This is a genomic window from Actinotignum inguinis, from assembly GCF_051265835.1.
Taxonomy (GTDB): domain Bacteria; phylum Actinomycetota; class Actinomycetes; order Actinomycetales; family Actinomycetaceae; genus Actinotignum; species Actinotignum timonense.
This window is the reverse complement of the sequence record NZ_JBOZDP010000010.1, coordinates 1-57,525: the sequence shown is the minus strand read 5'-3', so window position 1 is coordinate 57,525 and position 57,525 is coordinate 1. Positions and strand designations below refer to the sequence as shown.

Sequence of the window (57,525 nt, the reverse complement as noted above, 5' to 3'; positions counted from 1 at the left end):
CGGTGGCGCCCAAAATAATACGGGTGGGCGTGGTTCCGGCCTCGCGAATGCGTTGGGTGAGGAGGGCTTCGGGGCAGGTCAAGTCATTGGGATCTTGCGAACATTGCACGACGGCGCGCGGCGACGACGCCGCATCGGCCGCGGGGCTGGTATCGCTGGCAGTGTTGGTATCTGCCGTGGGGCTGGTATCGCCGGCATCGGCGGCGCGGGCCGGCCCTGGAGTGATCCATATCAGCGAGCCAAGAATAAGGAAGAGAACCGCCAGGAAACTCAGGAGCGCGCGGGAGCGCGGCTGGCGGGTGGAGAGCGGGCGCGGATTTCGGCCGGGTAAAAGGCGGCGCGGCATGAGTTACTCCTTGACCTCAGCAGCTGCGATGCTGCGTCGAAATATCTAGTAAAGGTTCAGCAATATTATTTTTATTCAGTTTAGTACTTTTGGATGGTGGAAGGTATTGAACAAGGGAATACAGGCGGATATGTGCGCAAAACTATAGCGTTATTCGGATTGGAAAGATAAATAAAACGACAGCCGGGCGGTGGGGCAGGATAAATAGTTAGGTGTGGGCTCGCGCTCGACATCGGGGGCCACATCCGTACCCGGGGAGGTGCCATGTGTTTTCAGAGCTGTACTTCGCATGTACAACATTCGCAGTACACCTCGGAAAATATATACGGGTCCGAACTGGCAACACGCCGTCAATAGCACCGATTTTGCCTATTACCCCAAAGCGCAAGAAAAGGACCCGGCCGGGATCGTTATCCCGACCGGGCCCCTGGTGTGCGGGTGGCCGCGTCACGCTGATGGGCGCCTCCACTGGTAGGCACCTCCACTGATAGGCCCCGCACTGATGGCGGCGTAGCGCAAACGACTCGCGGGGTGGCGGCGCGGTGCACCGCTCGCCGCCACCCGGCCGCCGTGTTGGCGGCAGTGCCGCCTGCTTAGCCGGCGACCAGCACGTGCAGCTGGCGCGGGCCGTGCACGCCCTCCACGCGGCTCAGCTCGATATCCGACGTAGCGGACGGCCCGGCCACGAAAGTAATCGGCTGGCCATCACGCACCGAATCCTGGAGCCGAGTCATCGCCTCGGGAGTATTGGATACCACCTGGTCGGCACGCAGCACGCACACATGCGCATCGGGTACCAGAGTGAGCGCACGCCGGCCCTGGTCAGCGCGATGATCCATGGCGAAGGTGCCGGTATTGGCCACCCCGACAGCGGCGGCCGTCACCACCGCGTCAATCTCGTTGAGTTGGCGGGCGCTCAGGTTATCGTCGTCGTATATCTGGAAACCATCCGCCGCAATAGCCGCGCGCCACGCGGAATCCAGCCCCGCGGGAAGCACTACGGAACGCGCGCCAATCGCGTGCAGGTGCGCGACGATAGCCGCCGGGACCGCTTCCGGGGTGACCCGCTCCACCTCGGCCTTGTAATCGGCCACGAGCTCGAGGAAATAATCCACGATGTCGCCCTCGATGGCGGTGGGCTGGTTGTACTCCCAGCTGATCGCGGATTCTTCCGGATCCTGGCTGGGCACATCGCCGAGCGCGGAGCGAATCCGCGCGAAAATCTCATCACGTGCCGAGGTCATGACAGCTCCTCAGTGGTCGGGCGGCCGAAAATATCAGGTGCGCAGGTCGGGTTCGGCGGCAGCTGCGGCAGTTGTGGAGCATTCGCCGGCGCGTTCTGCCCCGCCGCGGGCGAAACCGGCCCCGCGGCCCCGTGCGGCAGCTGCGGTAACTGCTGAGGGGTAGTTGGCGAATTGGCTGCGCCGTCGATCAGACTCGGATCGCAACCGAGCTGACCCTGCAACTTTTTCTGCAACTCCTTCTGCATGCGCTTGAGCTGCCGCGCTTCGCGTTTCTTGCGCCGCGCGAACGTGGCGCGGGCGCTGCGCTTGGGCAGCATGGGGACGTCGCGGGCTCGCGTCCAGCGATGCACGCCGGGAATATGCCAATTCCCGATGTGATGCATGAACAGGCCCATGACGCGCCCGCCCACGCTCGCCAGCCGGGCCGCGGCGCCCAGGCGCCAGCCCTTGCCCATGACCCAGCCGCCGCCGGCCATGAGGATCGGCTCCACGTGCGGGCGCAGCCCGGCCTCCGCGCGTTTCTTATCCACCGCTTTACGGCGCAGGTGCACGAGGATATTCGAGATCGGAATTTTCACCGGGCACACTTCATTGCACGCCCCGCACAGGGTGGAAGCGAAGGGCAGGGAGCGATCCACCACCGATTCCAGGCCGCGAATCTGCGGGTTGAGGATGGCGCCGATGGGCCCGGGGTAGACCGAACCGTAGGCGTGCCCGCCCACCTTCTCATACACGGGGCAAATATTCAGGCAGGCCGAGCAGCGAATACAGCGCAGCGCCGCGCGCCCGATCGGGTCAGAAAGCACCTTGGTACGCCCGTTATCCAGCAAAATGATATGAACATCGCGCGGGCCGTCACCTTCGCGCGCGCCCGTCCAAATGGTCCCGTAGGGAGCCATGCGCTCGCCGGTGGAAGAACGCGGCAGCAGCTGCAAGAACACCTCAAGATCCTGGAACGTGGGGAGTATCTTCTCAATACCCACCACGGAGATGAGGGTTTCCGGCAGGGTGAGGTTCATGCGGCCATTGCCTTCGGATTCCACCACCACCAGGGAACCGGTTTCCGCAATCGCGAAATTCGCTCCGGAAATCCCGACCTTAGTGCGCATGAACTTTTCGCGCAGGTGCACGCGGGCCGCGGCGGCCAGCTCGGCCGGCTCATCGGTCACATCGGGCGGGCAGGGGGTGCCGTACTGGCCCATTTCCCGCAGGAAAATCTCGCGCACCTCGCTGCGATTACGGTGAATCGCGGGCACCAGAATATGACTCGGGCGGTCGTGCCCGAGTTGCACAATAAGCTCGGCCAAATCCGTTTCCCAGGCCGCGATCCGGGCTTCTTCCAGGTGTTCGTTCAGGTCAATTTCCTGGCTGACCATGGACTTGACCTTGGTGACTTCGCTTTCCCCGGTAGCGCGCACCAGGTCGATGACGATCCGGTTGGCTTCCTCCGCGTCGCGCGCCCAGTGCACATGCGCCCCGGCGGCGGTGGCGTTCTTTTCGAACTCCGCCAGATAATGATCGAGGTGGCGGCCCACCCGGTTCTTAATATCGGCCCCGGCCTGGCGAATATCCTGCCAATTATCCAGCTCGCTCACCACCGCCTGGCGCTTGGCGCGAATCGTGTGGGTGGCGTGATGGAGATTCTTCGCCTGCGTTTCGTTGCCCAGCTCGCGCACCGCGGCCTTGGGGAAGGCCGGGGAATCAAGCAGATCCCCTTCGGGCGGGGCCGGAGTGAGGCGTTCCAATTTCAAGGTTTTCATGCGATCCTCCCGGCGGGGGTGGTTGCGGCTCCGGTTGCGGCCACGGCGCCGGCGGCACCCGCGGCACCCGGCACGGCGCCGGCACCCGGCACGGCGCCGGCGCCAACCGGCGCGGTCTGCACCAGCAAATTGACCATGTGAATGGGGCGGACGGGTTTCTTTTCGCGATGCAGAATCCCGCCGAAGTTCATGAGGCAGGCGTTATCGAGGCTGGCCACGTATTCCGCGCCGGTTTCGATCACGTGGCGGGCCTTATCCCGCCCCAGCGCGATGGACACATCCGAATTCTTCACGGAGAACGTGCCCCCGAAACCGCAGCACTGGCGCATATCTTCGAGCGGAATATATTCCAGCCCGCGCACCGCTTGCAGCAGCCGAATGGGCCGGTCGCCCACCTCGGCCACCCGCAGCGAATGGCACGAGGCGTGATAGGTGACCGTATGCGGGAAGTACGCGCCCACATCCACGGTCCCCAGCACGTCCACGATGAACTCGCTGATGTCGTAGACCCGTTTTTGCACTTCGTGGACGCGCCGCGCCAGCTCATCTTCGCCGGCATCGAGGGCCAGCATCTCATGCTGTTCGCGCACCGAACCGACGCAGGATCCGGAGGGCCCCACGATGTAGTCGTATTCTTCAAAAGCTTCGAGGAAGGCCCGCACGCTCGGCAGCGCCCGGTCGAAATACCCGGTATTCGTGAACATCTGCCCGCAGCACGTCTGGGCGCGCGGGAACTCCACGTCACACCCGAGCCGCTCGAGCAGCACCGCGGTGTTATTCACGGTATTCGGGAACATCACCTCGTTAATACAGGTGGCGAAAACCGCAACTTTCTTGCGCGGTTCCGGCCCGGGAATGAGGGTCATATCAACTCTTTTCTTTCGTTGTTATTACGACGACGCCGCCGCTGCGCGGCGCTGTGCCCGGCCAGCCGCGGACCTCTGGCAGGGCGGAAGTATCTAGGCGAGGAACCCAACCAGTAGGCACAGCAGGATGAGCAGGCCGCAGGCCCAGGGCAGGGACTTGCGCAGCAGCACGGATTCTTCGCCGACCATATCCACCCCGCCGGTGGCAATCGCCAGAGTTTGGGGGCTGATCATCTTGCCCACGGCCCCACCCACGGTATTGCAGGCCACCAGCAGCCCCGGATCCGCCCCGATTTGGGTGGCGGCGGTGTGCTGCAGATTGGCAAAGAGCGCCGTCGTTGAGGTTCCCGAACCGGTCACCGCGGTGCCGATCCACCCCAGAATCGGGGCGAGGAAGGGGAAGACGGAGCCGGCACCGGCAATCCAGGTGCCGATGGTGAGGGTCTGCCCGGAAAGGTTCATAACGTAGGCGAGGGCGAGCACCGAACCGATGGTGAGGAAGGTCCAGCGCAGCTTGTAGACCTGGGCGAACATGAGGCGCGCTACCGCGCCCGGGCGCATCCGGTAGCAGGCGGCCAGCACCAGCGCGGTCAGGAGCAGCAGGGTGCCCGGGGAGCTCAGCCAGGCGAAGGTGTAGGTGGTGGAGGCGGCGGGCGTGCCGTCGGCAGCGCGCACCAGATTCTCGCCCCCGGCCCACAGGGCCGGCCAGTGGATAGTCACGTTTGTGGCCGCGAGGGCGCTGCGGATTGCCGGCACCATCTGGGTGGTCACGAAAACGGCCACGATAAGCACGTAGGGGAAGATGGCCCAGGCCAGGGCCGCGGGGCGAATCCGTTCGGTGGCCGGTTGGGGCGCGGCGCCGGTGAGGCGTTCGGCCGCGGCGCGGCTGCCGCGCGGTTGCCAGATGCGCAGCAGCGCGATGCCGACCGCCAGGCTCACCAGGGCGGGAACCATATTGACCAGGCCGGGGGCCAGGGTGCGGGCGGCGAGCCAGGTGCTCAGCGCGTAGGAGGCGCCCACCGCCAGGGCCAGGGGCCACACCTGCGCCAGGCCGCGCCAGCCGTCCATAATGAGGAGGAGCGCGAAGGGGATGAGCCAGACGAGCACGCTGGTTTGCTCGCTGATCTGGGCGGAGAGAGTGGCGGCATCGATGCCGGTGAGGTTTGCGCCGGTGAGCACGGGCGTGGCCATCGCCCCGTAGGGCACCGCGAAAGTATTACCCACCAGCACTGTGAGCGCCGCCTTCCAGGGCGCGAAGCCGAGGGCGAGGAGCATAACGCCGCAGATCGCCACCGGCGCCCCGAATCCGGCCAGCGCTTCGAGGAGGGCGCAGAAACTGAAGGCGATGAAAATGCCCAGGGCCCGCGGATCGGGGGAGAGCCGCGCGAAGGCCTGCATGAGGGTGTCATGGTGCCCGGAGGCCACCGTGAGTTCGAAGAGGATAATCGCGGTAAGAACGATCCAGGTAATGGGGAAGATGCCGAAAACGGCGCCTTCCAGGCCGGCAGAAAGCGCCATTCCGGCGGGCATACGGAAAGCGAAAATCGCTACCGCAAGCGCCACGACGACGCCGCATACCCCCGCCCAGTGCGCTTTCATATGCACAACGCCCAGCAGGAAGAACACCGTGAGGAGCGGCAGGAGGGCCACGAGGGCGGAGAGGGTGAGACTCCCCAGTGGCGCGGCGGTTTGTGTAAAGGCTTCCACGATGTTCTCCTTTTCATCGCACGAGGTTGGCTCGGATACGGGTCGGTGAGCAGCGTTGGTCACGGCGGTCGAATCCGAATCCGCTTAAGTCTGATTAGAATCGTACGGACGTAGGTCACAAGATAAAAATTGAGAGCGCCAAAATTAGCGTGAGGTTGGTTACAAAAGGGCGGGTAAGGGACTCCTTACTCTGGCGGAAATTTAGTAAATGTGCTAAATGATCCGGCGCATTGAGCGGGTGCCTAGATATGTAGCTGGCCCGCGCGTGGCCCACCCGCGGCCCGCCCCGCGTGACACGCCGGGCGGCGTGGTTACCGGCTTCACAAAGCGCGGGCCCAAAGTCCTAAAACCGCGTAAATAGGCGCAAAGTGGGAGTGGCGGCGTCGTCGTAAAAACCACAAGTTCTAGTGGTCTTTTGTTCTAGGTGCCACTAGGTGTAGTGTTTAGCCTTGTAGTCGTTCCACCACGCACACAGCGTGACAATCCGAATCCGAGGAGACCCCATGAGCATTACCGTCTACACCAAGCCCGCGTGCGTGCAGTGCAATGCCACCAAGCGCGCGCTCGATAAGGCGGGGCTGGAGTACGAGCTCGTGGATCTCACTCAGGATGCGGAGGCTCTTGCCGCGGTGAAGGCCCTCGGGTACCAGTCGGCGCCCGTGGTTTTCGCGAACGGTCATCACTGGTCCGGCTACCGCCCCGATGAAATCAAGGCGCTCAAGGCCGGCGCGCAGGCCACCGCGGAACCCACCCTGGTGACTGCCTAAGCTGGCGGTGCGGCCGCGTGCCGCCCGCTGAGGAAAGAACTGATGGCACGTATCGTCTATTTTTCTTCTCAAACAAATAACACGCACCGGTTCGTGGAAAAGCTCGGCTACGATGCCGTGCGCATCCCCATCCACGGCGAAACGCCCGTGGTGGATGAACCCTACGTGCTTATTTGCCCCACCTACGGTGGCGGGAACCATCGCGGCGCCGTGCCGCGCCCCGTCATCAAATTCCTCAATAACGAACACAACCGTGCTCTCATCCGCGGGGTGATCGCCGGAGGAAATACCAATTTTGGCGATGTTTACGGACTCGCCGGGGATGTTATCGCCGAAAAATGCGGCGTCCCCATGATGTATCGCTTTGAACTGCTCGGCACGCCCACGGACGTCGCCACGGTTAAGGAAGGTTTGGAACAGTTTTGGGCAACGCAACACTAACGGATACCGGTTCGGAAAACCTGGGTGATTCGCTCGTGGATTACCACTCGCTCAATGCCGAGCTCAATTTGTACGATGCCGAGGGCAAGATCCAATTCGAGAAGGATCATGAAGCCGTGCGGCAGTACTTCCTCCAGCACGTCAATAAGAACACCGTGTTCTTCCACGATCTGGAAGAAAAGCTGGAGTACCTCGTGCGCGAAGGCTACTACGAAAAGCGCGTGATCGATGCCTACGATATGGCCTTTATTAAGGAGCTCTACAAGAAGGCTTACGCGCATAAGTTCCGCTTCCCCACCTTCATGGGGGCCTTCAAATACTACACCTCCTACACCCTGAAAACTTGGGATGGCACCCGCTACCTGGAGCGTTTCGAGGATCGGGTGTGCATCGTGGCGCTCGCGCTGGCCGATGGGGATACCGAGCTGGCCACCAACCTCATGGAAGAAATGATTAGCGGGCGGTTCCAGCCGGCCACCCCCACCTTCCTCAATGCCGGCAAGCAGGCCCGCGGGGAACTGGTCTCCTGCTTCCTGCTGCGGGTGGAAGACAATATGGAATCCATCGCCCGCGCGATTAACTCGGCGCTCCAGCTTTCCAAGCGCGGGGGCGGGGTGGCGCTCAACCTCACCAATCTGCGCGAGCAGGGTGCCCCGATTAAGCGCATCCAAAACCAGTCCTCCGGGGTGAACCCGGTTATGAAGCTGCTGGAGGATTCCTTCTCCTACGCGAACCAGCTGGGGGCGCGCCAGGGCGCGGGGGCCGTGTACCTGCACGCCCACCATCCGGATATCATGCGTTTCCTGGATACCAAGCGCGAAAACGCGGACGAAAAGATCCGTATTAAGACGCTCTCCCTGGGCGTGGTGATCCCGGATATTACCTTCGAGCTGGCCAAGAATCGCGAGCCGATGTACCTCTTCTCTCCCTACGATGTGGAGCGGGTCTACGGTAAGCCGCTCACCGAGATCTCGGTGAGCGAGAAGTACCGCGAAATGGTTGATGACAAGCGCATTAAGAAGACGAAGATCGATGCGCGCCAGTTCTTCCAGACCCTCGCGGAGATCCAGTTCGAATCCGGCTACCCCTACATCGTTTACGAGGATACGGTCAATAACACCAACCCGATTAAGGGCCGGATTACCATGTCCAACCTGTGCTCGGAAATCCTCCAGGTCTCCGAGGCCTCCGAATACAATGCGGATCTTTCCTACAAGCACGTGGGCAAGGATATTTCCTGCAACCTCGGCTCCCTCAATATTGCCAAGGCCATGGATTCGGAGGATCTGGGCAAAACCGTTGAGATCGCGGTGCGGGCCCTCACGGCTGTTTCCGACCAGACCAGCATCGATTCGGTGCCCTCCGTCAAGCGCGGCAATGAGATGTCCCACGCTATCGGGCTGGGGCAGATGAACCTGCACGGCTACCTGGGCCGCGAGCGGATCTTCTACGGAAGCGAGGAAGCCCTCGACTTCACCAATATGTACTTCTACACGGTGGCCTACCACGCGATCCGTTCCTCCATGCTGCTGGCCAAGGAACGCGGGGAGCGCTTCGACGGCTTCGAGGATTCCACCTATGCAAACGGTGCTTACTTCACGAAGTACCTCGAGCAGGAGTGGGTCCCGCAAACCGAGCGGGTGCGCGAACTTTTCGCCGCGCATCATATCCCCACCCGGGAAGATTGGGCGCAGCTAGCTGCGGACGTGGCCGAATACGGGATGTACAACCAGAATCTCCAGGCGGTTCCGCCCACCGGTTCCATCTCCTATATCAACCATTCCACCTCCTCGATCCACCCGATCGTGTCCAAGATCGAGATCCGCAAGGAAGGCAAGATTGGGCGCGTGTACTACCCGGCACCGTACATGACCAACGACAACCTGGAATACTTCCAGGATGCCTACGAAATTGGCCCGCAGAAGATCATCGACACCTACGCGGTGGCCACCCAGCACGTGGACCAGGGGCTTTCCCTCACGCTGTTCTACCCGGACACCGTGACCACGCGCGATGTGAACCGCAATTACATTTACGCGTGGCGCAAGGGCATCAAGACGCTCTACTACATGCGTATCCGCCAGGCCGCCCTCCAGGGCACCGAAGTGGAAGGCTGCGTCTCCTGCATGCTGTAGTAGGTATGCGGTGTTTACTTGCGCCGCGTGGGTAAACGGTGTTTACCCGTGGCGCGGGTGAGCGGAGCGGGCCTGCGGGCTGTGTGCTTGCGCGGAGCGGGCCGGTTGCGTGGAAACGTGACCGGCCCGCTCGGCTTAAGCGCGGGCGCTTCGTTTCGGTGGGGAACGACGACGGCGCCGCGCCCCGCGCTCCGTGCCGCGGCGATGCCGGGCACGGGCCCGCGGTACGACGGCGCAGCTAGCGGCCCTCCGGCCCGGTGAGCTCGAGAAGGGAACGGATATCCGCCCCTGAAATGGGCCCGCGGGCCGCCTCATCAACCAGGCCGGCCAGCTCCCGCTTGCGCGCCTGGAGTGCGATGACTTTCTCCTCGATGGTATCCGCCGAGGCGAGCCGGTAGACGGTGACCGGCTTATCCTGGCCAATACGATGGGCCCGGTCAATGGCCTGCTCTTCGGCGGCCGGATTCCACCACGGGTCCATAATGTACACATAATCCGCTTCCGTGAGGGTAAGCCCGGTACCACCCGCCTTGAGGGAAATAAGGAACACCGGGGCGCTGCCATCGCGGAAGGCCGCGATTGCTCCGGCGCGATCCCGGGTGGAACCATCCAGGTAGCTATAGGTAATACCCTCCCGATCCAGCTGGTGGGCAATACGCTCCAGATAGGTGGTGAACTGGGAGAACACCAGGGCCCGGTGGCCTTCCGGGATAATCTGCTGGAGGTGCTCAAGGAGCAGATTGGTTTTCGCCGGCGGGGTGGTAATGCGCCCGTCCACCAGACCCGGGTCGATAGCCATGCGCCGCAACCGGGTGAGGGAAGCCAGAATCGAAATGCGATTCGCATTCGGGTCATCGATAAGCCCGAGGATTTCCTGGCGTTCACGTTCCAGCTGCTTGCGATAGCGCTGCGCGTGGGCGGGTGCGAGGGGCACACTCAGCTCGGTCACGGTGCGGGCCGGGAGGTCCTTGGCCACCTCGGCTTTGCGGCGTCGTAACATAAAGGGCCGCACCAGGCGCGTGAGCAGCGCGGCAGCCTCTTCGTCATTAAATTTCTCAATGGGGTTCTGGAACTGCTCGGTGAAACGCGCGTGCCCGGGGAGCAGGCCGGGGCTGGTGAGGGCCAGCAGCGCCGCCAAATCCGAGAGGCTATTTTCCACCGGGGTGCCCGTGACCGCGAAGGTCCAGGGGCGGGTGAGCGCGGCGACGGCGTGGTAACCCACCGTGCTGGGGTTCTTCACTGCCTGGGCCTCATCGAGGATCACCCCGCCCCAATCAACCTTCGCGTACTCCGCGCGCTCCAGGCGCAGCAGGGTATAGGAAGTCACCACAATATCCGCGCTCGCGGCAATATTCGCCAGGGCCAGTGAACGGCGTTTACCCGAGCCGGTAATGGTGTGTACCCGCAGCTCCGGGGTGAAGCGCTCCGCTTCGCTGCGCCAGACCGGCACCACGGAGGTGGGAGCCACCACGAGCACCGGGCCTTCCAACTTGCCCTCCGCCCGTGCGCCGCTAATCATGGCGAGCATCTGCGCGGTTTTGCCCAGGCCCATATCATCGGCCAAGATCCCGCCGTAATGAGCCCTTGCCAGGTGGGTGAGCCAGGAATAGCCGGCTTCCTGATAGGAACGCAGGGTGCCCTGGAACGTTTCGGGAACCGGCACCGGCTCGCCCAGGTGATCAAGCTGGGTGAGCGCATCGGTGAGCGCCTGCGGATTGGCCAGCGCGGAAAGATCCAGGGCGTGGGCACGCGCCCTGGGCACGGAGATACTCTCGGGGGTGACGGTGCCGAGAGCTGCGGCGTCGTGCAAAAGCTGGCGCAGCGCATCGAAGTCGCTGCCCAGCGGGATCAGCACATCGCCGAGGATGAGGTGGTCGTGCCCGCTGGTCAGTGCCTCGTAGAGTACGTTGAGTGGTATCTGATGCTCGCCGACGTCGACGGTGATATTGAGGTCAAGCCAGTCGTTCTCCTCGCTCACGCTGGTGCTCAACACCGGGGCATCGGTCACGATAGTGAGATCGGCATCCTCCATGACGGTAGTGGTGATACCTGCCTCGCGCCAGGCCGGAATAACGACTTCGCGCAGGGTCTGATAGATGCTGAGGTCCAAACTTTGGGTTGTTAGAAGGTCAAGCGGTGGCAGCTTCGTGGCCTTCGTCCAGATTTCACGCACCGCGGTCAGCTGTTCCCGAGGCGCCTCATGCAGGAGACGGTGCACCGTCAGTTCCGTATAGAGGGATGTGCTCTCCGGATCTTCGGATTCGGCGGGGTTCTCACTGCCATCGGCCGGCAGCATGCGCCGCCCCAAGTACCACTCCAGGAGGAAAGCGCTGTGCCGATAGTGCGCGCCGTCCTCAGCGGAAGGGCGGCGAATAAGCGCGTGGAGATTCGGTTCGGCGAAGCGGTGCGGCGTGAAGGCGCCGTCGGGGGAAACAACGGGGATATCCTCCGGGAGTTCCGGGAGGAGATTGAGTTCAAAAACAGGAACATCCGCCGCCGGGATGGTGAGAGGATGGGCATCTTCCGCGGCTTGGAAAAGATAATCGGGGATCGTGGAGCGCAGGCGCCCCAGAATATAAGCACCGTCCTCGTAACTGAGGGCGAGAGGCGGGGTGGTACCCGCAAGAACTTCGGCGGGGGTACCGTTCGGCGTTTCCGGGAGTACCCGCAGAAGCAGGTCATTACTATCAGGTTCGCGGGCGGAAAGGCTCAACTGCACACCCCAGGGGTCATGAGCCAGGCGCAAGGGCTGATCAACATCACCGCAGTAAAGCTCAACGCCGGCATCGTGGACGTTACGCAGGTACGCCATCGCGGCGGTGCCGAGGTCCCGGAGGGAAATATTGGGGTTGGAATAGGGATTCCGCCGGGCTGCCTCGTACAAGTTCCGGAGCGCGCTGAGCTGGAGCGGGTCAAAGCCATCAGTATTGGCGCGGGAGCCGTACCGCGGCGCGATAGTGGACCACGCGGTACTCCGCCGCGACCATTCACCGTTGAGGTTGCGCTGCGCGGGATACAGCACTCCCGTAATTTTCCCATTTTCCGGATTGCGGCCGAGAATAAGCCCGAGGCCCCGCGTTTTCGGGGTGGATTGTGCCTGATGTAATACCCGCGTCAGCAGTGTGCGCCAGGATCTATCGGCGCAATTTTCTGCGCATATCAGCAGGGTTGCGAGGATATGTTTACAGTATTGAGCCACCGGGCAGGAACAATAGGCCAGGAGCGGGTCAGTATCTTCGATAACGACCTGGTAGGTATGCCCGTTGCCGAGTACGTGGGCCGTAATCTCCCCGGAGTCTTCGGAGATATCAAGGACGTGGCCATCCTCCGCGTAACGTTTCGCACGCGCGCGGGTTTGCGGTGAGAAATAAACCTCGTAGTCATCCAAGGTTAGCGCCGCAATCTTTGAACTTAGTGTGACAGCCATCCTTTAAGTTTAAGACGCATCCGGGGATGAGGAAAGTCCGGGCTCCTGGAGCTCAGGATTCTCTGTGTGCACCGGGTTTTCCGCGTGCTCCAGCTTCTGGGTGTGCTCCAGCTTCTGGGTGTGCTCCAGCTTCTCCGCGCGGGCATTCGCCAGGCGCGTGAGCGCCCCGAGGAAACGCGCCAGCGCAATACCGACCACCGCGATCACCACCGCGCCGGTCAGATACAGCAGCGGACCGGCAAGAACGGAAAGAATAGCCAGGATATTTTGCCACAGCATAGGTGCTCCATTCTGCGTAACTCCGCGCGATGGTGGACCGGCCGGCAGCCGGCCAGGTAGTTCACCACTCTACTAGTTCTGTGCATATCGCGCTTGCGAACCCGGCCGCGTCACGCCTCCGCCAGGCGTGGCGCGCGCTGGCGAACCTGCTAGCGAACCAGCCCCATCACCTTCAGGCCGGCGCGGTAGGATAGGTGCCACTTCCGCGGAGCCACCCCGCGGAGAAAGAAGGCGGAGCAGGTGAGGAATCGGTATCGTCACGCGGGTACCCTGGCGGTGTTACTCGGCGCGCTGCTCACGCTGGCTCTGCTCGCCGGGCTGCTGGGTAGTTGCGCGCTGGTCAAAGCCCCGGTGCTCGCCGCTCCGGTTCCGCGCCCGGTTACTTACGATAATTTTGGCGACGACGCCGTGGCCATCGTCTGGGACGACGATGCCAATCACCGCGATCTCGACGCCGAATTTGACGACTCTGGCATTGTGGACGGCCGGGTCCTGGCCGCGGCCTACCACCGCGGTGCCGGGCTTCCCGATTCCCTCAACGCCGCCCTCAATGAGGACCCGAAGGTCAGCGATGTGGGGCTGGGGGAGGGCCTGCCCGGGGCGGGCTACAACTTCCCGGGAATCCCGCAGGTGGGCACCTTCTTCCACGTGGTTCCCGGCACCACTCAGGTGATCCGTGGCTGCACCGGCGTGGTCCTCGATACCCCGGGGCGTTCCCAGATTCTTTCCGCCGCGCACTGCTGGCCCGGGGATGCCTACGCCGCCACGGTATTCGTGCCGCAATTCTCCATTATTGCCGGCACCGCCTATATTCCCCACGGTATTTGGCGTATCGACCCAGACGCCGTGGTCATCAACGACGCATATTACAGTGATGATGAGGATGCGGATCGGTACGACGCCGCCGTCCTCACCGCGGACCCGGACCGCTTCGGCAACCTCCTTGAGGACGTGACCGGCGGCTTGCCCCTTGCCGATGTGAGCCCGGAACAACCTGATATTGAGGTGATTGGCTACCCGGTGGCCGAATCTTTCGAGGCCGATAACTACACCTCCGCCTACCCGCGCCACTGCCGTAACTCCACCGAAACTTTCACGGAAAACGGGGTGGACTACTTCCATATTGAATGCGCCGGGATGCCCACCGGGGTCTCCGGCGGGCCCTGGCTCCAGCAAGGCGAGAACGGGGAATGGGCTATCGTGGCGATCACCGGCGGCGCGCAGGACGGCGGCGGCTATACCGATGATGAATCCGTGGGCGTGCCCATGGATAACCTCATCGCGCAGCTGCTGGAAGAAGCCCGCATCACCCTGGAGGATGCCACCCTCGAACCGGGCAACCCGGCCCACGAAGTCCTCGGCTACCTGGGCGGCCAGCCCGACCGCGCCGATGCCTTCACGGTGTGGCCCTCCGGGGCGGTCGCGCTCTACCTGGATGCCGGCAGCGGAGCGGAAGTCCTGCCGGCAGCCGGGGAAGAAACCGGCGAGCTCGCTCAATTAGATGCCGCGCGCAGTTTCCGTTCCGTACGGCTCCTGGGCGGGCGTGATCGCCGTTTACGTAACCTCCGCACCCTCGCGGCCGGGGACCTGGACGGCTCCGGCATGGCCGATATTCTCACCCTCGGCCGCGATGGCGCCCTCATCCTCTGGCATGACCCGGGGCTCTTCGGTCTGCGCCACCCCGAGCACCTCAACCCGCATCTTCCCCTCGAATTCACCAACGTGACCAAGATGAGCATCGCCGATGACACCCTCACCGTCACCAATATCGATGGCACGACGACGCAGTATGCGGATATCTCCCAGCAAGGTATCCAGCCCAAGCCGCGCACCTCATGACCTGGCTCGCACCGCTTACCGATTCAACCGTCTAGAATGGGCGGGGTGTGGCGGCGCGAGCGGCGTCGTCGTTCCTATCCATCATCTATCCCGCATCACCTGCGCTAACGAGGAGCTACTGTGATCCCCCCGAAGTTGAAACTTGTCAGTTCTGTGCAAGCCATTAACTGGAACCGCATCGAGGACGAAAAGGACCTCGAAGTGTGGGACCGCCTCACGGGGAATTTCTGGCTGCCCGAAAAGGTGCCGCTGTCCAACGATATTCAGTCGTGGAATACCCTCAAGCCGCATGAACAGCTCATGACCACCCGGGTGTTCACCGGCCTGACCTTGCTCGATACCATTCAGGGCACTGTGGGAGCGGTCTCGCTCATTCCGGACGCGGTCACCCCGCACGAGGAAGCGGTGTATACCAATATCGCCTTCATGGAATCGGTGCACGCGAAGTCGTATTCCTCAATTTTCTCCACGCTCATTTCCACCGATGAGATCGACGAAACTTTCGAATGGTCGGAAAATAACGAATTCCTTCAGAAGAAGGCGCAGATCGTGTTGGATTACTACCGTGGGGACGATCCGGAAAAGCGCAAGGTCGCCTCCACGATGCTGGAATCCTTCCTGTTCTACTCCGGTTTCTACGCGCCCATGTACTGGTCCGCGCACGCCAAGCTCACCAATACCGCGGATCTCATCCGCCTCATTATTCGCGACGAAGCCGTGCACGGTTACTACATCGGCTACAAATACCAGCGCGCGGTGGAGAAGGCCAGCAAGGAACGCAAGGCCGAACTCAAGGAATACACCTTTGAGCTGCTCCAAGACCTCTACGAGAACGAGGAAGAATACACCGCCAGCCTCTACGATGAGATGGGCCTGACGGAGGATGTCAAGGCATTCCTGCGCTACAACGCCAATAAGGCGCTCATGAACCTCGGTTACGAAGCGCTGTTCAACCCGGATCAGACGGCCGTCAATCCGGCGATTCTGGCGGCGCTTTCCCCGAACGCGGACGAGAACCACGATTTCTTCTCCGGGTCCGGATCCTCGTACGTTATCGGCGAAGTGGAAGATACTACCGACGACGACTGGGATTTCTAGCGTGCTTGCGCGCTCGCGGTGGTGCGTGACTAATTCCGCCGGGAAAAAACTGGCACCACGCCCCGCTGAGCGTGTACGCTAGTAAGGCTTGCACGGGTGAGCTCAGGTTTTCCCGGTGAGCATGGAGACGTGACTGAGTGGCCGAAAGTGGCACCCTGCTAAGGTGTTAGTCGCAATAGCGGCTCGAGGGTTCGAATCCCTCCGTCTCCGCTCTGTGATGGCGCGTGCCATAGATTTACCTGTGATTTCGCGGCCATCGTGCTTGTGTGTAACTGAAGTTTCATGAGGTTATAGGGCCGCGTGCCGCCCGCTTAAGACGAAGGAGTGCAACCGATGGCCACCACTATTCTCGGTTGGGGCTACGAGGGGAAAACTATCAGTGATCTTCTCGCTACATTGGAAGCTAACCGAGTCCATACCGTTGTTGATATTCGACTGACCCCCATCAGCCGCAAGAAAGGATTTTCTAAAACGCGGCTGCGCCAAGCGGTTGAATCTACGGGGACTCGCTATGTTCATATGCGTTCCCTTGGTAATCCTAAGGACAATCGGGCAGCTTTCGCTCATCCCGGAACTCCCGAAGCGCATGCCGCTCACGCGCGTTTCCGCAACGAAGTGCTCGCGACTCCGGATGCTCGGGTAGCCATCCACGAGATTGCCGACCTAGCGCATGACGGTGCGATCCTCGTTCTCTGCTTCGAGGCTAATCACCAGCAGTGCCACCGAAAACTCGTGATCGAGGAAACGTGCGCTGTTTTAGAAGAGTCCGAGCGCTTCGCGGCTTGAGCCAAAGATTCCCAACACCAGGAAGCTGTGGCGTTTGTGCGGAGCGGCTTGGTTGCCAACGATAATTCGTAGTGGAACGCCGGGCTTTTCCCGTTCTCTAATGAATTTCTTTTCGAATTCTTGCTGGGCGTATTCGATTGACGCCGTTGGCGGCCAACGGCGTTGCAGCGCTACCGCTTCCCAGTCCGTTATCGTCAAGGAATGGCGCGAACAACTCGGAAAATTGCAATAAAATTCAAGCCGGGCAACAAACCGCGGGGCTTCCAGAGTGAGCCCCTTGTTACCGAAAATATCTTCGTTCTTATATTTGCGCAGCGCAGCTTTCTGCTGTTCATTCCAGCCCGGGTGAAGCGATACTTTAATAGTTGGTGTTGCGCGGGGCGTGATAAGAGCGAGGGATTGCGCGGCCGGATTTCTCTTAGCTTCCGCCCGTAGTTCGCAGAGGGATTTGGTGGGAAGAGGGTCGAGATAGATGGCTCTCTCGTCCCACCCGGCAATAGGCTCATCTTGCGGTTGAGGATCCTTTTCGACCCGTAAGCTTTCTTCCCGGTCATCATCGTTAGGTGCGCGGACGGATACTCGAATAGTTTGATATTTCTTAAAGCGGTCGGTGCCGTCAAGATAACGGAAGGCGATAGGGTAGAGCCTTACCCAGCGAAGCGGATCGAGGGCGACTCCGGCAACGCACACGGTTTCCTTGTATTTTTCTGAGGGGATGGGAGCGGTTTTAACAACGACTAAAACGTCGATTTCTCGACCTAGCTGGTCCAGTTCCCTTGCTTTGCTGATATCCATGGGCGCGCCTTCACGTCGAAGATGGTGGTGTGAATAGAGGCTACAAGATTTTCTTGCCGCTAGGGAGAGGTATGGATTACACGGGGCTGGTGACCTAGAATTAGCGCAAAGATCGCCGGGTCTGCTCTTTGATGGGTAGGGTTGCCGAGGTAAACCGGAACCGGGAAACCGGGTCCTTTCATCCATAGAGGTGACTGAGGTCCTCGGAATCCTGCCCACCGAAGCTCAGGCAGCGCTTTTATTGGGACTTTCCCACCGCGGATGTAAAAGAAGTAAGGATAAAGCGTGGCTGGAAGCGTAAACGATAAATCGAATACCTATCCTGTAATAGAGCTCGCCAAGTACGTCCAGGCACGTGGCGATCAACAATCCCTCTTTGGCGAAGGTGAGGGCGAGGGCTACGGGCACTACCTTGGTATGTATGGCGATGCATGGGATCTAATCTACGCAATTAATGCGGCCCATTTTTCTAAGTGCTCTCTGCCAGAGTCTCTACTTTCAGCAGCTGTCGACGACATTCTCGACGAATTGACTTACGGGTCGTCAAGGGAGCTTAACCGAAAACTCGAACTGATTGGTTCCCCGATTCGTGTCCCTCTTATCCCCGAGGAAGAAGAGCCGATCATCGTAGAGATTTCTCCGAGCTAATCGCGCTTATTTTATTTCTTGCGGGCCGCACTCATGTGGGGAATTTTTATACCCAGTAGGTTGCGACGTGATGTCGGTGATTCCCGCGCGGAGCTTATCAATCTACGGTTCTGACTGTTGGATTATTATGCAGCAGAATATATCCTGAGCCTTGATGATGATCTACCCATTTTAGGGTACCTCCATCTTCGTTGAACGGGCGGACGGTCCCGGGAGATACGATTCAATCGCTGTAGCAGTTGTTGCAACATTTCCCGGGGCCGTTCGTTTGGTCTGTAAGCCTCCCACGGAACCCGAAGGGGCCGAATGCTTCAAAGAAATCGAAAAAGCCAAAGAGAAGGTGATTGAGGTGGAGATTAATATCGCGTTTGAAGAACTGAAGCGGTATGTCAAAAGCCATTCTGATTTCCCCGATTATCTTTGGGAGTGCCTAGACGGAGACCACGCTTCCGGGCAAGACGAGATCGCAATTGAATCTATCATTGCAGTATGTACCAATGACCTGCATTTACGTTTACCTGAAGACATTATTCAAATGCTGCGTTCCGTTGATGACGCTTACCTCCCCTTCTGGAATTATGTCGAACAAGCTGTATCGAAGAATCAGTCGCTACCCATATAACGCATAACTGCACCAATGTCACGAAGCGAAAATCCAGCATCGCCTAACCGGGCAACTGCCAGCAGAGAAGCGTCCCGAGTCTCGTATTACGCCTGAATCAAACGAGGCGAGCCTCCTTATCTTTTGATATCCTCCGCGAATTCAGGGGTTTCGACGGTGATGTTAACGGCGAAACTATCGAGAGGATCTCCCGTAATCAGCGCCGCGGCGTCCTTTGCCATGTCTTCAATATGATCAAGGCGGCGCGCCTGCGTGCCGTATTCCTTTCCGTTAAGGGCAAATTCGGCGACGCACCAATTTCCATCACGGGTAACCGTGGTATTTAGTGTTGTCACTTCTTGCTCCTTTCGAGAATCTTACGAGCGAGCCTTTCGGAGATTTCACGCCGGCGGGGAATCGGTTCGACCTGGTCTCCGATCTGCGCCCGCTTTTGTCCGATAAGGCTATACCCGTAGGGACGACCCGATCTTCTCAAGGAATATATTCAAGACGCGCCGGGAGTGGACAGTTAGCTCGCCACGGATGTCTTCAATCGGTGGAATGAGCTTATCGTCTGGGATTTTCACTCCGTAACGGCTCGCACCATCCAAAGCATAGATGAGGCACCACGGGGTTCCACCTCCGCCTTTTCCTTCAAGCCAGTAACCGTCATCTTTCGCGACGAGTTCCGGGTCTGCGTGTTCATTGATCCAATCGATGAGAATATCGACGGGAGACCAGGGAAGGTTATCGTCGTTGTGCAGCCCTTCTCGGTCCACGGTGTTTTCTCCTTACCTTACGTGTGATTATAAGTATCCGCGGCGGCTTCTTTTGCCGCACATTTACCTTCAGTGTAGACAGCCGGTCAGATCACCACCCGGGATCTGTGCGGAGAATAGAAAACCTGGGGGCCGTGCCGGTATCGGCGCGGCCCCCAGGTGCGTGGCGTTTAGCCTTGAGTTACCTAGAACTTTGGGTTACTTCGCACGCCGGCGCAGGGCGTAGCCGGTGGACAGCAGCACGGTCATGACGGCCAGAGCGCCCGTAGTGGCCAGGCCAGTGTGGGCGAGTTGCCGCGTCGGTGCCTTGCTTGGGGCAGGAGCCGGCTTGTTAGCCTCGGGCTTCGGCGCAGGCTTAGGAGCCGGTTGGGGCTTCGGGGCCTGCTGTTGCGACGGAGAAGTTGGATCCGCGGGTTGCGGCTGCGGATCGGGTGCCGGATCTGGATCGGGTTGCGGCTGCGGTTGAGGGTTTGGATCCGGAACAGGGTCTGGTGCCGGCTGAGGGTTAGGGTCCGGAACAGGGTCTGGCGCCGGCTGGGGGTCGGGATCGGGAACTGGCTCAGGATCAGGAACCGGTTCGGGTTCAGGCTCAGGCGCCGGCTCGGTCACATTCACCCGAACCACCGCGGAATACAGCGGCTTACCGGTGGCCGTATCATTTGCCATCATGATGACGCGGGTGGAACCCGGGGCCACCCCGGTCACCGTGCCATCAGCAAAGGTCACGATGGAGCTGGTGAGGGCGGGCTCGGCTGCGCCGTCGTCCCAATAATACGCACTCCACGTGAGCCCGCGACCGCTGAGATCGCCGTTCACATCAGAAATCCGCGCGAGTGTGAGCGTGCCGTGCGCGGGTACCGTGGCGTCGGCGAGCTCCTGCTGCGCAAAAGCCGGGCTGCTATTGCCAGCGCTGCTGCCGGGCACCACCGGGAAAACGGCGTTGTTATACGCGCCGGCCAACCGCACCGTGGAAATATGATTATTTTGGAAAGCGCTCCAGGCCACCTCGGTGATCGAGGCGGGCAGCGTGACCTCCGTGAGCGCATTGGCCTGGAAAGCCGCCGGCCCAATCTTCTGCATCCCCGCCGGGAACTCCACCGCGGAAATCGCATTGCGATCCAGGAAACCGTAACTCACCTCCGTGAGCGTGGCCGGCAGCGTAATACCGGTGATTCCCTTGCTGTGCATATTCCCCGTCCGGCCATTCGGCCCGGTCAGCGCGGTCACGCCCTCCGGAATAACCACGTGCTTGAGGTTCGTAATTTTCTGCAGGCCGGTATCGCTCAAACCGCGCAGCGTTGTGGTAGCGCCCTCGGTTTCAATAGTGAAATCCGCGGCATCCCACGTGGCAGCGGGAGCGGCGGTGGCTGCCGGCACCAGCGCCGCCAGCCCCATCATCAATGCCGTGCACAGTGCACCCACCGTGCCAACGAGTCCCTTTTTCATCCGATATCCTTTCGTGGTGCGGCTCGGGAGAGCCCAGAGAAACTCGGGTTACTCACCGCCACCGTACCGCGAAACGCGCGGAAATTCATCAGAAAATGAACCGGATTGCGTAGAAAATATTATTATCGCAGCTTGCGGCTGTGCGGGGCGCTTGTGATATTTAACGACGACGGCGCCAGCGTTAACGCGCCAGCAGCACCTCGAGGAGGGTGGCTACGCCGTCGTCCCATACCGGATCGGTCACGGCCCGCGCGTGCGCACGGACGTAATCGAGCGCCTGCCCCATCGCGACCCCCACGCCGGCCCACTCGAGCATGTGGATGTCGTTCCCGCCATCGCCCACGGCTACGGTTGCCCCGCGCGCGATGCCGAAATCGCGGCGGAGCGCCTCGAGTGCGCTCGCCTTGGAGATCCCGGCCCGCCCGGCATCCACCCAGCCAGAGCCAGAGGAGGAAGACGCCGCCCAATCCACACCCGGCATCTCGAGGCGGGAGAGGCGCGCCATGAGCTCGGCGGCTTCCATGCGCGGAACCACCATAATGAGGCGCAGGGCGTCCGGGACCACGAGGTCTTTGAATTTCACCCAGATGGCATTGGGTTCCAGGCGTTCGGTGGCGTACCCGTGCGCCACCCGCCGCGGGCCTTCCACCGGTTCCACCGCGAAATAGGCACCCGAGAATTCGCGGCGCATCGCATCGAGGGCACGGGCCAGGTCGGCTTCCTCCATGGTGAAAAGGTGAGCGAGGCGCACCGGCACCACATCCCCGCGATCCGTCATGGAGCGGACCGTGCGCACCTGCACCCCGGGAAGCTGCGCGTTACCGAGCAGCACCGTTTCGTTCCCGTTCGAGCACACCATAATGGTTTCGCTCACCCGCAGCATATCGAGCACGGGAATGGCGGATTCGCGCCCGCGCCCGGTGGCCACCACCAGGTGGGTTCCCCGGCGCAGGTGCTCCTGGAAAGCGGCGTCCACCCGCTCGGCAATAATGCCGTCCGGCCGGAGCGTGGTGCCGTCCAAATCCAGGCAGACCATAAGCTCCGGCCCGGCCGGCGGGGTCCCGGCGGCATCGAATGCGGCTCGCAAGCGCGCCGCCGTCGATTCCACCTGGATTTTCACATCGCCGCCTTCGTTACGCTGGTCGTTACTCTGTTCGGAGCGCCGAGCTGTTCAGCCTTCGCGCACCGGATAGTTCACCGGCTACTTCACCGGCTCGATGAATTCGCGCCCGGCCAGGCCGGCTCCCAGGTAGGGCCGCAGCGCCTCGGGCACGTACAGCGAGCCGTCCTTCTGCTGGTGGTTCTCGAAAAGCGCCACCAACCAGCGGGTGGTGGCCAGGGTTCCGTTGAGGGTGGCCACCGCGCGGGTTTTCCCGTCCACGCGCTCGCGCACATTGAGCCGCCGCGCCTGGTAGGTGGTGCAATTGGAGGTCGAGGTGACTTCCATATAGCGGTGCTGGGTGGGCAGCCACGCCTCGCAATCGAATTTCTGCGCCGCGGAAGAACCCAGATCACCGGCCGCCACATTAATAATGCGGTAGGGCAGTTCCATCTTCCCGATCATTTCGCGTTCCATCGCGAGCAGCGCGCGGTGTTCTTCCTCGGATTGCTCCACCGGGCAGTAGGAGAACATTTCCACCTTATTGAACTGGTGCACGCGAATAATCCCGCGGGTGTCCTTCCCGTAGGAGCCGGCCTCACGCCGGTAGCAGGCCGAATACCCGCAGTAGCGCCGCGGCTTACCGCCCAGCTCCAAAATCTCATCCTTGTGGTAGCCGGCCAGCGGCACTTCCGAGGTGCCCACCAGGTACTGGTCATCGGCACCCAGGTAGTAAATCTCATCGGAATGCTCCCCGAGGAACCCGGTGCCGGACATAATATCCGGGTTCACAATCGTGGGCGTGGTCATGAGCGTGAAGCCGTGTTCGGCTGCCTGATCAATAGCCATGCGGAACATTGCCATTTCCAGGTGCGCGCCCACTCCCTTGAGGTAGTAGAAGCGTGAGCCGGAGACCTTCGCGCCGCGATCCATATCCAGGGCCCCCAGGCCCTCCGCAATATCGAGGTGATCCTTGGGGGTGAAGCCCTCCGCCTCGAAATCACGCGGGGTGCCGATCACTTCCAGCACCTCATAATCATCTTCCCCGCCCGCGGGTACCCCGGCGAGCACCGGGTTCTCAATCGCGCGATTCGCGGCCAGGTAGGTTTCTTCGGCTTCCGCCGCGGCCGCGTCCAGCGCCTTGACCTTTTCGGCCAGCTCCTTGGCGTGGGCGAGCACGGCGGGGCGCTCCTCCGGGGAGGCTTTCCCCACGGATCGCGACACCTCTTTTTGTTCGGCCCGGGCGGCTTCGAACTCTTGCAGGGTGGTGCGGCGCGCATCGTCGGCGGCGAGCAGGGCATCGACGGTAGCGGGATCATTCCCGCGGCGGCGCTGGGACTCACGGATGGCTTCCGGATTCTCGCGAACAGAACGCATATCAAGCATGGATCCAGCTTAGCGCGCGGCGGGCGCGCCCGCGATCCGGCGGGCCGTGGTGGCCCGGTGCCACATATGGCCGACGTCGCGTGCCACTCGCAGCAGCCGCTCAATATCGCTTTCATCGCTGGCCCCGCGTTCGCCGCTTCCGGCACCGGGCTTGCCGCTGCCGGGCTTGCCGCTGCCGATGCCGCTCTCCGCGGGCCAGTTTCCTCCAGCCTCGCGGTAGCCGCGCGCCGCGGCCTCGTCCAATTCCGGATGGGCCCGCCACAGTTCGTGCAGCTCCAGGAAATCCGCGGCGGCTGGCCGCCACCCGAAGCGCCCAAAATCAATGACCCGCAGCTGGCCGACGGGCTCATCCCACAACCAATTGCGCGCCTGCCAATCCCCGTGCGTGGGATGCACGACGACGCTGCCCGGCTGGTAGCTCGCCAGGAAATCCTCCGCTTCGGCGAGCTTCTCATCGAAAGCGGCGGGCAGGATAACCTCCGGGGAAATGGCGGGCAGCGGTCCGCCAGTAAAATCAGCGGGCAGCGATCCACCCGGAGCGAGGGCGCGAATCTCCGCGATCCGCGCTCGGGTGCGAGTAAGGGCACCCTTGGCGAAACCGTGATCAAGGCGAGCTCCCGCCCCGTGGAGCAGCGCGAGGGCGGCCCCGGCCTGGTAATGCACTCGCGGGGATAATTCCCACGGGCTGCCCAGAACGTCACATCCGGGTAGATAGTCGAGGATGGCGAGCGGGGCGGCGTCGTCGTACCAGAGCAAGCGAGCCACGGTGCCGCGCGCCTCCAAAGGGCCGGTCCACGCGCGTGCGCGGGCTTCGCGCCCCACGCTGTAAGCAGTGTTCCCGGCGGTTTTGAGAATCCAGGACACCCCGGGGCCGCTGAGGTGAAGAACGGTGCTCTCGCGCTCCGGCCAAGAAAGGTCGCGCACCCGCACGGTATCCGGGCTGGTTAGCGCGCCGCCGGAATGCCCGTCGCCGGTCAGTGACCCGCCAGAACGCCCGTCACCTAAGGCGCCGCCGGTCAGTGACCCGCCGGTTAGCGAGCCGCCGCGCAGCTCCGCCCACGCGGCCGTAAACGCTGCATACTGCTGCCCGGTAAGCAGTGTTCGCAGTGTGAGCGGTGTGTGCAGCGGGTTCATGGTGCCTCGATGAATACTGGCTATAGCGGGCAAGCGCTTCCGTTAGCGGGTGACCCGGCTGAGCAGCGAGGCGACCCAGGTGCGCGCGGCACCGAAATCTTCGTCGGAAGTCCCGGCGTGCAGGCGCGTGACCTGCCGATCCGCGCGCGCGTAACTACCCAGGAACGTCACTTCCGGGCAGATGCGATGCAGCCCGACCAGCGCGGCCTGCACCCGCTCGTCGTGAATATGGCCCTCGGCATCCAGGGAGAAAGCGTAACGCCCCAGCTGGTCGCCGGCCGGGCGCGACTCAATACGCGATAAATTAACACCAACCGCGGCAAATTGTTGCAGCATTTCCAGCAGCGCGCCGGGCTTCTCCGAGGCCAGCCGCACCATCAGCGTTGTTTTATCCGAGCCCGTCGCCGGGGGAATCTCCCCGGGTTTACTCACTTTAATGAAGCGCGTGACGGCATTGCGATTATCGGCGATCTCATCGGACAGCGAGGCGAGCCCGTACACGCCGGTGGTGGGCACCGCGCAAATCGCCGCATCAAAATCCGCATCCGGATTTTCCGCCAGTTCGCGCGCGGCGGCGGCCGTAGAGGTCGCCGGCACGTGCACGGCATCGGTCAGGTGCTCGGTGATCCAGGTGCGGCACTGCGCCCACGCGTGCGGATGGGTGGCGACCCGGCGAATATCCGCGGCGCGCGTGCCGGGCCGCACCGCCAGCGAGAACGCAATCGGAACCAGCATTTCCCCGCGAATTTCCAGCGGCGAGCCGGCGGTGAGGGAATCGAGAGTGGCATTAACCCCGCCTTCCACCGAATTTTCGATGGGTACCACGGCGGCATCGGTCTGCCCGGCGCGCACCATCCGCAGCGCCGAGGGCACGTCCACCGCGGGCACGAAGGTGGCGGTGTCCTCGCTGGCTACCTGCTGCAAAGCGGCAAAGCAAAACGTGCCGCGCGGGCCGAGGAAAGAATAGCGGACCGGTTCGGTAGCGGGCGAGGATTGCATAGTGTCCTTTCGTGCGTGGAGATTGCGTGAAGAAATAGTGCGACGGCGCAGCTGGGCGGCGGTGCACCTGCCCGCGCTGTCGCCTGGTTATTGTATCCCGCCCCGGGGTGGGGCGTTCGGGGCGTCCGAAAGAGTAGGTGCTCGGGGTGTGTTAGAGGTGTGTTCGCAGTGCGCGGGGCGTGGGGGTGTTCGGGGCTTCTAAAAGTGTCGTAGGTGCCGAGTAGGCTGGTTCCATGCGGAATTCTCACGGTAATAGCCACGGCGGGCGCACGATGCGGCTGGCCGGGTTCTGGGCGGCGGTGCTTGCTGTTGTGGCGATGGTGGTTTTCGGGGCCACGCTGAGTGGGGCGCCTGCGTCCGCGCGCGCGGTGAGCTTGCCGGAAGCGCAGGGTGCGCCGGCGAGGCCGCTCGGCTCGGCAGCGCAAGCGGCACCGGAGCAAGCGCGCCCCACGGTGATGATCGGGGTGGCCGGGCTGCGCTGGGCAGATGTCGGTGAGGAAAGCACCCCGCGGCTCAGTGCGGCTTTGGCAGGTTCGGGCACGGATAATTCGGGCGGTTACGGCGCTGCGCTCGCCAATATTTCCGTGCGCACGGCCGCGCCCACCACCTGCGCGGCGGATGGCTGGGTGAGCCTCGGGGCCGGTGCCCGCGCGGCGGTCACCCCCGCGGCCAGCTCCTGCGTGGCGCCGGAATCCCTGGTTACCCCGGATGGTACGGTGCGTGATGCGGAACAGATAAGCGAAGAAAGCAGCGCCGCCCACTACCCCGTGGTTATGGGTGCGCTAGCGCAGGCCGTGGCTCCGGAGCGGGCGCTCGCGGTGGGTCCGGGCGCTGCCCTCGCCCTCAACCGCCAGGCGGAATCACGCATCGCCTACCGTGATCTCGCAGATGTGCTAGCGGATGGTTCGGTGCTCGCCGGGCGGGAACTCACAGTTATTGACGCGGGAAGTTTCGATGCGGCGAACGCTGCGGTGGAAAGTGACGATACGGGAAGTACTGGTGCAGAAAGCGCTGATGGAGGAAGCGCTGGTGCGGAGAATGTCCCCGTCGGGAGCCTGGCCGAGCTCGATGAACGCCTCGGGAATATCATCGCGCTTGTCACCGCGCATCAACCGCAGGCCCGCATCGTTATCACCACTGTGGCTGATCGTGCCGAGCGGGCCGAACTTGGTTTCTTCGCACTGCTGGAGCCGGGCGAAACAACCGCGCTCGCTCGCTCCACAACCACCCGCACCGCCGGCCTCGTTCAGCTCATTGACCTGGCACCCAGTGTGCTCGCCTGGCACAACGGCGCTCCCGCGCTGCTCACCGTAGATAGCGGTGGAAAAACCACGCTGGCCACGGCCAATGCCACCCTGCACGGCCAAGCACTCCGTGCTGATCTAACTGCGCAGCTGAGCCCGCAGTTCTACCTCCTGCTTGCCGGCCTCGGGCTGGTCTGTTTCGCCGTTATTGCCGTACACCTGGTTCGTTTCCATCGTTTCCCACCCGCAACAGTGGCAGCGGCTGCTGGCAGTTCTGCCGGGGCTTCAGTTCCGCAAGCTGCTACCGCGCCCGTACCCCCTACCCGGGCGGCAGCCCGCCGTGCCCGCCCCACCGGTTTCGCGCAGCTCCTCGCGTGGCTCGCGGCCCTGCCCGTGAGCGCGCTCCTTATCGGGATTATTCCGTGGTGGTCCTTCTCCCGCCCGCTACTTGGCTGGTGGAGCAGCCTGGCCGTCCTTGCTGCGCTTCTTGCCACCTGGGCGCTAGCCGGCCCGCGCCGCCAGGCCCCGGCGGGGGATCGTTGGATTGCCGCGCCGCTAGCACGGTTGGGAACACTCAGCGCTACCGTGATCGCGGTGGACGTCCTTGTCAGCACCTTTGGTGGGGGATACTCCCTCGCCAACACCTCGGTTATGGGATCCCTCCCCACCGTTGCCGGGCGTTTCTTCGGCTTTAATAACTCGGTCTTCGCTATCTTCGCTGTCGGCGCGCTTGCCGCAGCCGCCACCCTCGCCGCACGCATACACAGCGCCGGCGGCTCGGCCACACCCACTAACCGGGCAACCCGTATGGCTGGTTTCGCTGTACTCGCGGTGGGTGCGTGCGCCATCGCCCTGGATGGGCTTCCCGTTTTCGGAGCGGATGCCGGCGGGCCACCGGCCCTCACCCTCGGCTTCGCCTATCTCGCCTGGCACACCTGGGGAAAGCGTTGGACCTGGTGGCACACCGCGCTCGCGGCCATCGCCGGGGTGGCGGTTTCGGCCGGCCTGGCTGTGCTTGACCGTGCGGTGGGATCCACCACCCACTTGGGTAACTTTGTAGGCAGGGTGGAACACGGCGGGGCTGGCGCCGTCGTCGCCCGAAAACTGTCCCAAGCATTCTTTGGCCTGCCGCCCCTGGTGGCCGGTGCGCTGGGCGCCACCCTCCTCGTGGGAGTATGCATGGTGGTGTGGCTAGTGACCTCGGGGCGCTGGGATTTGCGGGCCCGGCCAGCAACCGCGCAGGTACATGCGTGCGTTACAGCCCATCCGCACCCGGCCGCTGCAACCGCCGCGGGCTTCCTCGCCCTCGGCTACGCCTCCCTTATTAACGACTCCGGCCTGGTCATCCTCGGAGTCGGGGTCGCGCTGCTCGCCCCCACCTTTGCCCTTGGGCTCATGCGGGCCGGGGAAAGTTCCTTCGGGGAATGCGCGGGCACGGATGCCGCCCAAGAACCACAAGAAAAACCGGCTGGCAGATAACGGCCAGCCGGGAAGAAATTCGCGGGATTAGATTGCGGAGGACGGAGCGATGCGGGCTCAGGAATGCTCCAGCACCAGCGCGCGATAAGGAGCGAAATGCTCGGTGCCGCTGGAACTAGCAGCGCCGCGAGATTCCACGGGTACCTTGACACCGTGGAAGCGGCGCGACCACACCGCCCGGAAAACATCACGATACTGCCCGGCCCGATGCAGAGTCCCAGCCACATCATTCCCGGTAGCCCGATGGCGGATATCGCACGGAATCTCCTGGAGAGTCAGGCCAGCCACCAGCATATCGATGGTCATCCCCACCTCAACGCCCCAACCCTTCGCGAGCGGACGCGCCGCATCAAAAGCCGCCGCCGTCATACAGCGCTGACCGGACAGCGGCTGAAGCGGAGACCAACCCGTAGCCCGCTCAATCGCACGGCGCCCCAAACGAGTCACAAAACCATGACCGCCCGCACCCTCCTGCGGAGGCAAAGCAGCAATCGCGCAATCAACTCGGCCATCCACAACCGGCCCGATAAGAGGAGCGCACTCAATAGCCGAATCGCCCAGATCCGCGTCAAGGAAAAGTAAATGGCGGGGCGGGCGACCCTCAACATCACGCATGCGGACCACCTTCGCCCCGGTCTCCATCGCCGAAGCCTTTCCGCGATTCACCGAATGGCGCACCACTGTAGCCCCGGAAGCGCGGGCAATAGCCTGGGTTTCGTCATCCGACCCGTCGTCAACAACCACCACGAGGTCCACACCCGGAAGCGCATACGCTGCGCGCACAGTACGCCCCACGTACTGCTCCTCGTCCTTCGCGGGCACGACCACCGCGACCTGACCGACTTTACTCACGGCATAAGTGTATAGGGAAAAACGGGGCCTTTGCTTACCGTTTCTATAAACTAGTGGAAGTTCACTAAAGACGGCTGGCTGAACGCGAGGCTACCTAAGCCGGGGCGCCGGCGCTGCTGACTGCAAGGTCCCCCAAGACCGGCGCGCGCCCGCGCCGCCTAACGCAAGGAAGCCTGGGGCCGGCTCGCGCCCGCGCCGCTTAGCGCAAGGTCACCTGGCGGGAAACCAGCCCGGAGCGGGCCCGCTTTTCTTCCGAGGTCAGCGGCTCGGTCGAAGCAATAGCTGCACTCAACTTCTCCGCGAACTTCGCCAGCGGCTCTTCCAATTCCTCCGCTTCGGTGCCGCGCGCCAATTCCCACACCGGGACCGACAATCCGTAGGCCCGGAACGCACCGATGAAGCGGGCGTCGTCGTCCCAACGCTCCTCGCCGGAGACGCGCAAACGCGCCAAACCGTCCAGCACCGCATCGCGCGGTTCGGGGCGCACCCAGCGCAAAAACTCGCGCGACATCCGGCACCAGTAAGCACCGTTCACGGATTCGATGCGCGCGGCGGGAACCATATCCGCGCGGGCATCACGCAAGGCCGCCTGCGATTCGGGGGTGGCGGCTTCCTCTTCCGTCATCCAGAAAGCCGGATCTTCTTGCAGTTCCAGCTCGGAGAACGAGGCCACAATATCCTGCAAGCGCGGGGAACCGGCCTCCGGCTGCGTGCCGCCCGGGTAGCTTTCTCCCGGCTTGAGCTCCAGACCGGCGAGCACACGCGTGGCAATATCCAAAGAAGCGTCGCCAGAATTCATAACCGTCTGCATCGCAACCAGGAGCTGGCCGTCCGTGCGCCGCAGCGCGCCGACCATATTCGGCAGCAGCGTGCCAAAAATAACCTTTTCGCTGCCGTACTCTTCGGTGAGGGTGACGGTCATGGTCGCCAGCGGCAGCAGATCGCGCATCGCCACCAGCTCCGCCTCGGCATCCAGCCCCTCAAAAGGCCGCTCAACGAAAGGAATAATCGCGCGCTTCTTCTTCGGGGTCGCCGAATCCTTCTTGCGGTTCTTCTTAGCCATAAGTCCTCGTCTTCTCGCTTCTATGCAGGATGATGCCGTTTACCCTCGAGATTCTACGTGAGATGCGGCCCGCGGGCGATGGTCACGTTAGAGTTGCGTTATGGATCTGCTCATAACGACGACGCCGCAGCTTGCCGACCTCACCACCTCTCCGGCCCTCCCCGCACCCCTGGCGGGCGAGCTCCTCGCCGCGCCCGCCGCGGATCCGACGGCGGTGTCCATTATCCGCTGGGTGGGAATCGCGGCGGTTGCCGTGGGTGTTGCTGTCATTATTTGGCGCTGGTGGGCGAATCGCGACTAAGGGTGCCTTGACTTTGCGCCGGTGGAGGCCGTTGCGGGCGCGGTGCTGCGATAGAGTGACGCTGTGCTTGCCTGCGGAGTTGGAATTGCTGTCGGTTTCGTTGTTGGTCTGCTCGGGGCCGGCGGCGGCATCCTCACCATCCCTATTCTCCTCACCATTTTCGGGCATGGCGCGCACCAAGCTTCCGCCGAATCCATCATTATCGTGGGGATTACGTCGTTAGTCGGCATGATCTCCGCGGCCCTGGCCCGGCGCGTGCGCTGGGCAACCGGCCTGATATTCGCCCTGGTGGGCATTCCAGGAACCCTGGCAGGAGCTTTCCTCGCCGGCGCGGTATCCGGGCAAGTCCTGGTGTGGTCGCTGAGCGCTCTGCTCGTGGCGGTGGCGCTGAGCATGTTCTGGCGCGCCGCGCGCTCGGACGGCGAATCGGGTGCGGACGGCGAATCGCACTCGGGCACCGCGCTGGAAAATTCGGACACTTCGGAAAAGCTAGCCGCACCGGGGAATCCGACCGCATCGGAAAACCCGCCCGCCCCCGCCCCACGCTGGCTCACCTACCTCGTCACCGTCCTGGGAGCTTTCGGCGCGGGAGCGCTCTCCGGCTTCTTCGGAGTGGGCGGCGGCTTCGTGGTGGTCCCCGCCCTCATCTTGCTGCTGCGCATGCCCGCCCGCTACGCGAGCGCCACCTCGCTGCTCGTCATGAGCATCAATATGGCGGTGGCCGGGCTCGGCCGCATCCCGCAATTCGCGGCCGGCCTCGATGTGGACTGGCTGGTCGTCGCGCTTTTCACTGCCGGCTCGGCGTTGGGAAGCATCGGCGGGGAAGCCGCTGGCCGGCGCATTCCTGATCGCATCGCCACCATCCTCTTTGGCGTGCTGCTTCTCGCGGTAGCGGCCGGCACCCTGGCCAGCGACCTCCTCTAAGTGGGGCGTGGGCCAGGAGGCGGCGTCGTCGTTCTTAAAACCGGAACGGGTGAGCACTGTTCACCGTGTAAACGGTGCTCACCCGCGTGGTTCTGGTGTTTTAGTCGACGACGCCGTACAGGCGGTCCCCGGCATCGCCCAGACCCGGCACGATGTAGGCCTTCTCGTTGAGGCCCTCATCGATGGAAGCGACGACGATCTTGACGTCCGCATCCTCGGGCAGGTGCGATTTCACTTCCTCCAGGCCCTGCGGGGTGGCCAGCAGGCACACGCAGGTGACATCCCGCGCGCCGCGTTCGAGCAGGTAGTTGATGGATTCGTGGATGGTGTGGCCGGTGGCCAGCATCGGGTCAAGAACAAAACACTGCCTCCCGGTCAGATCATCCGGGAGGCGGTTAGCGTAGGTGACGGCCTCGAGAGTTTCCTCATCGCGGCGCAGGCCGAGGAAGCCAACTTCGGCGGTGGGAAGGAGCTTCGTCATTCCTTCCAGCATGCCCAGGCCGGCCCGCAAAATCGGAACGACGATGGGCGCCGGGCGGGCCAGCTTCACGCCGGTTGTGGTAGCCACCGGGGTGGTGACCGTTACTTCGTGCACCGCCACATTCCGGGTGGCTTCATAAGCGAGGAGAGTCACAAGCTCCTCGGTTAGCTGCCGGAAAATTGCCGACGGGGTGGTTTCATCACGGAGGACAGAGAGTTTATGCGCGACCAGAGGGTGGTCAATTTCGAGGATGTGCATGCTTTAAGGATAGCGGTACCCGGCGGGCGACGCGCGCGGGCGGCTCGGCTTGAGGCTCGTGACACAGGCGGCTCGCCGTGGGGCTCGTGACACAATGGAGCCATGCGGGGAGATATGCGAGCCGATTCGCGGGGGAGTGCGGATGCGCCCGAGGACACGCCTGAGGATAGGTGCGGCGATATGCGGGCGGCGGAAAAGCTATTTATGCGCGAAGCGATGGAGCTGGCGGCACGGGCCGCGGCGGGTGGGGATGTGCCCGTCGGCGCGCTCGTGGTGGTGGACGGCGCCGTGGTGGCGCGCGGTTGGAATACCCGCGAATGCGAACATGACCCGGCCGGGCACGCGGAAATTATGGCCCTGCGCGCGGCCGGTGCGGCGCTCGGGCGGTGGCGTTTGGACGACGCCGACATCTACGTCACCTTGGAACCGTGCACGATGTGCGCCGGGGCGATGGTCGGTGCCCGGATTCGGCGGCTCATCTTCGGTGCCTGGGATGAGAAAGCGGGGGCGGCTGGCTCGCTGCGCGATGTGGTGCGCGACCCGCGCCTCAATCACCGCATCGAGGTGATCGGGGGAGTTCTGGAAGAAGAAACCTCCGCTCAGCTGCGGAAATTCTTCCGCGGATGAGGATGCGGGGTGGCGCGGCCCGTGGGCGGCGGGCGGCGAGCGGTGGCGCCAACTGGCGCGGCCCGCGGGTGACGGCGCGTTGGTGGTGAAGCCGGCCGTTGCTCCTCGAAGCTTTAACGTGATGTGCTCCGCATTGATTAGGTAAATTCGGGGTGCGCCGTGTAATCTATTCTGCGGTGGCGTGTCCGAGCGGCCGAAGGTGCATCACTCGAAATGATGTGTAGTTAATAGCTACCGCGGGTTCAAATCCCGCCGCCACCGCCATGGCCCGCATTGCAGGTTTCCCTGCGATGCGGGTTTTCGCGTCTCTGCCCACCGCGCGATAGGCGCGTAGGTGAAGCTTCAACAGCGAGCCCACAACAGGGTGCAAATCTACGCACTATTTTGGCCGGATTTCTGCTCTGGATTTGCACTACGCGACTCCGATGGTCCCCAATTTGCATCCTGAGGCATTCCCCGGTGCCCAGCTTCCCCGGCCGGTAGCTGCGCCGTCGGCCGAAGTGACATTGCTGGCCGAAGCTGCGCCGTCGCCGCAGCTGCGCCGTCGTACCGCACGAAACTGCGCCATAAACGCAAGCGCTCCAAAAATCTGCAAAATATTATTTATGTTACGTAAAACTGCGCGGCGTAAAATCAACATAAAACTTTTGTGAAAATGATCAATCACACAGTCGTGACCTGCGCAAACGCTGAATACCTTAAGAATTAACTCTCCAATTGTGATTTACTTGAGTTGAGTTTACTCATCACTCATCTAAGGTAAGGACACACCACATGCTCACGCGAAACCTTTCGAGGGTGCTGGCGGTGATCGCTGCTATTGCGATGGTCGTCGTTGGGCAACCCCTGCGGGCGGAGGCGGCGCCTCAGTCTGTTGATTTTAACTACGTGATCGGTGAGAAGATACAAAAATTTGAGTTCACCGCTCACAATCCAGATAACCCTTCGGAAAGTATTACCTATCCGAGCGACCCGGCCAAGCGTTACAACTACAAGCGAATTCCGGCGGGCTGGGTGCTCAACGGTCAGATCGTTATGCAGCCGGGCTGGAAGATTACCAGCACGGGCTCGGATCTGCTTTACCCCGATAACCTCGAGCAGAGCGTGACCGGGATCGGGAAGGACGCCGTCCTCACGTACCACGTGAAGGACGTGAAACCGACCGAAAATATTTACTTCCAGCAGATCTCCTACGAACAGTTCAATTACGCCACCTATGACCTCAACGGCGGTACCTGGACCGATAAGATTCCGACCGATCCGCTGCATCAGGCCCAGGATGGCTCGTTCTACAGCATGTTCATCACCCCGCACGGCACCGTGCAGAAGCCCACGGACCCGGTGCGCGAGGGTTACACCTTCCTCGGGTGGATTGGGAAGAGCACTCTCAATATTCCGGCCGTCGAGCCGCCCTACAAGTACAACGTGTACACAGTGGATAAACCTTACCGTTTCGACGAAATTGACCCGAACCGGCTGCTGGGATACCGCCGGCAAAACGTGGTCAATCTGACCGCGGCGTGGGCCAAGGAGCCGGCCCTCGAGGTGAAGAACATCGAGATTTGGGAGGGTGAGGCATTCACTCCTTCGGATATGGTCGTCTCCGCCACGGATTTTGCCGGCAAGGATCTGACCGATCCGGCCAACGGTGGCTCTGTCACGCCCGCGGGCGATTATGACAATGCTGTTGCTGGCGAATACCCCATCACTTTCACGGCGAAGGACAGCAAGGGCGGTATGGTTACTCGCACCGCGAAGCTGATCGTCAAGAAGCGTTGGACCCCGCTCATTCCCGCCCCGGAGCTCACGCTCAAGAACGTGGAAATCAAGGCCGGTGAGCCTTTCGATCCGGTGGATATGGTGGTTTCTTCCAGCGGCACGGCCGTGCCCAGCCCGGATAACGTATACGATCCGAAGACTCCCGGTACCTACACTCTCACCTTTACGGTGACGAACGAGCAGGGTGTGAAACGTACGGCGACGGCGCAGCTAGTTGTCAAGCAACCTTGGGTCATCATCGAAGCTGCTCCGGAGCTGAGCCTCAAGGATATGACCATCACCGTGGGTGATCCTTTCGATCCCGCGGATATGGTGGTGTCCTCCAGCGGCACCGCGGTGCCCAGCCCGGATAATGCCTATGACCCGAATACCCCGGGAACCTATGATTTGAGCTTCACGGTGACCGATGAGAAGGGTGCCACGGTAACTCGGACAGCGAAGCTGACCGTCAAGCCGAAGCCCGAGCCGGCACCGGAACCTGCGCCTGAGCCTGGAACGGAAACTCCGGAGCCGGGTGAGCCTGGAACTCCGGGTCAGCCGGGCAACCCGGGCCAGCCTGGTGACCCCGGTCAGCCTGGGCAGGCATCGGGTACGACGCCCAGCACGCCTGAAACTCCCGGAACTCCTGGTGAACCCAGCCAGCCCGGCACAACCGGTGCGACCGCTACCCCCGGCAAGCAGGGCACGGTAGCCAAGGCGGGCAGCCGTTCCCTCGCCCATACCGGTAGTGATGCGGCGGCGCCCTTCGCTCTGGGTGGCATGCTTGTTCTGGCAGGCGGAGCCCTCGTGGCTACTCGCCGCAAGAATTCTTAGGGCTGCTTGCTAATTGCCGGTGCTCTATTCTGCCGGTTATTCTGCCGGCTCGCTATCCCGCTAAGGCACTAGCAAAAACACGTGTGGGGGCACCTCCGATTGGGGTGCCCCCACACGTGTCTGCGGTTCTTATCAGCGGTCTGCGGTTGCTTTCGGTCACGCTCGCGGTATAGATGCTCGCGGCCCAGTGCTTACTCACCGCCCGCGCTTAGCGCCACTCTCTACCCATGCGGCACGTACTCACATTTGCTATGCTCGGCCGGCTCCAGCTGGAAAGTGGAATGCTCCACCTTGACCGGGAAATGCTCGGCGACGCACTGCTGGAGCTGATCGAGGATCCGCGGGGCGTGCCCGTCGAAGAAGCACTCATCCTCAACCACCACGTGGGCGCTGAGCACCGGCAGCCCGGTGGCGACCGTCGTCGCATGCATATCATGCACCCGAATCACGTGCGGCAGATTCTCCATATGCTGGCGCACTTCGTCCAGGTCCAGGCCCTGCGGCGTCGCCTCCATCAACACGTTGAGCGCAGTGGACAGAATCCGCAGCGCACGCGGAATAATAAGAATTCCGATGAGGATCGCGGCAATCGCGTCCGCGCCGCCCCAGCCGGTGAAGTAGATCGACGCCGCCGCCACGATCACCGCAACCGAACCGAGCGCGTCATTGCAAACTTCCAGGAAGGCGGCCTTCATATTGAGGCTGGCGCCGCGCCCGGTGAAGAGGATCAGCATGGAAGCGATATTGCCCAGCAGGCCGATAATGCCGAAAATCAGCAGCGGCGCAGCCGGCATCTCCGGCGGGTCGGTCAGGCGTTTGATCGCTTCGATGATCACGAAAATACCCACGCCGAGGAGCAGCGTCGCCTGCAAGCACGCGGAAATAATCTCCGCCCGAGCATAACCCCAGGTGCGGCGGTTGGTTGCGGGTTTGGTGGTGAGGTGAGCGGCCACCAGCGCCATGACCAGGCCGGCGCTATCGGTGAGCATATGGCCGGCATCCACAAGGAGGGCCAGCGAGCCGAGCCAGAACGCCCCGATCACCTCGGCGATCAGAATCGAGAAAGTAATACCGAGCGCCCAGGCGATGCGCCCGCGTTGCGCCCCGGCGCCGTGCACATGCCCGGGCCCGTGCTCATGGCCGCTGGCATGATCATGACCGGCAGCGGGAGCTACCGCGGTGGGCGTACGAGCCAGGTGGCATAGGTGCGCGTTGTCGCCATCCTCGCTAACTTCGCCATTTTCGCCGTTTTGGCCGGCCACGCTAAATGATTCGCCATCCTCCTCGGATGGCGTGCTCTCCTCCGACGCCGATGCGGCGGAGGCGCCAGAACTGCGCTGAGCGCAGGTGCATTGCCCGCCGGCGTGGTCGCCGTGCTCACAATGATAATAATTATTATTATGCATAACATAACCTCCTTGGGGCTCTGAGTGTACCTGCCCGCCCGTGTTTTCGGCAGGGTACGGCCTGTGATGCAGGGCATGTACGACGACGCCTATGTGGCCACGCGCATAATATGCAGTGATGTGGGCCGGGGAGGTGAGAAAGTCCGGGACGGTGAGCAAGTCCGGCGAGGCGGCGGGCGGAGCCAGCCGGTTGGGCCAGCGAGCCGCGGCGGCGAGGTAGCGGCCCGGGCCAGAATGCAAAGCACCCGGGCGCTAATTCCGTGAAAGGAATCGGCGCCCGGGTGAATGAATGCGCAATAGGCCCACGGGGGTGCTGATGAGGGCGACGCCCCTACTGCATTGTGATATCTATTCCGCAGGAGTCCATGACGAGGATGAAGTTGAGCAGGTCAGTCATGAACTTGGGGTCCTCAATTTCGTTGCCGGCCATGATGTCGCCCTTGCTGGCGCGTTCGATGACATCGATGAACTGGTCGGATAGCTTGCCCTGTGCGGCATTGCCGATGCAGGTGCCGACGTCGTCACGCGCAGGTTTACCAAATGCTGCGGTGAAGCTCGGGTCCTTGAGGAAGGTATCGAAGAGCGCTGCGATTTTTTCCGGCGGGTAGGTGTAGGTCAGCCCTTCTTTGCCGTCCTTACCTGTTGAGCCGCCCGAGTCACCGGAGGGTGCGGGGGCGGGCGTGGTAGGCGAATCAAGGATGGGTGCCTTGCTGGTTTCCGGAGCGGCCGTGGCGTCCGGGGTGGCGGGTGCGCTAACCGAAGGAACCGAGCTGGGATCGGGCTGCGCATCATCGCTGGCCTTATCCCGGTTGAGGAAGAAAATAAGGCCAACAACTAGAGCGATCAACGCGATGATTCCCACGCCGATACCAACAAACAGGCCGGTTTTGCTCTGCTTGGGCTGCTGACCGTAGCCGACCGGATAACTCCCGCGCGGACCATTCGGGCCGCCAGGTCCGTTCGGGCCACCTGCGCCGGGGTACTGATTGCCCGAGCCGCCCGGGTAGCCGGCGCCGCCATATTGCCCGCCGGGATAGCCCGGGCCGCCGTACTGCCCGCCCTGGCCGGAACCGTATTGCGGGGCCTGACCCGGATAATTACCCCGCTGCGGGTAACCAGCCTGGCTGCCGTAGTGATTGCCTTGGCCAGCCTGGCCGGGATACTGGGTGCCGGTGCCGGCGCCGGCCTGAGCTCCCGGATATGCGGGGCCGCCGTAGTGCCCGGCTTGCCCGGGTTGTCCGGCTCCGTACTGCCCGCCCTGCCCGGCGGCGCCATACTGGCCCTGACCGGGATAAGCGGCGGTAGGTGCACCGTAGGCCTGAGTGGGGTAATCGCCCGAAGGTGAGCTGGGCGTGGAAAAAGCTTGGGTGGGCGCGCTGGCAGCATCAGCTGCGCCGGCGGCTTCGGGCGCGCTGCCCGTGCCGGGAGTGGTGTTCTCGGAGCCGTGCGGAGGGAAAGCTCGGGTGGGTTCGCCGCCCTGCGGCGAACGGGTTGCGTCTTCTTCGCTCACGATAAATCCTAACGATGCGCGGGAGCGGCGCCCGGCAACTCCACGCGCTGACCGCGTACGGTAACCGGCGAAAACGCCCCCGATGTGACAGGTGGCTAGCCGCTTTCCGCGCGCCTCCGGATATGCCGGAGCGCCCGGTTACACGAGCCAAGCCACATTCATTCAATCAGAGAGCGGCCGGGAGCGGCAAGCAAGTTTCGCGTTTGCCAAGCTCAGGGGCCTTCGGCCAGCAGAGAAACATCCGCTACTTCGCGCTCGCATTCAGTGTCACGCGCGTCCAGCCTCACGCGCAGCTCAGCCCGTGCTACTTCACCGCAGCCGCCACACTCACCCTCGCGCCATCCCCCGCGCGCCGCTCCGCCGTCGCCTTCTTACGCAGCTCAGCCTGGGTGCGCTGCGCGGCCCGCTGCTCCGCGCTTTGCCAGAGCCGAGCCGGCTCCCCGAAGCGTAGCCCCAAGAACCACCACAGCGCCTCGATTAGCGCCGCGCCAACCGCACCCACCAGCGTGCCCAGGGCCATCGCCCCGGAGTTAGAGGAATCCAGCATGAACACGCGCTGCGTGAGGGGCCACAGGAAAATCACCCCGTAACCCACCAGCGGCAGCAAAATAAGAAGAATCTTCCACCAGACATAGGGCCGGGCCACCACCACGAGCACCCACGAGGAGGCAATAATCATCGTCAGGAGCGTCGCGGTGGACACCTGAGTCGCATATGCCGAGCTAGCTGCGCCGTCGTACAACATGACGTAGGTAATAAAAGTCGCAACCCCCACGATCAGGCCCGCCGGGAAACCGAAACGCATGACGCGCTGCACGAAACCGGGGCGGGCGGCGTCGTTATTCGGCGGCAGGGAGAGGAGGAAGGCCGGGATGCCGATGGTGAACCAGCCGGTGATCGTCACGTGAATTGGTACGAAGGGATAGGGCAGTGCGAAGAGTAGCACCGCGATGGCGAGCACCGCCGAATACACCGTTTTGGTGAGGAAAAGCCGCGCCACGCGTTCGATATTTCCGACCACGCGCCGGCCTTCGCCCACCACATGTGGGAGGGAGGCGAATTTATCGTCGAGGAGCACGATTTTCGCGACCGAGCGAGTGGCGGAGGTGCCCGAACCCATGCCGATGCCCAGGTCGGCGTCCTTGAGGGCGAGTACGTCATTGACGCCATCGCCCGTCATCGCGACAGTGTGTCCCGCCCCGCGCAGCGCCGCGACCATGGCGCGCTTCTGATCCGGGGTCACCCGCCCGAATACGGCATTCTCGTTGATCGTTTCCGCGAAGCTCGCCTCCGGGATGGTGCGCGCGTCCACGGGAGTGCCCACATCGACGCCGAGCTGCGTGGTCACCGCACCGACCGCCGCGGCATTATCGCCGGATATGACTTTGACCGCCACGCCCTGCGAATCGAAATAGCGCAGAGTATCGGAGGCGTCCGGGCGGATTTTCTGGTCTAGCAGAATAAAAGCGAGCGGCTCGAGGTTGCCGGGCGCGTTCGCGGCCGTGACCGGCGTATCGCTGCGGGCCAGGAGCAGCACGCGCTGGCCGGTGGCGGCGATGGCGGCGGCGCGCTCGCGGGCGGCGGCGAGGGCCGGGTTGCTAGACGTGGCGGCGCTGCCTGCGGCGGGGTCGCTAGTTGGAACGACGGCGCTAGTTGGGGCGGCGGCGCCCGCCGGGCCGTCCGCACTCGCCAGATCGAGGAGCACATCCGGGGCGCCCATAATCCAGTGCTGGCCATTGGCGAAACTCACCCCGGACCACTTCTTTGCCGAGGTGAACGGCTGGCGCTCGGCTACCTCCCACGGCTGGGCCGGCGCGCCGAGGGCTTCCTGGATGGCTTCCATGGAGGAGTTCGGGGCCGGGTCGGCCGCGCCCAGCTGGGCCAGGGCTTCCCGGGCGGTGGCCTGAGCGCGCGCGGCGGAAGTGGCGGCGTCGTCGTGCTGTTCCCGCGCGGTGCCGGAACTGGAACCGGCGCAAGAACTCGCGCCGCCGGAATCAGAACCGGAATCAGAACCGCTGCTCACAGCCGCGCCGGGCACCAACTCGAGCCCCGCGAAACGCAGGGTATTTTCGGTAAGAGTGCCGGTTTTGTCCACGGCGACGGTATCCACGCGCGCGAGGCCTTCGATGGCCGGCAGCTCATTGACCAGCACGTTCAGGCGTCCGAGCCGGATCACACCCAGCGCGAAAGCGGTCGAGGTGATGAGCACCAGGCCTTCGGGGATCATCGGCACCAGCGCGCCGGTGACCGAGAGCACGATGTCGCGCCAGTGCGCGCCGATGGCGGCCCAATCCAGGCCCACCACGCGGATCTGGCCCCAGATGGTCAGCAGCCCCACGGGCACCAGCACCCAGGTGATGGCTTTGAGGATGCGGTCGATCCCGTTTTGCAGCTGGGAATCGACGAGCGAGAATTTCGAGGCGGCGGAGGTGAGTTTGGCGGCGTAGGCGTCGGCGCCCACGCGGGTGGCGCGGTAGCTGCCCGAGCCGGAGGAGACGAAGGAGCCGGACATCATCGCGGCGCCGGGTTCCTTGTGGATGGAATCGGATTCGCCGGTGAGGAGCGATTCGTCCACCTCGAGGTAATCGGCTTCGGTGACGAGGCCGTCCACCACGACCTGCTCGCCGGCGGCGACCACGATAATATCGCCGAGCACCACCTCTTCGCGCGCGATTTCGTGCACCTCGCCCTCGCGGCGCACTCGCGGATGTGCTTCGCCGATAACCGCCAGGGAATCGAGGGTGTGCTTGGCGCGCAGCTCCTGAATAATGCCGATAATCGAGTTCGCAATAATGAGCAGGCCGAAAGCGCTATTGATCCACGAACCGGTGAGAATCACGGCAATAAATAGCACGCCGAGCATGAAGTTAATGCGGGTGAAAACGTTATCGCGCACAATCTGCGCGGCCGAGCGCCCCGAGCGGTCCGGGAGGGTATTCGCCTTGCCCTCCGCGGCGAGCTGGGCGGCCTGCGCGGCGCTGAGCCCAAGGGCCGGGTCGCTCGCGGGCACGTGCTCGTTGCCGGTGGTGGGGTCGGTGGCGGGATCGGTCAGGGCGAGGGACTCGGGTTCCCGTTGCGCGGGTTTGCTTGCGGCGGGGGCCGGGGCGGTGGGCGCCGGGCCGGGCGCGGTCGAGTCAAAGTCCCGCTGCGCGGGTGCGGCGTCGTTCATAAAAAACGATTCTAGGCAAGGAAGCTGGACGGCGGGTGAATGTTTCTTGGGTGCGGGGCGCAATGGGGCTGGGACGGCGCGGGCGGTGACGCAACGGCGCGGGCGGTGCGCAACGGTGTGGGCGGTGCTCGAACGGTGCGGGCGCGCCGGGTTGCGGTGCCCGTCACACTTACGCGCCGTGCGGCGGTAGCATGAGGTATGGCACGAAAGAATATTTTCCGCAGCGTCGCGGGAATCTGCGCGGTTGCGGCCCTCGCTTCCTGTAGTAGCACGACGACGCCGCAGCAGGCCGCAAGCACCCCGGCACCGTCGGCCGGTTCGGCAAGCGCTACCCCAACGGCGGGCGCGGCGGGGTCATCAAGCAATGCAGCGCCCTCGCCTGCTGCGGCTGGCTCGCCCGGTGCGGAACCCGCATCGGGGGAGGCGATCATGGCGGAAGCTCTGCGTGCGGTCGATGGCATGACGGAGTTCGAGGTCGGGGTGCTGCGCACCAATAACAGCTCTGGCCTGGATGATTGGGCTTCGCGACTCAGCGTCAATGAGCTGGTGCAGCGCTATGACGGGGATAAGGTGCTCGAATATACCATCAACGGGCAGCCTCCCAATAAGGCGAGCCTGGCGCCGCTTTCGAAGGACGATATGCGGTTCCTGATTCGCAGCGCCGATTACGGCGCCGAAAATGAGCGCGGGGTTGTATCGGGGGAACTGCGTCAAGGCACGAAACTTCCTTCACTGGGTACCCAGCTCATGGATACCTGCGCGCAGGATGGCGACTGGGTCATTCTCGCGGGCAGCGTGGGATATAACCGGCGCACCGGGGTGATCGAATACGTGGATTACATGGTGGAAAGCCCCGATTTCACTCAGGGAGTGCGCGGGCCGGACGGACAGGCTCGGGAGGAAAATATGGCCTGCCGCACCGTCTGGGACTTCCGCTCCGTGAACGGCTCGGTGATCGATAAGCCACCGGCGAGTTAGACCTCTTCAACGAGAGCCGCAGCGGTGTAATCGTCGGTAATCAAGGCGTCAAGATAGCCACCCACCAGCACTGCTTCTATAGCGGCAACCTTTTCCGTGCCGTAAGCCACCCCCACCACAAAAGGGATATCGCGCAGTTTAGAGGGGTGGAGGCACACGGTACGGCGGCACAAGGACACATCAACATGCTTTCCCTGGGCGTTAAGGTAGTGCCCGTTGAGGTGCGCCACCGCGTGTTTCCGAGCCAGCTCACGTTGAATCGGATGGGTGATCCATTTGCGCAGCAAGGGGCTAGAACCAGCTATGGACACCGCCCCGACTCCCACCAATGCCACATCGGCACGAGCGGCTAAATCCAAGGTGCGATGCACCGATGGTTCCTGGCTCATCGCCTGCGCAGCTAACTCGGTTTCAAACACCAGCGGTACGGGAAGAACCCAGTGGTTGCCCCCGAGTTTCTTCGAGGCGGCTCGGCATAAATCCGGGCTATCTATGAAGGGGAGTCCCGAACCGGTCATTCCCAGAATAGGAACGACACAAGACGAGGTCCAGGTGCGTCGGGGCAGTTTCGCTACCGTAGCGGCCACCGCGCGACCATTAGAAATTGCCACGGTAGAACGAGGGTTGCAATGTGCCAGCAACACATCTGCCGCGGCGGAGCCAATGGCAGATTTAGTGTCCGCTTCGCTGGTGGCGACCACTCGTACTTCCTTGAGCTGGTAGGTATCGAGTAGCTGTTGCTCCAAACCAAGGAGACGTGCCGAGGGATGGGAAATTTCTATTTTCACAATCCCGGCCGCGCGAGCCTGTGCCAATAACCGGGAAACCGTCACTCGAGAGTAGCCAATTTCAGCAGCTATGTCGCTTTGCTTGGCATTATCAAGGTAGTACCTTTTGGAAACTTCCAGGAGTAATTCGAGGTGCTCGCGGTCATAAATAGTATGTGCTTCCTTGGACATATGTTCAGCATAGCTGATAGCACCACTTTCGGAGTGATGATTATCGCCGTTATTCGGCGTGAATCTGGTGCTCATTCATCAATTCACGGAACATATGTTCAAAATACTCCTTTTCTGCTTGACAAACTCTATCTACGCTGAATGCCAGGCCTCAGATAGAGGTAGTCAGTTGCAATCAAAGGAGAATGCAATGAGTTACGCACGCACAATCAAAGGTGATGTGGCGCCGGAGACCCTCGGGGTTGTAAATGCGCATGACCACTTGATTCGTACGGGAGCCGGGGAAGTGTACATTGACCCCGATCATTTGCTGGCGGATGTGGACAAGGCCGTCGAAGAAGGAACATACTTTGCCGAGGCTTCGCTGAAGTGGAGTCCTCACGGCGGCACGGTTGTGGACATGTGTCCGGCTAACTCGGGGCGTGACCTGGAGAAGTTGCTGGAAGTTAATAACCGGGTGCCGAATCTGCAGGTGATTGCCTGCACCGGTTTCCACCGCGAAAAGGTCTACCTCGAGACCCGTTCGCACTGGGTCAGCCGCTACACGGTCAACCAGATTGCCGACCTGTTGATTAAAGACATTACAGAAGGTATCGACCGTTTCGACTACTCCGGGCCTATCGTGGAACGCACCAAGATGAAGGCCGGGTGTATCAAAGTCGCGACTTCCTACGGCATGATTACCGATTTTGAATACAAGTGCATGCGGGCATGCGCTATTGCTTCCATTGAGACAGGTGCACCGATTAACACGCACACCACGTACGGCACCTGCGGGATTGAACAGGCTCGGGAGCTCATTAAGCTCGGTGTGCCGGCGGACCAGATTGCCATCGGCCACATCCAGCGCAATGCCGATGTGTGGTATTTGAAGCAAATCCTCGATACCGGAGCCTGGCTGGAGATTGACGGCACTCACCGAATCAAGTACCAACCGGATTCCAACCGGATCATGGAGCTGCGCGAACTTGGAAAACTGGGATACGGCAAGCGGATTATCCTGGGAACCGACTCGGGTAAGGCCTCCTATCAGAAAGCCTACGGTTCCGTGACAGGGGTTGACTTCAATCCTGCCGTGGATGGACCTCGCATGCTCGACGAAGGTTTTGATCGCGCTTACGTGGAAGACCTGCTGATGTACAACGCGCAGCGCTTCTTCACCATGCGTAAGGACAGCTAAGATGCGGCCACAACTGCAAATTGCCCTCGATACCTTAACTATGGAAGACGCGCTGGCGCCCCTGCAAAAAGCGCACTCCCAGATTGACATTATCGAGTGCGGCACCATCTTGATTATCAATGAAGGCCTACGGGCAGTGCGAGAAATCCGCGCTTTGTTTCCCGAAAAACCGATTCTGGCCGATGTACGCATCGCGGAAGCGGGTTCCCTCATTGCCCGGAATTGCTTCGAGGCGGGAGCGTCGTGGGTGTCCTGCGTGGCGGGTGCATCGCTGACCACTATTGAACAGGTGGTCAAGGTAGCCGAAGGTTTCCACGGCGAGGTGCAAGTGGAACTGGCTGAGGAACACTACACCCTGGAAAAAGCCCGGAAGTGGGCGGATATTGGGGTGAAACACGCCATCGTGAAGCGCTCGCGTGACTTGGAAGCCGCGGGGAAACTCACCTGGGGACCTCATGACTTCGAACGCATCGCGCAGTTGAAGGAACTCGGTTTCACGGTAACTATCACCGGAGGGATGAGCGTGGCTGACCTCGACGCATTCTCGGGGCAATACCCGGATATCATCATCGCGGGTCGCACTATCACCCAGGCCGAAGATCCCCTGGCGGCCGCCACCGCCCTGCAAACCAAGATAAGGCAGGTGTGGAACGCGTGACGCAGCGAAAAGAATCCACTGTCACCCTGGGAATCTACGAAAAAGCCTTGCCTAGCACAGATGACTGGGGTGTATTTTTCCGCAACGCCAGGGAAGCTGGGTTTTCCTTCGTGGATCTTTCCATCGATGAAAGCGTCGAGCGCATGAAGCGCCTCGAGTGGGATTACCGCCAACGGCAGAACGTGCGGGAAGCAGCAAGGCAGGCCCATATCCGTTTAGGGGGCATCTGTCTTTCGGCGCATCGGGCAGTCATGCCTGGTTCACAAGACCCGCAGATGCGCCAGCGAGCCCTTGAACTGTACCGGAAAGCGATTGATTTCTGTGTGGACATGGGTATTCCGGTCGTGCAAGTGGCGGGTTACTACGCCTACTACGAACCTCACGACCCCGATGCGGCGCAACGCTACCTGGAAACTCTTGCCCTCGCCTTACCCTACGCGGAACAACGCGGCATTATCCTCGCTATCGAAAATGTGGATGGGAACGACCTCGCAGCTATACCTGACGTGGTCAAAGTTCTCGAGCAGCTGCCCTCGCCCTGGCTGCGCATCTACCCCGATATCGGCAACATTGCCGAACACGGCGGGGATGCAACCAGCGAATTGGCAGCGGGGGAAGGGCGCATGGTCGCTTTGCACGTCAAAGACGTACTTCCCGGACAACCTCGACGGATACCGCTGGGCGAGGGATGTGTCGATTTCCCGGCAGCCTTCCGAGAACTCGCGCGTCAGAACTGGAGTGGCAGAATCATGCTCGAAATGTGGAACGACGACGCTCCGGACTCAATCGCGAAGTGCATCGCCGCACGCGAATATCTTGAGGTGCTCCTGAGGCAATCAAACATTATCGTCATTCCCCCAGAAAGGACGTAACCGTAACTATGCTCGAGCAATTACGCGAAGAAGTGTGTGCCGGCAACTTAGAACTACCACGTCACGGATTGGTTGCCTGGACAGGCGGGAACCTTTCCGCCATTGACGAGGAAACCGGCTACATCGTCATTAAACCCTCGGGGATGCGCTACGAAGACATGACACCCAAGGACATGGTGGTCGTGGCTCCCGACGGCCGGGTAGTGGAAGGGGAACACGGACCGTCCTCGGATACGAGCTCACATCTCTATATCTACCAACACAAAAAGGATGTCAAATCGGTCATTCATACTCATTCCCGCTACGCCACCGCATTTGCGGCGGTAGGGAAACCCATCCCCTGTTGCCTAACAGCCATCGCGGATGAATTCGGCGGCCCTATTCCTTGTGGAGGGTATGCCAGAATCGGCAGCGATGAAATCGGAGCGGAGGTCATCCGTTCCATCGGGGATTCCCCTGCCATATTGATGAAGCAGCATGGCGTGTTCACTATTGGTTCGTCTATTGCCAAGGCGCTACAAGCTGCTGTGATGGTAGAGGATGTGGCTCGCACCGTCGCGATCGCCACCGGCCTCGGGCAGATTGAGGATCTGCCAGCTGAGGAAGTATTAGCCAATCATGATCGTTACCAAAATCGGTACGGCACTATGAATGCAAGTTTAGGAGTTCGACAATGAAGTACGAATTAACCACCATTGGTGAAGGTCAGATTCGGCTGACCTGCCCCAAAGGAGAACACCTCGTTTCCTCCCGGGGATTAAAGATGACCGCCGCGTGTTCTGAAGCGAATGTTGCCGGATTACTGGCCCAGCTAGGCAAGAAAACGGCTTGGTGTACGGTACTGCCCGAAAGCGGCCTTTCCGAAAGGGTTCTCTCGGAATTCCGTTCGGCCGGGATCGACCTGTCTAACGTAGTGATGCGGAAAGAAGGGCGGGTGGCACTCTATTTCCTTGAACCAGGCGAGATGCCGCTACCCGGCAAGGTCACCTATGACCGTTTACACACCCCATTTCGGGACATTGACATCGACGATGTCAACTGGGATGACATGCTAGATACCAAGATGGTGTTCGTCACCGGTATCACTGCTGCTTTGACGGAAAAAACCGCTAAGGTATTGACCTACTTCGTTGATCAGGCCCATGAGCGGAAAATCAAAGTAGCGCTTGACGTCAACTACAGATCCCTCCTGTGGGACGGCGCCCAGGCACGTAAGGTGCTAGAACCGATTGCCCGGAAGTCTTCCATCGTGTTCTGTTCCCGCAGGGATGCTGGCTCGGTTTTCGGGCTCAAGGGTAGCGGCCCGCAAGTTTGCCACGACCTGCGCGAATTCCTCGAGGTTCCGGTGGTTGTTTCCACGGATCAACTGGACGGCACCTATTCTTCTACCGCTGAAGGCGAGAAGGTCTACGACGTGGAACGTGTGCCCGTGATGGATCGGCCCGGGGCCGGAGATTCCTTCGTAGGCGGTACCTTGTATGGCTATCTCAATGGCGATCTCGATGCCGGGGTACGGATTGGGATGCGAACCGCGAAGATCGCGCTAACACATCACGGTGACTTAACCCGTATCAGCCACGGCGAACTGGAAACTGCCGACAACTCTGACATCTTGCGCTAGAAGTGGCGACGTGTAAAGGAGAATTAATGATGAGTAGTTCTGTAACTGCAATGCAGCAAGTTGACTCCCGTCCGCTAACCCGCAACCAGCGCAGTTTGATCGGCATGACCGTGGTGGGTAACATTTCGGAGTTCTTCGATTTGTTCCTCATTGGCTTCGTCATCGCCCTGTTGATGAAAACTCCAGGCTGGGAACTCACCGGAATGCAAGCCGGCATCATCGGAGCGGCTTCCGGCGTGGGTACCGTAGTCGGAGCGATTATGTGGGGCCGCCTCGCCGACAGCTTCGGACGTAAAACCGCTTTCATTAGTTGCATCGTGGTTTTGGTGGTATTCACGGCTCTGTGTCTGACCATCACGCCCGGTCAATGGCTGTTACTGGCTCTCTACCGCGTTGGTGTGTGCATCGGGGTTGGGGGTCTGAACATCACTTCTATCCCCTATGTCCAGGAATTCGTTCCCGCGAAACAGCGTGGCTTACTCTCTGGTCTGACCTCGGTTTTCATTCCTCTGGGTATTTTCTTAGGGTCCTTGGCAACAAAGTTCCTCGGTGAACCCTTGGGATGGAAAGGACTCATTGCCCTGGGGTGTGTACCCGTTGTTCTCGTGGCGTGGGCCTTCTTCGTCCCGGAGTCGCCGCGCTACCTGGTGTCGCGCGGTCGGGTGGAAGATGCACGCAAGGCCTATGCCTGGGCACTCCAGATTCCCGTTGAAGAAGTGGGTGAGCTTCCTGTTTATGAACAAAAGCAAGCGGCATCATACGGAGTTATTTTCACCAAGTATCCCAAAGCGTTGGCGATTGTTACCTTTGGCTCCTTCTGTTTCATCTTAGGTTCCTTCACCATTCAGTCCTGGGGACAGGCCATCCTCGGCGAATCCTTCAAGTTCGATATCTCCACGGTGGTCTACATGTTCATGGGTGTTTCCCTGGCAGATCTGCTCGGACGCTTGGGCTCAGCGTGGATTTCTGACCGCATCGGGCGGCGCACAACCATGCTGATCTGGGGCGTCCTTGGCGGTATCGGCTGCCTAATTGCGGCCTTTGCCAGCCAAATGGATGGATACTCAGCCGGGATTATCTTCTTCATCGGCATCCTCATTGCCATGGCCTTTGGTGACGGCGCCTTCGGTATCTTGAACGCCTTCGGTGCCGAGCAATTCCCCAACGAGGCTCGCTCCACCGGGCTCGGCCTGGGGTACGGGATAGGTGCCACGGCAAAGATATTCGGTCCCTACATGGTGGGAGCGATGATCGGAGGAGGTAAACCGACCCCGGAAGTGGTTCTGGTGCCCTTCGTCATCTTCGCGGTATTGCTCTTCATCGGCGCGGGCATCTATATGTTCGCGAAAGAAACTAAGGCTTTGCAATTAGAAGAAGTCTAGTTTTCTTATGTCGCCATCCGTGATGGTGTAGCCTTGTGTTTCATCAAAGTCCTCCCGAGGAATGAACTGGCTAATTTGTCATTAACCAGGTTCACTCCTCGGGAGGTTCTGTATCAGGGTCAACGCAGGGCCTACATGAATGAAAATAATCTCCGTGCTGGGCCGTGCAATTCTCATTGCGCCCAGCACGCACGCCTCAGGCTAATAAATCGCGACCGGGCCGCAGGGGCCGGGGATCACGTCGATCTCCGCGTCGAAAATCGCGGAGAGGCGCTCCGGGGTCATAATATCCGCCGGGGTGCCGGCATCCATGACCACGCCTTCGCGCATGGCAATAATGCGATCCGAGTAGCGTGCCGCGAAATTAATATCGTGGATAACCAGCACGATGGTGCGGTGAAGCTCGTCCGCGGCCTGGCGCAGGTGGCGCATCATCTGCACCGAATGCGAAATATCCAAGTTATTGAGCGGCTCGTCCAGCAGCACGCAATCGGTTTCCTGGGTGAGGACCATCGCCACGTAGGCGCGCTGGCGCTGCCCACCGGAGAGCTCATCCAGGTAGCGCCCTTCCAGCTCGGTCAGCCCAAGGAAATCAATATAGCGGGAAATGATCTTCTCATCCTCGGCGGTCAGGCGCCCATTCGAATACGGGAAACGCCCGAAGCCGACCAGCTGACGCACCGTCAGGCGGGTAACGAAGTGATTTTCCTGGCGCAGAATCGCGAGAATCTTGGCAAGATCGGCGGATTTCGTCGTCGTCACATCAAGACCCGCCACCGCAATCGCGCCCGCGTCCATACGCATAAGCCGCCCAATCATCGTGAGTAGCGTGGACTTGCCCGCACCATTCGGACCCACCAGGGCCGTCACCCCGCCGTGCGGAATATCCAAGGTGACCGGGCCGATCCGCACCTCCGAACTGTAATCGCGGCGGGTGCCCTCCATACGGATCATCGGATCGGCGCAGCTCAGATCGGCCGCACGCAGATGCGGGGAGACCACCGGCGGCACCGGCGCGGGAACCTCAAGATGCGTGCCTGCTGTTTTCTTGCGGTGGCGCATTACAACCGCCCCTTTCTCAATACGACGACGAGGAACGTCAGGCCGCCCACCAGCTCAATAATGATGGAGACCACGCCTTCCGCCGAGAAAATATTTTTCATCACGAAGAAGCCACCCATGAGCACCGCGTAACCAATCACGGCGGCCATGGGGAAGAGGAAACGGTGATCGTAGGTATCCGCCGCCTGGTAGGTGAGGGTTGCCACGAGGAAACCGAAGAACGTCATCGGCCCCACCAGCGCCGTGGACACCGAGACCAGCACCGCGATAAGTGTGAGCGAAATGAGCAGCATCCGCAGGTGATTGACGCCCAGCGACACCGCCACATCGCGCCCCAGCGCAATCGCGTTGAGGGAACGCGAAATGAGGAGGAGCGCCAGGCCCGCCCCGAGCGCTAGCGGCAGCGCCGCCACGAACACATCCGAACGCGCATTCGCGATGGTGCCGAACATGCGCGCGGACAGCACATCAAATTCGGAGGGCGTGAGCATACGCTGCATAAACGCGGACAGTGAGCCCAAGCCAGTGCCGATAATAATGCCGATAAGCAGCATAATATGCAGGCTGCCGAGCTTACCGCGCAGCAGCCAGCCGTACAGCGCCAGCGCACACGCCACCATAATCGCCACCTGGATGAGGAAGGCCCGCACCCCGGTGAAAGCCACGAATCCGGCCACCCCGAAGAAGAAAATCGTGGAGGTGTGAATCACCGAATACAGCGACTCGAAACCCATAATCGACGGCGTAAGAATCCGGTTGGTGGTCACCGTCTGGAACGCGAGGGTGGCTAGCGACTGGCAAAAGGCCACCAGCAGAATCGAAAACACCGCCTCGGCTCGCATCCGGGTAATAATCCAGAAGCCCTCGCTTCCCACCGCCACCGGAATATTCCACACAAAATAGAGCGCGGTGAAAGCCACGCCGAGTAGCGCGATGCCGATGAGCAGCAGCCAGTAGCGCCGCCGCGCCCGCGGGGTCGCGAAGGCACCCGCGTGGCGGGGAGCTGCGCCCGTGGCACAAGATTTTTCGGGAGATTGTGGTACGACGACGCTCATGAGAGCCTCCGGCGCTGCCGCAGAATAAGGAAGATGAACACGGCCGCTCCCAGGGTGCCGAGGATCAGTGACACCGGGATTTCAAAGGGAGCGATGAGGGTGCGGGATACCAGGTCGCAGACCGTGAGGATCCCGGCCCCGAAAACGCACACCCAGGGGAGGTTGGAGCGCAGATCATCCCCGCGCAGCAGCGAAATAATATTGGGGACGATGAGCCCGAGGAAGGGAATGCGGCCGATCACCACGGTGACCACGCCGGTGGTCAGGGCGATCACCCCGGTGCCGAGCAGCACGATGAGGTTGTAATTCACGCCCAGGCCGGTGGCCACATCCTCACCCAGGCCCGCCACCGTGAGGCGGTCGGCCAGGATGAAAATAAGCACCGTGGCGATAAGAACGATCCACAGCGGTTCGTAGCGCCCGGCCACCACATTAGCGAAACTGCCCTGGAACCACACCCCTAGGGTTTGCAGGGTGTCAGTTTTGAGGGCGAAGAACGTGGAAATGGCGCTGACAACCGCGCCGAGCATAATCCCCACAATCGGCACAATCACCGAGGAGCGCAGCGTGACCCGGCGCAGCACCAGGAAGAAAATAATGGTGCCGATAAAAGCGAAAAGGATGGCGGCCAGCATCTGCTCGATAAGCGAGGTATGCGGGACCAGGAACATTACGACGAGCAGCCCGAGGCCGGCCCATTCGGTGGTGCCCGTGGTGGTGGGTTCCACGAATTTATTTTGGGTCAGCAGCTGCATAACCAGCCCGCACATGGCCATGGCGGCGCCGGCCAGCACCAGGGAGGCGGTGCGGGGGATGCGGGTGGCGAAGTACATGAATTCGCCACCTTCGTGCTCGGCGATATTGTAGGTGCCGGTGGTCATGGATAGGTAGACCAGGCCGGCCAGAATAATAATGCCGAGGGTCAGGGGCAGGGCGCGCAGCAGCCTGCTCGCGGTAGGTCTGCGTGAGGAAAGAGAACTCTGCGGTGGTGTTGTCATGGGCGTACATGCTGCGGGGGGCGGGTTCCCGGCCCCCGCAGGTTGGTTAGCCTCTAGCCTGAGCTACTTGGCGGCCTTGAAGGCCTTAGCCAGGTCGTTGAGGAATTCGATGTAGGTTTGCGGACCTTCATTGACGTAGGTATCCGCGGGCATGGTCAGGATCTGCTTCTTCTGCACCGCCGGCACATTGGCCATGGCGGGGGAGTTGGTTACCAGATCAGCACCGTGAGCTTCGTTGCCTTCGCCCACGCCGGCATCGCGGTCCATAATGAGGATCCACTCGGGGTTGGCCTGCGCCAGAGCTTCGTCGGAAACTTCGTCACCCTTGTGGTTCGAGGTTCCTTCACCCAGATCGAAGGCCGGGGTGAGGTTGAGGAGCGGGTAGAGCGGCCCGAGGGTACGGCCCACGCCCGGGGCGAGGTAACCCATCTTGCCACCGTTGGTGTTGATGGACAGCACCTTCTGGCCGGCCGGGTAGGCATCGCGCGCGGCGGCAATCGCGGCATCCAAGTCCGCGTTGAGCTTGGCGGCTTCCTTTTCCTTGCCGAAGATCTTGCCCAGATCCTCAACGTCCTTCTTCATGCCGTCCATGAGCAGTTCGCCGGACTTATTGGCGTCCGCATCCTGTTCTTCCTTGGGTAGCACGATATTCATATCGATAATCGCGGCGTTCGGAGCGGCAGCCTTGATCTTGTCATAATGCTGGGCGAAGCGCTGGCCCACAATAACCAGATCCGGGTTGGCCGCGGTAATCGCCTCGAAATTCGGTTCGCGGTGGTTGCCGATATTCACGACCGAGTCATCCTTGACGTACGGATCGTCCTTCGGCATCACATCCTTGGGGGCCGCGAGGAGCTTGACGCCCCATTCATGCAGGGTTTCGAAAGTGCGGTTATCCAGGGAAACCACGCGCTCCGGATTGACCGGAACTTCGTGGGTGCCGTGCGAATCCGTAATCGAAACGCTGCTGGGGGCTTCCGAGGTGGCCTCAGCGGCGGGTTCTGAAGCGGCGGCCGAAGGGGAGGAGGTATCCTTGGCCGAGTCATTGGAGCAAGCGCCCAGAGCGAGGGTGCCGGCAGCCACAAGCGCGAAAAAGCCGCGAACTGTCTTCTTCATCGTTTACCTTTGCGTAGAGTAAAAAATTGTTAGGGAAGGAAGTCCTAACCCATCCATGAGTGTACTTATACGGGACACCATAATTCAAGGCTATGTGCATAATGCGGCATTATGCCAGTTCCGCGCTGTGTATAGACCTTAACTAATATGGCATCTTTTGGAGACACTGTCACGGAACAGGGTTTCGGGGTGGTCGCGGTGCTGGCCCGCTAGGACCTCGGGCCGGCAGGCCGCGCGGTAGCGCGGCGTCGTCGTCGTGCTACGTAACGTTCCCGCGGACCGAGGCGGGGTAGAAGCACCTCGGCAGCAAGATGTGGAACGGATCTTGCCACCGAGGTGCAGTCGCTGTGGTGTATAGCCACTGGCGAGGGATAGTTATGCACCCCGTTGAGAATTCGGGAGGCCCGCGCCCGCGGTACTACTCTTCAAGGTTACGCTACCGAAGGTTAGTGCGGCGGGAACGGCGCCCCGGGATATGTCACATCTGTGGATAACTCAACAAACGTTGATTGGCCCCAGCACGCCCGGCCCTGGCGTTCTTAAACGCAGCTACTTAGCCCAGCTGGCCTAGTCCCAGCGCTCTTCCGGGCGAGCCGGATCCTGCCACACGGTGTGGAACACGCCCTCGGTATCGAGGCGGCGATAGGTATGCGCCCCGAAATAATCGCGCTGGGCCTGAATGAGATTGGCCGGGAGGCGTTCGGCGCGCACGCCGTCGTAGTAGGCCAGCGAGGACGCGAAGGCCGGGATCGGCACCCCGCGCTGCGCGGCGAATACCACAATCCGGCGCCAGGCCTCAACCGCCCCGGAAATCTCGGAGCTGAAATAGGGGTCGGCCAGGAGGAGCGGGAGATCGGGCTGGCGGGTGTAGGCCTCGGTGATGCGGTCCAGGAAAGCCGCGCGGATAATGCAGCCCGCGCGCCAAATCCGCGCCATCGCGCCCAGGTCAATGCCCCAGGAATTCTCCAGGGAACCCTTGCGGATGAGCTCGAAACCTTGGGAGTAGGCCACCATCTTGGAGGCGTAGAGGGCCAGGCGAATATCCTCGATGAAGCGCTCGCGATCCTCCACCGTGACCTCGGTGGTGTGCCCGGGCAGGGCGCGGCCGGCGGCGCGTTCGGCGGCGTCCCCGGACAGGCTGCGCGCGAAGGTTGCTTCGGCGATCCCGGTGGCGGGCACCCCGAAAGCAGCGGCGTTTTGCACGGTCCAGGCCCCGGTGCCCTTCTGGGCGGCGGCGTCCGCAATCACATCCACGAGCGCGGCGCCGGTGGTGGCATCGCGCTGGCGTAGCACCTCGGCGGTGATCTCAATGAGGTAGGAATCCAGTTCGGTGGAATTCCAGCGCTCGAAAACATCGCCAATCTCCGCGGCACTCATTCCCAGGGCGGTGCGCATAAGATCATAAGCTTCCGCGATGAGCTGCATATCCGCATATTCGATGCCGTTATGCACCATTTTCACGAAATGGCCGGCGCCGTTGGGGCCCACGTAGGTGCAGCACGGTTCGCCGTTCTTGCGCGCGGCAATCGCCTCAAACATGGGGCCCAGGCGATCATAGGATTCGCGGGTGCCGCCGGGCATAATCGAGGGGCCCTTGAGCGCGCCCTCTTCACCGCCGGAGACCCCGGTACCCACAAAATGCAGCCCGCGCGCGGAAATCTCTGCTTCGCGGCGCATGGTATCGGTGAAGAGTGAATTCCCGCAATCCACGATAATATCGCCCGGCTCCATGAGATCGGCGAGTTCCTCAATCACCGCATCGGTGGGCTTGCCTGCCTTGACCATAATAATGGCCACCCGCGGGCGGGCCAGCGAGGCCACAAAATCCGCCATGGATTCGCTCGGGTAGAACTCCCCTTCGCTGCCGTGCTCGGTCATCACCCGCTCGGTTTTCGCGGCGGTGCGATTGTGGATAGCAACTTTGTAGCCGCGGCTGGCGAGGTTACGGGCCAGATTCGAGCCCATCACCGCCATCCCGGTCACTCCGATATCTGCAACGCCAACGGGCGGGGTGGGAATAGACATGCGGCTCCTTCTTCTACGACTTCTCAGAACGCCTGATTGAGGTTTCTAACGGATCTATTCTAGAGTCCCGCGCGCGGATCGTGGATGCGTGTTCCGTTCGCTTCCGTGGTGTGCGTGCCGACTTGACGCCCGGGCCACCGCCACGGTGCCGGGCTCCGGTGCTGAGAGCGGGAAGAACGACGACGCCGCCACTGCCGCTCCCGCCCCTTCTGCCTCGGCTGCTGGCGGGGCGGCGCCACCCGCCCCGCGTCGTCGTAAGAAGTGTGCTGCGCGTTATTCCTACGGCGTCACGTTTCTGCAATACTGTGAGGTGAAGAACCACCATCCAACGAGGAGCCGCGCGATGGAACAGGTAAACGAATATGCCCTGGCGGTAGGTCAGCAGGTTAAAAAATACCGTGCCCACCAGGGGCTTAGCTGTGAAGACTTAAGCGGTAAAAGCGGCGTTGCTCTGCCTGTGCTCACCAGGCTTGAGGCAGGCATGGGAGACGTAAACGGGGCGGATGTTTTGCGCCTAGCGGCTGCGCTGGGCGTAGGGGTTGAGGCTATTTTTGGCCGAACACTGATCCAGGACGATATTACTTTTGCTGCGCGCCCGGGCGAAAAAGACGGCGCCATGAAAAAGATGCGTGATGCGGCTTTCGATTACTTCGCTGCTTTGCGTATGGTGACAGCACCATGAGTGCCGAAACTGATGGGAGTGGCGCGGCGCTCCGTCTCCGGGAAAAATTCGGTTTGGGCACTGATCCGATTAGCGACATTCTTGAGTTGCCGAAACTCCTCCACGTGGATGTTTTGTGTATCGCCGTAGGCGGTGACGAGCACGGTCTCACGGCGAGGGACGAAGAAAACGACTCTTTTGTTTTTGTTGTTAATAGCGCTCTGCCTTACGCGAGGTTTCGTTCGACAGTTGCTCATGAAATAGGGCATTTTGTCTTTCAAGAAGATCTCACTAGTGCAAAGAATCATGGCTATTCGGGGCCGTCGGAAACTCGCGCCCATGCCTTTGCTCGCCACTTGCTTTTACCGTTATCTGCCACCGAAACAATCTGCGCTCAGCAGTCCGGATATCCGAAGAAGGCGTGGCTCAATAGCCTTGTGCGGGGCTACGGTGTCTCGCCTCAAATTGCTGCCTTCCAGATGTCTAACGCTGGTCTGATTGGTTCGAAGGAACTCAGTGAGCTCAGGCAGTACTCCACGAGGAAGCTTGCGGAAGAATACGGGTGGATAAGTCAGTGTCATGCCCGGGAGGCTTCTGTTTCTCAATCTTCGCAAAGACCTCCGGTGTATTTACAAGAAAAAGCTAAGGAGGCGTTCGCGCAAGGAAAAGTTACCGCTGAAGTGGTAGCTGAGATTCTAGGAGTGGATGTGAGCGCTTTAGGTCCTCCACCTTCGGTTGTGCACCACGTCCCAGATATATCTAACGACGACATCTCTGGTTTGATGTGATTATCCTCTTCGACACCTGCTCCCTTTTGCATTTCTTGGCCTCCGGGGAGCATGGCATCCTCACTTCTTGGGCCAAGAAAAAGGGTGCGATCCTAGCGGTTTGCGAGCAGGTCGAGAAAGAACTTGTGCGGGTGATGGCACGCCCGAAGTTCGCTCGGACACTCGCGGATGCCTGTTGGCGGGAACTCCGAGGGAGTCTGACGGTTCTATCGGATTCAGTACTTTTGTCTCCGGCGATGAATCGGGCCATTACTGACATTTGTCGCCGCAATCGTCTCGACGGTAGACCTCCAGCTAAAATTCTTGAGGATGGAAACAACCTCGGAGAATTTCTCACTGCAAGCCACGCTCTTTACGCCGCGCGGCAGGGGGAGCTTGTGGTTGTTGTTATCGACGATAGATACGGCCGCCAACTTGTTTCCGTGGCGAAAACATATTTGCCACGCCCGAGTGCGGAAACCGGCTCAATTTTCGCTTCGTGTGTGAGGGACGTTGTCAATGCTGCGGATACTTCTTGGTTCAGCAGCGGTATAACCCCGGGCGAAGTACTAGCGCGAATGGAAGAGATTGAGCCTGTTCCCCGTTGGTTTTAGGATCTGGATGTTTGCCCATAGCAAAGCCATCAACTATTTAAGGACTAGGGATATCGCCAAAGATGACGGGGCGGGTGGCTGTGCCACCC

General features: G+C 61.6%; 50 protein-coding genes and 2 tRNA genes (1 of these 52 only partly in view). 25 read left to right on the top strand and 27 right to left on the bottom strand.

Annotation, left to right across the window (positions count from 1 at the left end):
- The 5 genes from ACRQFC_RS06275 to ACRQFC_RS06255 form a co-directional block, all read right to left on the bottom strand.
- Positions 1-346, bottom strand: the 5' end (the start) of a protein-coding gene (locus ACRQFC_RS06275) for a Cna B-type domain-containing protein (RefSeq protein WP_284895981.1). Its footprint begins 2,813 nt before the window's first position; 346 of the gene's 3,159 nt are visible here — the first part of the coding sequence; it begins with the start codon at positions 344-346; the stop codon falls past the left edge of the window.
- 593 nt (positions 347-939) lie between these two features.
- Entirely contained in the window at positions 940-1,590 is a 651-nt protein-coding gene (locus ACRQFC_RS06270) for a LutC/YkgG family protein (RefSeq protein ID WP_284895983.1), read from the bottom strand.
- On the bottom strand, positions 1,587-3,350 hold the full coding sequence (locus tag ACRQFC_RS06265; RefSeq protein ID WP_284895986.1) for a LutB/LldF family L-lactate oxidation iron-sulfur protein: 1,764 nt from the start codon (positions 3,348-3,350) through the stop codon (positions 1,587-1,589). Before ACRQFC_RS06265 ends, ACRQFC_RS06270 begins: the two co-directional genes overlap by 4 nt.
- Positions 3,347-4,216 (bottom strand): (Fe-S)-binding protein, encoded by an 870-nt coding sequence (locus ACRQFC_RS06260; protein ID WP_284895988.1) that lies wholly within the window; start codon positions 4,214-4,216, stop codon positions 3,347-3,349. The genes ACRQFC_RS06265 and ACRQFC_RS06260 overlap by 4 nt, the downstream gene beginning before the upstream one ends.
- 93 nt (positions 4,217-4,309) lie before the next feature.
- Positions 4,310-5,923: an L-lactate permease gene (locus ACRQFC_RS06255; RefSeq protein WP_284895990.1), complete on the bottom strand. Its 1,614-nt coding sequence runs from the start codon at positions 5,921-5,923 to the stop codon at positions 4,310-4,312.
- Between the two features lie 503 nt (positions 5,924-6,426).
- Here ACRQFC_RS06255 and nrdH point away from each other — a divergent pair.
- The 3 genes from nrdH to nrdE are packed head-to-tail and all read left to right on the top strand — an operon-like array spanning position 6,427 to position 9,266.
- Positions 6,427-6,690: a glutaredoxin-like protein NrdH gene (nrdH, locus tag ACRQFC_RS06250; protein ID WP_026429161.1), complete on the top strand. Its 264-nt coding sequence runs from the start codon at positions 6,427-6,429 to the stop codon at positions 6,688-6,690.
- 42 nt (positions 6,691-6,732) lie between these two features.
- Positions 6,733-7,131 (top strand): class Ib ribonucleoside-diphosphate reductase assembly flavoprotein NrdI, encoded by a 399-nt coding sequence (nrdI, locus tag ACRQFC_RS06245; protein ID WP_026429160.1) that lies wholly within the window; start codon positions 6,733-6,735, stop codon positions 7,129-7,131.
- Positions 7,113-9,266: a class 1b ribonucleoside-diphosphate reductase subunit alpha gene (nrdE, locus tag ACRQFC_RS06240; RefSeq protein ID WP_284895993.1), complete on the top strand. Its 2,154-nt coding sequence runs from the start codon at positions 7,113-7,115 to the stop codon at positions 9,264-9,266. Before nrdI ends, nrdE begins: the two co-directional genes overlap by 19 nt.
- 238 nt (positions 9,267-9,504) lie before the next feature.
- Here the strand turns inward: nrdE and ACRQFC_RS06235 are convergent, their stop codons facing one another.
- Together ACRQFC_RS06235 and ACRQFC_RS06230 are read right to left on the bottom strand one after the other, a co-directional pair.
- Positions 9,505-12,693, bottom strand: coding sequence for a DEAD/DEAH box helicase (locus ACRQFC_RS06235; protein WP_284895996.1), 3,189 nt, complete (start codon positions 12,691-12,693; stop codon positions 9,505-9,507).
- Positions 12,694-12,702: 9 nt separating this feature from the next.
- The gene (locus ACRQFC_RS06230; RefSeq protein ID WP_284895998.1) at positions 12,703-12,972 is read right to left on the bottom strand and encodes a hypothetical protein; all 270 of its coding nucleotides are present in this window, start codon (positions 12,970-12,972) and stop codon (positions 12,703-12,705) included.
- Between the two features lie 240 nt (positions 12,973-13,212).
- On the opposite strand from ACRQFC_RS06230, the gene ACRQFC_RS06225 reads away from it, so the two are divergent.
- From ACRQFC_RS06225 to ACRQFC_RS06210, 4 genes are all read left to right on the top strand, one after another.
- Positions 13,213-14,811, top strand: a complete 1,599-nt coding sequence (locus tag ACRQFC_RS06225; protein WP_284896001.1) for a trypsin-like serine peptidase — start codon at positions 13,213-13,215, stop codon at positions 14,809-14,811.
- Positions 14,812-14,931: 120 nt separating this feature from the next.
- On the top strand, positions 14,932-15,909 hold the full coding sequence (gene nrdF / locus ACRQFC_RS06220; protein WP_016442136.1) for a class 1b ribonucleoside-diphosphate reductase subunit beta: 978 nt from the start codon (positions 14,932-14,934) through the stop codon (positions 15,907-15,909).
- Between the two features lie 123 nt (positions 15,910-16,032).
- Positions 16,033-16,119, top strand: a tRNA-Ser gene (locus ACRQFC_RS06215).
- 123 nt (positions 16,120-16,242) lie between these two features.
- Positions 16,243-16,695, top strand: a complete 453-nt coding sequence (locus ACRQFC_RS06210) for a DUF488 domain-containing protein (RefSeq protein WP_284896003.1) — start codon at positions 16,243-16,245, stop codon at positions 16,693-16,695.
- Here the strand turns inward: ACRQFC_RS06210 and ACRQFC_RS06205 are convergent.
- The gene (locus ACRQFC_RS06205; RefSeq protein ID WP_284896006.1) at positions 16,666-17,490 is read right to left on the bottom strand and encodes a DUF8757 domain-containing protein; all 825 of its coding nucleotides are present in this window, start codon (positions 17,488-17,490) and stop codon (positions 16,666-16,668) included. The genes ACRQFC_RS06210 and ACRQFC_RS06205 overlap by 30 nt on opposite strands.
- Positions 17,491-17,775: 285 nt before the next feature.
- Between ACRQFC_RS06205 and ACRQFC_RS06200 the strand changes: the two genes are divergently transcribed.
- Both ACRQFC_RS06200 and ACRQFC_RS06195 read left to right on the top strand, forming a co-directional pair.
- Positions 17,776-18,138: a hypothetical protein gene (locus ACRQFC_RS06200; protein ID WP_284896009.1), complete on the top strand. Its 363-nt coding sequence runs from the start codon at positions 17,776-17,778 to the stop codon at positions 18,136-18,138.
- 349 nt (positions 18,139-18,487) lie between these two features.
- Positions 18,488-18,760 (top strand): hypothetical protein, encoded by a 273-nt coding sequence (locus tag ACRQFC_RS06195; RefSeq protein WP_284896011.1) that lies wholly within the window; start codon positions 18,488-18,490, stop codon positions 18,758-18,760.
- A 116-nt stretch (positions 18,761-18,876) separates the two neighbouring features.
- Here ACRQFC_RS06195 and ACRQFC_RS06190 read toward each other — a convergent pair whose 3' ends face one another.
- From ACRQFC_RS06190 to pheA, 7 genes are all read right to left on the bottom strand, one after another.
- Positions 18,877-19,095: a hypothetical protein gene (locus tag ACRQFC_RS06190; RefSeq protein ID WP_284896014.1), complete on the bottom strand. Its 219-nt coding sequence runs from the start codon at positions 19,093-19,095 to the stop codon at positions 18,877-18,879.
- 108 nt (positions 19,096-19,203) lie between these two features.
- On the bottom strand, positions 19,204-19,518 hold the full coding sequence (locus ACRQFC_RS06185; protein ID WP_284896017.1) for a hypothetical protein: 315 nt from the start codon (positions 19,516-19,518) through the stop codon (positions 19,204-19,206).
- A 198-nt stretch (positions 19,519-19,716) separates the two neighbouring features.
- The gene (locus tag ACRQFC_RS06180) at positions 19,717-20,964 is read right to left on the bottom strand and encodes a leucine-rich repeat protein (protein WP_284896019.1); all 1,248 of its coding nucleotides are present in this window, start codon (positions 20,962-20,964) and stop codon (positions 19,717-19,719) included.
- Between the two features lie 181 nt (positions 20,965-21,145).
- Positions 21,146-22,084 (bottom strand): HAD family hydrolase, encoded by a 939-nt coding sequence (locus ACRQFC_RS06175; protein WP_284896022.1) that lies wholly within the window; start codon positions 22,082-22,084, stop codon positions 21,146-21,148.
- Between the two features lie 81 nt (positions 22,085-22,165).
- Positions 22,166-23,449 carry a serine--tRNA ligase gene (gene serS / locus ACRQFC_RS06170; RefSeq protein ID WP_284896025.1) on the bottom strand — a complete coding sequence of 428 codons (1,284 nt, stop codon included), beginning with the start codon at positions 23,447-23,449 and terminating at the stop codon, positions 22,166-22,168.
- Positions 23,450-23,458: 9 nt separating this feature from the next.
- Positions 23,459-24,583: an aminoglycoside phosphotransferase family protein gene (locus tag ACRQFC_RS06165; RefSeq protein WP_284883304.1), complete on the bottom strand. Its 1,125-nt coding sequence runs from the start codon at positions 24,581-24,583 to the stop codon at positions 23,459-23,461.
- Between the two features lie 42 nt (positions 24,584-24,625).
- Positions 24,626-25,582 carry a prephenate dehydratase gene (gene pheA / locus ACRQFC_RS06160; protein ID WP_284883306.1) on the bottom strand — a complete coding sequence of 319 codons (957 nt, stop codon included), beginning with the start codon at positions 25,580-25,582 and terminating at the stop codon, positions 24,626-24,628.
- 233 nt (positions 25,583-25,815) lie between these two features.
- On the opposite strand from pheA, the gene ACRQFC_RS06155 reads away from it, so the two are divergent.
- The gene (locus ACRQFC_RS06155) at positions 25,816-28,305 is read left to right on the top strand and encodes a hypothetical protein (protein WP_284883307.1); all 2,490 of its coding nucleotides are present in this window, start codon (positions 25,816-25,818) and stop codon (positions 28,303-28,305) included.
- 57 nt (positions 28,306-28,362) lie between these two features.
- Here the strand turns inward: ACRQFC_RS06155 and ACRQFC_RS06150 are convergent, their stop codons facing one another.
- Together ACRQFC_RS06150 and ACRQFC_RS06145 are read right to left on the bottom strand one after the other, a co-directional pair.
- On the bottom strand, positions 28,363-29,157 hold the full coding sequence (locus ACRQFC_RS06150) for a glycosyltransferase (protein ID WP_284883308.1): 795 nt from the start codon (positions 29,155-29,157) through the stop codon (positions 28,363-28,365).
- A gap of 199 nt (positions 29,158-29,356) precedes the next feature.
- Entirely contained in the window at positions 29,357-30,220 is an 864-nt protein-coding gene (locus ACRQFC_RS06145; protein ID WP_284883310.1) for a DUF5926 family protein, read from the bottom strand.
- Between the two features lie 100 nt (positions 30,221-30,320).
- Here ACRQFC_RS06145 and ACRQFC_RS06140 point away from each other — a divergent pair, with 100 nt between their 5' ends.
- Positions 30,321-30,521, top strand: a complete 201-nt coding sequence (locus tag ACRQFC_RS06140; RefSeq protein WP_284883311.1) for a hypothetical protein — start codon at positions 30,321-30,323, stop codon at positions 30,519-30,521.
- Positions 30,522-30,584: 63 nt separating this feature from the next.
- Entirely contained in the window at positions 30,585-31,445 is an 861-nt protein-coding gene (locus ACRQFC_RS06135) for a sulfite exporter TauE/SafE family protein (RefSeq protein WP_284883312.1), read from the top strand.
- A gap of 100 nt (positions 31,446-31,545) precedes the next feature.
- Here the strand turns inward: ACRQFC_RS06135 and upp are convergent, their stop codons facing one another.
- Entirely contained in the window at positions 31,546-32,184 is a 639-nt protein-coding gene (gene upp / locus ACRQFC_RS06130; RefSeq protein WP_026429144.1) for a uracil phosphoribosyltransferase, read from the bottom strand.
- 102 nt (positions 32,185-32,286) lie between these two features.
- Between upp and tadA the strand changes: the two genes are divergently transcribed.
- The 3 genes from tadA (at position 32,287) to ACRQFC_RS06115 (ending at position 35,403) form a co-directional block, all read left to right on the top strand.
- Positions 32,287-32,811 carry a tRNA adenosine(34) deaminase TadA gene (gene tadA / locus ACRQFC_RS06125; protein ID WP_244899301.1) on the top strand — a complete coding sequence of 175 codons (525 nt, stop codon included), beginning with the start codon at positions 32,287-32,289 and terminating at the stop codon, positions 32,809-32,811.
- A 175-nt stretch (positions 32,812-32,986) separates the two neighbouring features.
- A tRNA-Ser gene (locus ACRQFC_RS06120) sits at positions 32,987-33,075 on the top strand.
- A gap of 510 nt (positions 33,076-33,585) precedes the next feature.
- Entirely contained in the window at positions 33,586-35,403 is a 1,818-nt protein-coding gene (locus ACRQFC_RS06115; protein WP_087070063.1) for an InlB B-repeat-containing protein, read from the top strand.
- A 221-nt stretch (positions 35,404-35,624) separates the two neighbouring features.
- Here the strand turns inward: ACRQFC_RS06115 and ACRQFC_RS06110 are convergent, their stop codons facing one another.
- The 3 genes from ACRQFC_RS06110 to ACRQFC_RS06100 all read right to left on the bottom strand — a co-directional run bounded on the left by ACRQFC_RS06110 (position 35,625) and on the right by ACRQFC_RS06100 (position 41,488).
- Entirely contained in the window at positions 35,625-36,809 is a 1,185-nt protein-coding gene (locus tag ACRQFC_RS06110) for a cation diffusion facilitator family transporter (protein WP_180948684.1), read from the bottom strand.
- A 331-nt stretch (positions 36,810-37,140) separates the two neighbouring features.
- Complete coding sequence (locus tag ACRQFC_RS06105; RefSeq protein ID WP_101595628.1) at positions 37,141-38,319, bottom strand: SKG-like transmembrane protein; 1,179 nt, start codon at positions 38,317-38,319, stop codon at positions 37,141-37,143.
- A gap of 304 nt (positions 38,320-38,623) precedes the next feature.
- Positions 38,624-41,488 carry an HAD-IC family P-type ATPase gene (locus ACRQFC_RS06100; protein WP_101595631.1) on the bottom strand — a complete coding sequence of 955 codons (2,865 nt, stop codon included), beginning with the start codon at positions 41,486-41,488 and terminating at the stop codon, positions 38,624-38,626.
- 198 nt (positions 41,489-41,686) lie between these two features.
- On the opposite strand from ACRQFC_RS06100, the gene ACRQFC_RS06095 reads away from it, so the two are divergent.
- Positions 41,687-42,466, top strand: coding sequence for a hypothetical protein (locus ACRQFC_RS06095; protein WP_143231815.1), 780 nt, complete (start codon positions 41,687-41,689; stop codon positions 42,464-42,466).
- On the opposite strand, the gene ACRQFC_RS06090 is transcribed toward ACRQFC_RS06095, so the two are convergent.
- Entirely contained in the window at positions 42,463-43,500 is a 1,038-nt protein-coding gene (locus ACRQFC_RS06090) for a sugar-binding transcriptional regulator (protein WP_244899299.1), read from the bottom strand. The two genes, ACRQFC_RS06095 and ACRQFC_RS06090, sit on opposite strands and share 4 nt — an antisense overlap.
- 115 nt (positions 43,501-43,615) lie before the next feature.
- Here ACRQFC_RS06090 and ACRQFC_RS06085 point away from each other — a divergent pair, with 115 nt between their 5' ends.
- From ACRQFC_RS06085 to ACRQFC_RS06060, 6 genes are read left to right on the top strand one after another with little or no spacing between them, the layout of a single operon-like run.
- Positions 43,616-44,605, top strand: a complete 990-nt coding sequence (locus ACRQFC_RS06085; protein WP_026429010.1) for a phosphotriesterase family protein — start codon at positions 43,616-43,618, stop codon at positions 44,603-44,605.
- A gap of 1 nt (position 44,606) precedes the next feature.
- Entirely contained in the window at positions 44,607-45,263 is a 657-nt protein-coding gene (locus tag ACRQFC_RS06080) for a 3-dehydro-L-gulonate-6-phosphate decarboxylase (protein ID WP_087070059.1), read from the top strand.
- The gene (locus ACRQFC_RS06075) at positions 45,251-46,135 is read left to right on the top strand and encodes an L-ribulose-5-phosphate 3-epimerase (protein WP_234984425.1); all 885 of its coding nucleotides are present in this window, start codon (positions 45,251-45,253) and stop codon (positions 46,133-46,135) included. The genes ACRQFC_RS06080 and ACRQFC_RS06075 overlap by 13 nt, the downstream gene beginning before the upstream one ends.
- Before the next feature lie 8 nt (positions 46,136-46,143).
- Entirely contained in the window at positions 46,144-46,812 is a 669-nt protein-coding gene (locus ACRQFC_RS06070) for an L-ribulose-5-phosphate 4-epimerase (protein WP_026429007.1), read from the top strand.
- Positions 46,809-47,756 carry a sugar kinase gene (locus ACRQFC_RS06065; RefSeq protein ID WP_087070058.1) on the top strand — a complete coding sequence of 316 codons (948 nt, stop codon included), beginning with the start codon at positions 46,809-46,811 and terminating at the stop codon, positions 47,754-47,756. Before ACRQFC_RS06070 ends, ACRQFC_RS06065 begins: the two co-directional genes overlap by 4 nt.
- 29 nt (positions 47,757-47,785) lie before the next feature.
- Positions 47,786-49,138, top strand: a complete 1,353-nt coding sequence (locus ACRQFC_RS06060) for an MFS transporter (RefSeq protein ID WP_087071139.1) — start codon at positions 47,786-47,788, stop codon at positions 49,136-49,138.
- Between the two features lie 201 nt (positions 49,139-49,339).
- On the opposite strand, the gene ACRQFC_RS06055 is transcribed toward ACRQFC_RS06060, so the two are convergent.
- From ACRQFC_RS06055 to gnd, 5 genes are all read right to left on the bottom strand, one after another.
- On the bottom strand, positions 49,340-50,092 hold the full coding sequence (locus tag ACRQFC_RS06055; RefSeq protein ID WP_026429004.1) for an iron ABC transporter ATP-binding protein: 753 nt from the start codon (positions 50,090-50,092) through the stop codon (positions 49,340-49,342).
- Between the two features lie 107 nt (positions 50,093-50,199).
- A complete protein-coding gene (locus ACRQFC_RS06050; RefSeq protein WP_087070057.1) occupies positions 50,200-51,255 on the bottom strand; it encodes an iron chelate uptake ABC transporter family permease subunit in 1,056 nt (351 codons plus the stop codon).
- Entirely contained in the window at positions 51,252-52,253 is a 1,002-nt protein-coding gene (locus ACRQFC_RS06045; RefSeq protein ID WP_026429002.1) for an ABC transporter permease, read from the bottom strand. Before ACRQFC_RS06045 ends, ACRQFC_RS06050 begins: the two co-directional genes overlap by 4 nt.
- A gap of 63 nt (positions 52,254-52,316) precedes the next feature.
- Entirely contained in the window at positions 52,317-53,369 is a 1,053-nt protein-coding gene (locus tag ACRQFC_RS06040) for a siderophore ABC transporter substrate-binding protein (protein ID WP_284896028.1), read from the bottom strand.
- Between the two features lie 567 nt (positions 53,370-53,936).
- Positions 53,937-55,394: an NADP-dependent phosphogluconate dehydrogenase gene (gene gnd / locus ACRQFC_RS06035; RefSeq protein ID WP_284896030.1), complete on the bottom strand. Its 1,458-nt coding sequence runs from the start codon at positions 55,392-55,394 to the stop codon at positions 53,937-53,939.
- Between the two features lie 343 nt (positions 55,395-55,737).
- Here gnd and ACRQFC_RS06030 point away from each other — a divergent pair, with 343 nt between their 5' ends.
- From ACRQFC_RS06030 to ACRQFC_RS06020, 3 genes are read left to right on the top strand one after another with little or no spacing between them, the layout of a single operon-like run.
- Positions 55,738-56,076 (top strand): helix-turn-helix domain-containing protein, encoded by a 339-nt coding sequence (locus ACRQFC_RS06030; protein WP_026428999.1) that lies wholly within the window; start codon positions 55,738-55,740, stop codon positions 56,074-56,076.
- A complete protein-coding gene (locus tag ACRQFC_RS06025) occupies positions 56,073-56,843 on the top strand; it encodes an ImmA/IrrE family metallo-endopeptidase (RefSeq protein ID WP_284896032.1) in 771 nt (256 codons plus the stop codon). Before ACRQFC_RS06030 ends, ACRQFC_RS06025 begins: the two co-directional genes overlap by 4 nt.
- Positions 56,840-57,436 carry a PIN domain-containing protein gene (locus ACRQFC_RS06020; RefSeq protein ID WP_284896035.1) on the top strand — a complete coding sequence of 199 codons (597 nt, stop codon included), beginning with the start codon at positions 56,840-56,842 and terminating at the stop codon, positions 57,434-57,436. The genes ACRQFC_RS06025 and ACRQFC_RS06020 overlap by 4 nt, the downstream gene beginning before the upstream one ends.
- Positions 57,437-57,525: the final 89 nt, after the last annotated feature.

Excerpts from the sequence above, each read along its gene's own strand:
- ACRQFC_RS06030 (WP_026428999.1), top strand. The coding sequence starts at position 55,738 with ATGGAACAGGTAAACGAATATGCCCTGGCGGTAGGTCAGCAGGTTAAA.
- ACRQFC_RS06070 (WP_026429007.1), top strand. The coding sequence starts at position 46,144 with ATGCTCGAGCAATTACGCGAAGAAGTGTGTGCCGGCAACTTAGAACTA.
- ACRQFC_RS06230 (WP_284895998.1), bottom strand. The coding sequence starts at position 12,972 with ATGCTGTGGCAAAATATCCTGGCTATTCTTTCCGTTCTTGCCGGTCCG.
- ACRQFC_RS06165 (WP_284883304.1), bottom strand. The coding sequence starts at position 24,583 with ATGAACCCGCTGCACACACCGCTCACACTGCGAACACTGCTTACCGGG.
- tadA (WP_244899301.1), top strand. The coding sequence starts at position 32,287 with ATGCGGGGAGATATGCGAGCCGATTCGCGGGGGAGTGCGGATGCGCCC.
- ACRQFC_RS06065 (WP_087070058.1), top strand. The coding sequence starts at position 46,809 with ATGAAGTACGAATTAACCACCATTGGTGAAGGTCAGATTCGGCTGACC.
- ACRQFC_RS06180 (WP_284896019.1), bottom strand. The coding sequence starts at position 20,964 with ATGAAAAAGGGACTCGTTGGCACGGTGGGTGCACTGTGCACGGCATTG.
- ACRQFC_RS06095 (WP_143231815.1), top strand. The coding sequence starts at position 41,687 with ATGGCACGAAAGAATATTTTCCGCAGCGTCGCGGGAATCTGCGCGGTT.
- ACRQFC_RS06155 (WP_284883307.1), top strand. The coding sequence starts at position 25,816 with ATGCGGAATTCTCACGGTAATAGCCACGGCGGGCGCACGATGCGGCTG.
- ACRQFC_RS06050 (WP_087070057.1), bottom strand. The coding sequence starts at position 51,255 with ATGAGCGTCGTCGTACCACAATCTCCCGAAAAATCTTGTGCCACGGGC.
- upp (WP_026429144.1), bottom strand. The coding sequence starts at position 32,184 with ATGCACATCCTCGAAATTGACCACCCTCTGGTCGCGCATAAACTCTCT.
- ACRQFC_RS06055 (WP_026429004.1), bottom strand. The coding sequence starts at position 50,092 with ATGATCCGTATGGAGGGCACCCGCCGCGATTACAGTTCGGAGGTGCGG.
- gnd (WP_284896030.1), bottom strand. The coding sequence starts at position 55,394 with ATGTCTATTCCCACCCCGCCCGTTGGCGTTGCAGATATCGGAGTGACC.
- ACRQFC_RS06205 (WP_284896006.1), bottom strand. The coding sequence starts at position 17,490 with ATGGATATCAGCAAAGCAAGGGAACTGGACCAGCTAGGTCGAGAAATC.
- nrdH (WP_026429161.1), top strand. The coding sequence starts at position 6,427 with ATGAGCATTACCGTCTACACCAAGCCCGCGTGCGTGCAGTGCAATGCC.
- ACRQFC_RS06085 (WP_026429010.1), top strand. The coding sequence starts at position 43,616 with ATGAGTTACGCACGCACAATCAAAGGTGATGTGGCGCCGGAGACCCTC.
- ACRQFC_RS06100 (WP_101595631.1), bottom strand. The coding sequence starts at position 41,488 with ATGAACGACGCCGCACCCGCGCAGCGGGACTTTGACTCGACCGCGCCC.
- ACRQFC_RS06025 (WP_284896032.1), top strand. The coding sequence starts at position 56,073 with ATGAGTGCCGAAACTGATGGGAGTGGCGCGGCGCTCCGTCTCCGGGAA.
- serS (WP_284896025.1), bottom strand. The coding sequence starts at position 23,449 with ATGCTTGATATGCGTTCTGTTCGCGAGAATCCGGAAGCCATCCGTGAG.
- ACRQFC_RS06265 (WP_284895986.1), bottom strand. The coding sequence starts at position 3,350 with ATGAAAACCTTGAAATTGGAACGCCTCACTCCGGCCCCGCCCGAAGGG.
- ACRQFC_RS06080 (WP_087070059.1), top strand. The coding sequence starts at position 44,607 with ATGCGGCCACAACTGCAAATTGCCCTCGATACCTTAACTATGGAAGAC.
- ACRQFC_RS06140 (WP_284883311.1), top strand. The coding sequence starts at position 30,321 with ATGGATCTGCTCATAACGACGACGCCGCAGCTTGCCGACCTCACCACC.
- ACRQFC_RS06145 (WP_284883310.1), bottom strand. The coding sequence starts at position 30,220 with ATGGCTAAGAAGAACCGCAAGAAGGATTCGGCGACCCCGAAGAAGAAG.
- ACRQFC_RS06260 (WP_284895988.1), bottom strand. The coding sequence starts at position 4,216 with ATGACCCTCATTCCCGGGCCGGAACCGCGCAAGAAAGTTGCGGTTTTC.
- ACRQFC_RS06045 (WP_026429002.1), bottom strand. The coding sequence starts at position 52,253 with ATGACAACACCACCGCAGAGTTCTCTTTCCTCACGCAGACCTACCGCG.
- ACRQFC_RS06270 (WP_284895983.1), bottom strand. The coding sequence starts at position 1,590 with ATGACCTCGGCACGTGATGAGATTTTCGCGCGGATTCGCTCCGCGCTC.
- nrdI (WP_026429160.1), top strand. The coding sequence starts at position 6,733 with ATGGCACGTATCGTCTATTTTTCTTCTCAAACAAATAACACGCACCGG.
- ACRQFC_RS06210 (WP_284896003.1), top strand. The coding sequence starts at position 16,243 with ATGGCCACCACTATTCTCGGTTGGGGCTACGAGGGGAAAACTATCAGT.
- ACRQFC_RS06115 (WP_087070063.1), top strand. The coding sequence starts at position 33,586 with ATGCTCACGCGAAACCTTTCGAGGGTGCTGGCGGTGATCGCTGCTATT.
- ACRQFC_RS06060 (WP_087071139.1), top strand. The coding sequence starts at position 47,786 with ATGAGTAGTTCTGTAACTGCAATGCAGCAAGTTGACTCCCGTCCGCTA.
- pheA (WP_284883306.1), bottom strand. The coding sequence starts at position 25,582 with ATGCAATCCTCGCCCGCTACCGAACCGGTCCGCTATTCTTTCCTCGGC.
- ACRQFC_RS06110 (WP_180948684.1), bottom strand. The coding sequence starts at position 36,809 with ATGCATAATAATAATTATTATCATTGTGAGCACGGCGACCACGCCGGC.
- ACRQFC_RS06040 (WP_284896028.1), bottom strand. The coding sequence starts at position 53,369 with ATGAAGAAGACAGTTCGCGGCTTTTTCGCGCTTGTGGCTGCCGGCACC.
- ACRQFC_RS06235 (WP_284895996.1), bottom strand. The coding sequence starts at position 12,693 with ATGGCTGTCACACTAAGTTCAAAGATTGCGGCGCTAACCTTGGATGAC.
- ACRQFC_RS06090 (WP_244899299.1), bottom strand. The coding sequence starts at position 43,500 with ATGAGCACCAGATTCACGCCGAATAACGGCGATAATCATCACTCCGAA.